At 71.1% G+C, this 57,671-nt stretch carries 47 protein-coding genes (2 of these 47 only partly in view); 31 read left to right on the forward strand and 16 right to left on the reverse strand.

Annotation, left to right across the window (positions count from 1 at the left end; all coding sequences use genetic code 11):
- A protein-coding gene (locus FZO89_RS07115) for an efflux RND transporter permease subunit (RefSeq protein WP_149102592.1) crosses the window boundary here: on the forward strand, window positions 1-1,504 show its 3' portion. It extends 1,619 nt beyond the left edge of the window; the window shows 1,504 of its 3,123 coding nt (coding positions 1,620-3,123); its start codon lies off the left edge, out of view; the stop codon is at window positions 1,502-1,504.
- 25 nt (window positions 1,505-1,529) lie between these two features.
- Here FZO89_RS07115 and FZO89_RS07120 read toward each other — a convergent pair whose 3' ends face one another.
- Window positions 1,530-1,811 carry a GIY-YIG nuclease family protein gene (locus FZO89_RS07120; protein ID WP_149102593.1) on the reverse strand — a complete coding sequence of 94 codons (282 nt, stop codon included), beginning with the start codon at window positions 1,809-1,811 and terminating at the stop codon, window positions 1,530-1,532.
- Between the two features lie 176 nt (window positions 1,812-1,987).
- On the opposite strand from FZO89_RS07120, the gene FZO89_RS07125 reads away from it, so the two are divergent.
- From FZO89_RS07125 to FZO89_RS07150, 6 genes are all read left to right on the forward strand, one after another.
- Window positions 1,988-2,548 carry an ECF-type sigma factor gene (locus FZO89_RS07125; protein WP_262378560.1) on the forward strand — a complete coding sequence of 187 codons (561 nt, stop codon included), beginning with the start codon at window positions 1,988-1,990 and terminating at the stop codon, window positions 2,546-2,548.
- Between the two features lie 96 nt (window positions 2,549-2,644).
- Window positions 2,645-2,998 (forward strand): hypothetical protein, encoded by a 354-nt coding sequence (locus FZO89_RS07130; protein WP_149102595.1) that lies wholly within the window; start codon window positions 2,645-2,647, stop codon window positions 2,996-2,998.
- A 13-nt stretch (window positions 2,999-3,011) separates the two neighbouring features.
- Complete coding sequence (locus tag FZO89_RS07135) at window positions 3,012-5,813, forward strand: serine/threonine-protein kinase (protein WP_149102596.1); 2,802 nt, start codon at window positions 3,012-3,014, stop codon at window positions 5,811-5,813.
- Window positions 5,814-5,920: 107 nt separating this feature from the next.
- Window positions 5,921-7,021 (forward strand): OmpA family protein, encoded by a 1,101-nt coding sequence (locus FZO89_RS07140; protein ID WP_149102597.1) that lies wholly within the window; start codon window positions 5,921-5,923, stop codon window positions 7,019-7,021.
- Window positions 7,018-8,310, forward strand: a complete 1,293-nt coding sequence (locus FZO89_RS07145) for a hypothetical protein (protein ID WP_149102598.1) — start codon at window positions 7,018-7,020, stop codon at window positions 8,308-8,310. The genes FZO89_RS07140 and FZO89_RS07145 overlap by 4 nt, the downstream gene beginning before the upstream one ends.
- A 158-nt stretch (window positions 8,311-8,468) precedes the next feature.
- Window positions 8,469-10,088, forward strand: coding sequence for a YadA-like family protein (locus FZO89_RS07150; protein ID WP_149102599.1), 1,620 nt, complete (start codon window positions 8,469-8,471; stop codon window positions 10,086-10,088).
- An 88-nt stretch (window positions 10,089-10,176) separates the two neighbouring features.
- Here the strand turns inward: FZO89_RS07150 and groL are convergent, their stop codons facing one another.
- The 3 genes from groL to FZO89_RS07165 form a co-directional block, all read right to left on the reverse strand.
- On the reverse strand, window positions 10,177-11,823 hold the full coding sequence (groL, locus tag FZO89_RS07155; RefSeq protein ID WP_149102600.1) for a chaperonin GroEL: 1,647 nt from the start codon (window positions 11,821-11,823) through the stop codon (window positions 10,177-10,179).
- Window positions 11,824-11,962: 139 nt separating this feature from the next.
- Window positions 11,963-12,253 carry a co-chaperone GroES gene (gene groES / locus FZO89_RS07160; RefSeq protein WP_149102601.1) on the reverse strand — a complete coding sequence of 97 codons (291 nt, stop codon included), beginning with the start codon at window positions 12,251-12,253 and terminating at the stop codon, window positions 11,963-11,965.
- A 750-nt stretch (window positions 12,254-13,003) separates the two neighbouring features.
- The gene (locus tag FZO89_RS07165) at window positions 13,004-13,477 is read right to left on the reverse strand and encodes a winged helix-turn-helix transcriptional regulator (RefSeq protein WP_149102602.1); all 474 of its coding nucleotides are present in this window, start codon (window positions 13,475-13,477) and stop codon (window positions 13,004-13,006) included.
- A gap of 247 nt (window positions 13,478-13,724) precedes the next feature.
- On the opposite strand from FZO89_RS07165, the gene FZO89_RS07170 reads away from it, so the two are divergent.
- Both FZO89_RS07170 and alr read left to right on the forward strand, forming a co-directional pair.
- The gene (locus FZO89_RS07170; RefSeq protein ID WP_149102603.1) at window positions 13,725-15,008 is read left to right on the forward strand and encodes a D-amino acid dehydrogenase; all 1,284 of its coding nucleotides are present in this window, start codon (window positions 13,725-13,727) and stop codon (window positions 15,006-15,008) included.
- Window position 15,009: 1 nt separating this feature from the next.
- On the forward strand, window positions 15,010-16,086 hold the full coding sequence (alr, locus tag FZO89_RS07175) for an alanine racemase (RefSeq protein ID WP_149102604.1): 1,077 nt from the start codon (window positions 15,010-15,012) through the stop codon (window positions 16,084-16,086).
- A gap of 106 nt (window positions 16,087-16,192) precedes the next feature.
- Here the strand turns inward: alr and FZO89_RS07180 are convergent, their stop codons facing one another.
- Window positions 16,193-16,684: an acyloxyacyl hydrolase gene (locus tag FZO89_RS07180; protein WP_149102605.1), complete on the reverse strand. Its 492-nt coding sequence runs from the start codon at window positions 16,682-16,684 to the stop codon at window positions 16,193-16,195.
- 140 nt (window positions 16,685-16,824) lie between these two features.
- Here FZO89_RS07180 and FZO89_RS07185 point away from each other — a divergent pair, with 140 nt between their 5' ends.
- From FZO89_RS07185 to FZO89_RS07205, 5 genes are all read left to right on the forward strand, one after another.
- On the forward strand, window positions 16,825-17,772 hold the full coding sequence (locus FZO89_RS07185) for a GNAT family N-acetyltransferase (protein ID WP_187471071.1): 948 nt from the start codon (window positions 16,825-16,827) through the stop codon (window positions 17,770-17,772).
- A gap of 3 nt (window positions 17,773-17,775) precedes the next feature.
- The gene (locus FZO89_RS07190) at window positions 17,776-19,665 is read left to right on the forward strand and encodes a hypothetical protein (RefSeq protein ID WP_149102607.1); all 1,890 of its coding nucleotides are present in this window, start codon (window positions 17,776-17,778) and stop codon (window positions 19,663-19,665) included.
- Between the two features lie 76 nt (window positions 19,666-19,741).
- On the forward strand, window positions 19,742-20,071 hold the full coding sequence (gene cutA / locus FZO89_RS07195; RefSeq protein ID WP_149102608.1) for a divalent-cation tolerance protein CutA: 330 nt from the start codon (window positions 19,742-19,744) through the stop codon (window positions 20,069-20,071).
- Window positions 20,068-22,485: a protein-disulfide reductase DsbD family protein gene (locus tag FZO89_RS07200; RefSeq protein ID WP_149102609.1), complete on the forward strand. Its 2,418-nt coding sequence runs from the start codon at window positions 20,068-20,070 to the stop codon at window positions 22,483-22,485. The genes cutA and FZO89_RS07200 overlap by 4 nt, the downstream gene beginning before the upstream one ends.
- Window positions 22,482-23,081 (forward strand): TlpA family protein disulfide reductase, encoded by a 600-nt coding sequence (locus FZO89_RS07205; protein WP_149102610.1) that lies wholly within the window; start codon window positions 22,482-22,484, stop codon window positions 23,079-23,081. The genes FZO89_RS07200 and FZO89_RS07205 overlap by 4 nt, the downstream gene beginning before the upstream one ends.
- A gap of 4 nt (window positions 23,082-23,085) precedes the next feature.
- On the opposite strand, the gene FZO89_RS07210 is transcribed toward FZO89_RS07205, so the two are convergent.
- Complete coding sequence (locus FZO89_RS07210) at window positions 23,086-23,709, reverse strand: glutathione S-transferase family protein (protein ID WP_149102611.1); 624 nt, start codon at window positions 23,707-23,709, stop codon at window positions 23,086-23,088.
- Window positions 23,710-23,965: 256 nt separating this feature from the next.
- Between FZO89_RS07210 and aroQ the strand changes: the two genes are divergently transcribed.
- From aroQ to accC, 4 genes are read left to right on the forward strand one after another with little or no spacing between them, the layout of a single operon-like run.
- A complete protein-coding gene (aroQ, locus tag FZO89_RS07215) occupies window positions 23,966-24,412 on the forward strand; it encodes a type II 3-dehydroquinate dehydratase (RefSeq protein WP_149102612.1) in 447 nt (148 codons plus the stop codon).
- Window positions 24,413-24,462: 50 nt separating this feature from the next.
- On the forward strand, window positions 24,463-24,951 hold the full coding sequence (accB, locus tag FZO89_RS07220) for an acetyl-CoA carboxylase biotin carboxyl carrier protein (RefSeq protein WP_149102613.1): 489 nt from the start codon (window positions 24,463-24,465) through the stop codon (window positions 24,949-24,951).
- 60 nt (window positions 24,952-25,011) lie between these two features.
- Window positions 25,012-25,422: a four helix bundle protein gene (locus FZO89_RS07225; RefSeq protein ID WP_149102614.1), complete on the forward strand. Its 411-nt coding sequence runs from the start codon at window positions 25,012-25,014 to the stop codon at window positions 25,420-25,422.
- Complete coding sequence (accC, locus tag FZO89_RS07230) at window positions 25,412-26,779, forward strand: acetyl-CoA carboxylase biotin carboxylase subunit (protein WP_149102615.1); 1,368 nt, start codon at window positions 25,412-25,414, stop codon at window positions 26,777-26,779. Before FZO89_RS07225 ends, accC begins: the two co-directional genes overlap by 11 nt.
- Here accC and FZO89_RS07235 read toward each other — a convergent pair.
- Both FZO89_RS07235 and FZO89_RS07240 read right to left on the reverse strand, forming a co-directional pair.
- Complete coding sequence (locus FZO89_RS07235; RefSeq protein WP_149102616.1) at window positions 26,776-27,198, reverse strand: hypothetical protein; 423 nt, start codon at window positions 27,196-27,198, stop codon at window positions 26,776-26,778. The genes accC and FZO89_RS07235 overlap by 4 nt on opposite strands.
- Window positions 27,195-28,154, reverse strand: a complete 960-nt coding sequence (locus FZO89_RS07240) for a hypothetical protein (protein WP_262378561.1) — start codon at window positions 28,152-28,154, stop codon at window positions 27,195-27,197. The genes FZO89_RS07235 and FZO89_RS07240 overlap by 4 nt, the downstream gene beginning before the upstream one ends.
- A 394-nt stretch (window positions 28,155-28,548) precedes the next feature.
- On the opposite strand from FZO89_RS07240, the gene FZO89_RS07245 reads away from it, so the two are divergent.
- The 3 genes from FZO89_RS07245 (at window position 28,549) to FZO89_RS07255 (ending at window position 31,967) form a co-directional block, all read left to right on the forward strand.
- Window positions 28,549-28,947: a CopL family metal-binding regulatory protein gene (locus FZO89_RS07245; protein ID WP_149102617.1), complete on the forward strand. Its 399-nt coding sequence runs from the start codon at window positions 28,549-28,551 to the stop codon at window positions 28,945-28,947.
- A gap of 111 nt (window positions 28,948-29,058) precedes the next feature.
- Complete coding sequence (locus tag FZO89_RS07250) at window positions 29,059-30,867, forward strand: copper resistance system multicopper oxidase (RefSeq protein WP_149102618.1); 1,809 nt, start codon at window positions 29,059-29,061, stop codon at window positions 30,865-30,867.
- Window positions 30,864-31,967 (forward strand): copper resistance protein B, encoded by a 1,104-nt coding sequence (locus FZO89_RS07255; RefSeq protein ID WP_149102619.1) that lies wholly within the window; start codon window positions 30,864-30,866, stop codon window positions 31,965-31,967. The genes FZO89_RS07250 and FZO89_RS07255 overlap by 4 nt, the downstream gene beginning before the upstream one ends.
- A gap of 340 nt (window positions 31,968-32,307) precedes the next feature.
- On the opposite strand, the gene ung is transcribed toward FZO89_RS07255, so the two are convergent.
- From ung to rhlB, 5 genes are all read right to left on the reverse strand, one after another.
- Window positions 32,308-33,012 (reverse strand): uracil-DNA glycosylase, encoded by a 705-nt coding sequence (gene ung, locus FZO89_RS07260; RefSeq protein WP_149102620.1) that lies wholly within the window; start codon window positions 33,010-33,012, stop codon window positions 32,308-32,310.
- The gene (locus FZO89_RS07265) at window positions 33,009-33,854 is read right to left on the reverse strand and encodes a response regulator (protein WP_149102621.1); all 846 of its coding nucleotides are present in this window, start codon (window positions 33,852-33,854) and stop codon (window positions 33,009-33,011) included. The genes ung and FZO89_RS07265 overlap by 4 nt, the downstream gene beginning before the upstream one ends.
- Before the next feature lie 3 nt (window positions 33,855-33,857).
- Window positions 33,858-34,805, reverse strand: a complete 948-nt coding sequence (ftsX, locus tag FZO89_RS07270) for a permease-like cell division protein FtsX (protein WP_149102622.1) — start codon at window positions 34,803-34,805, stop codon at window positions 33,858-33,860.
- Entirely contained in the window at window positions 34,798-35,487 is a 690-nt protein-coding gene (ftsE, locus tag FZO89_RS07275; RefSeq protein WP_149102623.1) for a cell division ATP-binding protein FtsE, read from the reverse strand. The genes ftsX and ftsE overlap by 8 nt, the downstream gene beginning before the upstream one ends.
- A gap of 222 nt (window positions 35,488-35,709) precedes the next feature.
- A complete protein-coding gene (gene rhlB, locus FZO89_RS07280) occupies window positions 35,710-37,476 on the reverse strand; it encodes an ATP-dependent RNA helicase RhlB (protein ID WP_149102624.1) in 1,767 nt (588 codons plus the stop codon).
- 368 nt (window positions 37,477-37,844) lie between these two features.
- Between rhlB and trxA the strand changes: the two genes are divergently transcribed.
- From trxA to FZO89_RS07295, 3 genes are all read left to right on the forward strand, one after another.
- Window positions 37,845-38,171 (forward strand): thioredoxin TrxA, encoded by a 327-nt coding sequence (gene trxA / locus FZO89_RS07285; RefSeq protein ID WP_149102625.1) that lies wholly within the window; start codon window positions 37,845-37,847, stop codon window positions 38,169-38,171.
- 222 nt (window positions 38,172-38,393) lie between these two features.
- On the forward strand, window positions 38,394-40,142 hold the full coding sequence (gene rho / locus FZO89_RS07290; protein WP_149102626.1) for a transcription termination factor Rho: 1,749 nt from the start codon (window positions 38,394-38,396) through the stop codon (window positions 40,140-40,142).
- A 570-nt stretch (window positions 40,143-40,712) separates the two neighbouring features.
- The gene (locus tag FZO89_RS07295) at window positions 40,713-41,240 is read left to right on the forward strand and encodes a GAF domain-containing protein (RefSeq protein WP_187471072.1); all 528 of its coding nucleotides are present in this window, start codon (window positions 40,713-40,715) and stop codon (window positions 41,238-41,240) included.
- 6 nt (window positions 41,241-41,246) lie between these two features.
- On the opposite strand, the gene FZO89_RS07300 is transcribed toward FZO89_RS07295, so the two are convergent.
- The 3 genes from FZO89_RS07300 to FZO89_RS07310 form a co-directional block, all read right to left on the reverse strand.
- Window positions 41,247-42,149, reverse strand: coding sequence for an energy transducer TonB (locus tag FZO89_RS07300; RefSeq protein ID WP_187471073.1), 903 nt, complete (start codon window positions 42,147-42,149; stop codon window positions 41,247-41,249).
- A gap of 177 nt (window positions 42,150-42,326) precedes the next feature.
- Window positions 42,327-45,599: an ankyrin repeat domain-containing protein gene (locus tag FZO89_RS07305; protein ID WP_149102629.1), complete on the reverse strand. Its 3,273-nt coding sequence runs from the start codon at window positions 45,597-45,599 to the stop codon at window positions 42,327-42,329.
- Entirely contained in the window at window positions 45,592-45,864 is a 273-nt protein-coding gene (locus FZO89_RS07310) for a YcgL domain-containing protein (RefSeq protein ID WP_149102630.1), read from the reverse strand. The genes FZO89_RS07305 and FZO89_RS07310 overlap by 8 nt, the downstream gene beginning before the upstream one ends.
- 155 nt (window positions 45,865-46,019) lie before the next feature.
- On the opposite strand from FZO89_RS07310, the gene FZO89_RS07315 reads away from it, so the two are divergent.
- From FZO89_RS07315 to hemF, 7 genes are all read left to right on the forward strand, one after another.
- Window positions 46,020-46,583, forward strand: a complete 564-nt coding sequence (locus FZO89_RS07315) for an ECF-type sigma factor (protein ID WP_149102631.1) — start codon at window positions 46,020-46,022, stop codon at window positions 46,581-46,583.
- Complete coding sequence (locus tag FZO89_RS07320) at window positions 46,580-49,378, forward strand: serine/threonine-protein kinase (protein ID WP_149102632.1); 2,799 nt, start codon at window positions 46,580-46,582, stop codon at window positions 49,376-49,378. The genes FZO89_RS07315 and FZO89_RS07320 overlap by 4 nt, the downstream gene beginning before the upstream one ends.
- Window positions 49,379-49,674: 296 nt before the next feature.
- Window positions 49,675-51,993: a YadA-like family protein gene (locus FZO89_RS07325; RefSeq protein ID WP_149102633.1), complete on the forward strand. Its 2,319-nt coding sequence runs from the start codon at window positions 49,675-49,677 to the stop codon at window positions 51,991-51,993.
- Window positions 51,994-52,150: 157 nt separating this feature from the next.
- A complete protein-coding gene (locus FZO89_RS07330; protein WP_187471074.1) occupies window positions 52,151-53,461 on the forward strand; it encodes a YadA-like family protein in 1,311 nt (436 codons plus the stop codon).
- A gap of 251 nt (window positions 53,462-53,712) precedes the next feature.
- Window positions 53,713-56,076 carry a S9 family peptidase gene (locus tag FZO89_RS07335; protein WP_149102635.1) on the forward strand — a complete coding sequence of 788 codons (2,364 nt, stop codon included), beginning with the start codon at window positions 53,713-53,715 and terminating at the stop codon, window positions 56,074-56,076.
- Window positions 56,073-56,564, forward strand: a complete 492-nt coding sequence (locus tag FZO89_RS07340) for an STM3941 family protein (RefSeq protein ID WP_149102636.1) — start codon at window positions 56,073-56,075, stop codon at window positions 56,562-56,564. Before FZO89_RS07335 ends, FZO89_RS07340 begins: the two co-directional genes overlap by 4 nt.
- 182 nt (window positions 56,565-56,746) lie before the next feature.
- Window positions 56,747-57,671 carry the 5' portion of an oxygen-dependent coproporphyrinogen oxidase gene (hemF, locus tag FZO89_RS07345; RefSeq protein ID WP_149102637.1) on the forward strand. 5 nt of this gene lie beyond the right edge of the window, so the window shows 925 of its 930 coding nt (coding positions 1-925); the start codon lies at window positions 56,747-56,749; the stop codon falls past the right edge of the window.

Genomic DNA, 57,671 nt, shown 5'->3' on the forward strand with positions numbered 1-57,671 from the left:
GCTCGGTGCGATCGTGTTCAACGCCTTCCTGTTCGCCAAGGTTCCCAAGGGCGTGGTGCCCGAGCAGGACACCGGCCAGCTGCGCGGCTTCGCGCGCGGCGACGACGGCCTGTCGTTCCAGGTGATGCAGCCGAAGATCCAGACCTACCGCGAGTACCTGCTGACCGATCCGGCGATCGCCGACATCTCCGGCTACATCGGCGGCGGCACCGGCGTGAACAACGGTTTCGTCATCATCCAGATGAAGCCGCTGTCCGAGCGCGGCGTGTCCAGCCGCGAGGTGATCGATCGCCTGCGCGAAGGCCTGCCCAAGGTTCCCGGCGGCAACCTGTGGCTGTGGGTCGACCAGGACATCCGCATCGGCGGCGGCGGCGGAGACGAGGGCAACTACGACCTGCAGCTGCTGGCCGGCGACATCGAACCGCTGCGCGAATGGACGCCGCGCATCCGCGCCGCGCTGGAGGCGCTGCCGCAGCTGGTGGACGTGGATTCGGGCGGCGACGAGGGCATGCGCCAGGTGGCGCTGGACATCGACCGCAGCGCCGCCGCGCGCCTGGGCGTGGACATGCGCACGATCGCGACCGTGCTCAACAACTCCTTCAGCCAGCGCCAGGTCGCGACCCTGTACGACAGCCTCAACCAGTACCGCGTGGTGATGGAACTCGACCCGCGCTACACCCAGACCCCGGACACGCTCGACCAGGTGTTCGCGATCGGCGGCGACGGCGGGCGCGTCCCGCTGTCGGCGTTCGCGCGCTGGGAATACGGCATGGCGCCGGACCGCATCCAGCACCGCGAGCAGTTCCTCTCGACCAGGGTGAGCTTCGCGCTGGCGCCGGGCGTGACCCTCGACGGGGCGGTCGACGCGATCGACGCCGCGATGGCGCGGATCATGCTGCCCAACGAGGTGCAGGCGAAACTGGGCGAGGAAGCCGGCAGCCTGCAGGAGATGCAGGACCGCCAGGTGTGGCTGATCCTGGGCGCGGTACTGGCCGTGTACCTGGTGCTCGGCGTGCTGTACGAAAGCTACGTCCAGCCACTGGCGATCCTCTCGATCCTGCCCTCTGCCGGAATCGGCGCATTGCTGGCGCTGCTGCTGTTCGACAACACGCTCGACCTGATCTCGCTGCTCGGCCTGTTCCTGCTGGTCGGCGTGGTGATGAAGAACACCATCCTGATGGTCGACTTCGCCCTGGCCGCGCAGCGCGAACAGGGCCTGTCGGCCGATGCCGCGATCCTGGAAGCGGCGAAGCTGCGCTTCCGCCCGATCCTGATGACCAGCCTGGCGGCCCTGCTGGGCATGCTGCCGCTGGTGCTGTCGACCGGCGAAGGGTGGGAGATGCGGCGGCCGCTCGGGCTGGCGATCGTCGGCGGCCTGCTGGTGAGCCAATGGCTGACGCTCTACACCACGCCCGCAGCGTTCCTGGTGCTGGCGCGGCTGCGCGCGCGGTTCTCGCGCGACAAGCAGACCGCGGCGCCTGGCACGAGTCCGGCCGCCCGCTGAGCACGGCGCGCCCGGTTTCGACGCTTCACTCCGTCGCGACGCCGGCGGTCGCTTCCCCGAAGAACGCCAGCTTGCGCGGCTTCGGCAACCGCTTGAGCTGCCACTCGGCGCGCGAGGCGGCGGCGCGGTCGGGATAGGCGCGACTCGCGATCAGGCGCAGCGGCAGGCGCCCGCGCGTGTAGCGCGCGCCCTTGCCCGATGCATGCGCCCGCAGGCGCGCCTCGAGATCGTTGCTGATCCCGGCGTACCAGCTGCCGTCGCCGCATTCGAGCAGGTACAGCCACCAGCAGGGCGGCCGATCGCTCACGCCGGCCACCATGCCGGGCCGTCGCCAGCGTCCGCGGCGCGCGGCCGACGCGCAAAACAAGGTGCATGGAGGAGAATCGCCCCGGTCATGCGCGCAGCATGCCCGATGCCATACGCGGCGCACAGGCGGTAGGATGCGGCCGGACGATTCTGCGCGCTGCCGGCGGGAGCCAGGACGTGGGAGAAGGCGACGAAGACATCACCCTGCTGTTGCAGCGCGCCCGCCAGGGCGACGCGGCGGGTACCGCGCGCGCCTACGCCCTGCTCTACGACGAGCTGCACAAGGTCGCGCGCAGCCTGCTGCACGGCGGCCAGGGCACGCTGACGCCGACCGTGCTGGTCAACGAAACCTACCTGCGCCTGTGCGGCGGCGATGCCGTGCTGCCGCTGGAAAGCCGCAAGCACTTCTTCGCCACCGCCGCGCAGGCGATGCGCTGGATCGTCGTCGACCACGCGCGCCGCGCGCAGGCGCAGCGCCACGGCGCCGGGCTGGTGCGGATCGAGCTCGACGAGAACCTGCCGGACGGCATGAAGCCGGACGACCTGCTGGCGCTGGATGCCGCGCTGGATGCGCTGGAGCGGATCGACCCCGCGCGCCGCGAACTGGTGGAATTGCGTTTCTTCGCCGGCCTGGGCTACGAGGATATCGTGCCGTTGCTGGGACGCTCGGAGCGCACCCTCAAGCGCGAATGGGCGGCCACGCGCGCGGCACTGCAGACGCTGATGGACTCGCCGTGACCCGGCGCAGTGGCACGCACGGACCGGTTAGCGCGAATGCTGCGGAGGAAGCCGTGCGTGCGCGGCCGATTCCACCCCAGCCGCGAGAACCCCGCCATGCGAATCCTGTTCACCCCCTGCCTGCTGCTGATCCTCGCGGGCGCCCCCGCCGCTGCCGATGCACAGGGCATCCTGCGCACCCGGCCGGCGCCCGAGCGTCCGCCGACGACCGAAGCCGGCTGCACCCTGGACCTGGTCAAGGCCAGCGGCCGGGAGCGCAAGATCCGCAACCGCGCCGAACGCGAAGCACGGGACGCCTGGGAGCGCAACGTCAGGCGCAAGTACGGCCCCGCCTTCGCCCGCTGGGGGAACTCGGCGCGCCACACCCGCCTGCTGGAGTGCAAGACCTCCGATCGCGGATTGATCGAGAAGCACTGGTGCTGGGCGGCGGCGACGCCCTGCGCGGGATGAAGGCACGGCGCACGTGAGCGACGGCGCCTCCCGTGCCGGCGACTGGCAGGCGGCGCTGGCGCTGGTCGAACGGCTGCTCGACCTGCCACCCGGCGAGCGGGAGGCGGCGTTGCGCGCGGGAGCCGCCACGCCGGACATCCGCGAGCTGGCGGCGAGGATGCTGGCGGCCGACAGACAGCCCAGCGTGCTGGACATGCCGTTGGCCAACGTCCCCGCCGGGGATACCGGTCCCACCGACCTCGTCGGCCGGCGCATCGGTCGCTGGCTGCTGACCGGCCTGCTCGGGCACGGCGGCATGTCGGTGGTCTACCGTGCGCGTTCGCTGACGCCACCGGCCGGACAGGAAGCGGCGCTGAAGCTGCTGTCGATGGCCGCGGCCACCGCCGCGGGCCGTGCGCGCTTCGGTCGCGAGATCGAGATCCTCGTGCGCCTGCGCCACCCGGGCATCGCGCCGCTGCACGAGGCCGGCGTCGCCGCCGACGGCACCCCGTGGTTCGCGATGGCGCTGGTCGAGGGCATCGACATCGCCACCTGGTGCCGGGAGCAGGGTCCCGGCGTCGCGCAACGCGTCGAGTTGCTGCTGCAGGTCTGCGACGCGGTCGCGCACGCGCACCGGCACCTGGTGATCCACCGCGACATCAAGCCGTCGAACGTGATGGTGGATGCCGAGGGCCGCGCGATCCTGCTCGACTTCGGCATCTCGCGCATGCTCGAAGCCGGCGCCGCCGACGTCACCGGCACCGGCACCTATGCCTTCACCCCACGCTACGCCGCCCCCGAGCAGATCGCGGGCGGCGCGATCACCACCGCCACCGATGTGTACGGCCTCGGCAGCCTGCTGCACCTGTTGCTGCTGGGCGGCGCGCCGCAGTTCCCGGCGCACGCGCCGGATGCCGAATGCGTCCACCCGGCGACGCTCGCCCGCCGCGAGGGCGATCGCGCGTTGCGCAAGGCGCTCTCCGGCGACCTGGGCGAGATCCTGCACAAATCGCTGGCGCGCGATCCGGCCCGGCGCTATCCCGGCGCGAGCGAGCTTGCGACCGACCTGCGCGCATGGAAGGCGGGCGAGCCCGTGGCGGCGCGCCAGGGCGGACGCGCGTATCGCATGCGCCGGTTCGTCGCTCGCCACCGGCTTCCGGTGGCGCTGGGAACGGGCATGGTCCTGGCCCTGGCCGTCGGTGCCGCGCTGGCGCTGTGGCAACGACAGGAGGCGCTGCATCAGGCCGGACAGGCCAGGGCCGCGGCCAACTCGTCGATGCGGCAACTGGCGTTCCTGCGCACGCTGCTCGACATGCTGGTGCCCAGCAACGAAGCCGAGGCCGCGATGGGACGTGAGGCCGTGATCGGCGAGGCGGCCCGGCGTGCCAGAACGGAACTCTCGGGACAGCCGGTCGAACTGGCGGCGGTCCAGGTGCAGCTGGGCAGGTTGTATCGCCGCATCGGCCGGTTCGACGAAGCCGAACAGCTGTTGGACCAGGCGATGGACCTGGCCGAAGGCAACGGCGGTTTCGGCGTGCCGCAACGGGTCGAGATCCTGCTGGCACGCGCACAACTGATGACCGATCGGAAACAGGATCCGGAACGTGCGGAAGCCTACTATCGCGAGGCGATCGCGATGTTGTCCGCAGTGCGGGGGTCGCTTGAACAGTGGCAGTCGGCCAAACGCTCCTACGCGGTGCACCTGGGCAACCGGGGCGATTACGACGATGCCCTGTCGCAGGTGCGGGATGCGCTGTCGCATTGCGACGAAGCGGTCGCGACGTCGATGGAATGCCAGCTGCTGCACTACCAGCTGGGGACGATCTACGGGCACCAGGGACGGGTGGGCGAAGCGATCGGGCAACTGGAGCGTGCGGAGCGCGGATTGCGCGACCACCACCCGAGCGCGCAGACGACGTGGTTCGTTGTCGTCCGGGCGCTCGCGGCCGCCTACGCACAGGTGGGCCGCTACGCGCAGGCGGTGGACCTGCTGCGCGACATGCTCGATTCGCACGCGCGCGTCTTCGGCCGGCCGACGGTCGATTCGATACAGGCGTTGACCACCCTGGCCGACGCACTCGACCGGCTGGGCCTGTTCGACCAGGCCGTGGACGCAGCGAAGCAGGCGATGGAGCAGGCCGCCTCGATCCATGGCGCTTCGTCCAGCCAGTACGCGAATGCCGTGACTGCGCTGGGCAACGCCCGGTACCGGTACGGCGACTGGTCCGGGGCCCTGGAGGACTACCGTCGCAGTCATGCCCTGATGCTGGAGATCCATGGCGCCGAGCATGCGGCAGTGGCGATCGCCGAAGGCAATGTCGGCAATGCCCTGCGCGACGGCGGAGACGCGAGGGCCGCCTTGCCCTGGCAGCGGGCGGCGACCGAACGGATGGCGCGCACGCTCGGGACCGATTCGCGGCGGTACGCCGCACGCCTGTCCAACCTGGCGAGAACCCGGTTCGCGCTCGGCCAGCTGGACCAGGCGCGCGCCGGCTTCGACCGGGCGATCGAGTTGTATCGGCGACACGGCAGCGAGGACGACTTCGCACCGCACTACATCCGGGCCAATCGGGCGTTGGTGCGCGCCGCCCAGGGCGAGACCCGCCAGGCCCGGCTCGATGTGCTGGAAGGAATGGAGGGCGTGGTGGCTTCGCAGGGTGCCCGGAGCGGAATGGCGCTGGAATCGCTGGCGTGGGCCCTGACGTTGCATTGCCGGCCCGCGCCATCGGCCGACTGCGCGCCATTGCGGCGGCGCGCGCAGGCGGTGCTGCAGGAGCAGGCCGCCCTGCCGCCACTGGAACGGCGGATGCTGTCGGCCGCACTCGCGGACGACTGAGCCCGCCCCGGGGCGGCTGCGGCCGCACCGTTGGCACTTTTACCGACCGATTCCGAATGTGCAGGTAAGCGGCCCGTGCGCCGCAACCTGCACCCGGGGAGTCCGCCATGTTCCACCGCCCGTCCGCCACCGCGCTGTGCCTTGCCCTCGGCATCGCCCTGCTGTCCGCCACCGCAGCCGCCCAGAGCTGGACCGACCGGCTGAGAAAGGTCGCCGAACGCGCCGCGACCAGCGAGGTCGAGCGCAAGGTGGACCGGGAAACCCGCCGCGCCACGCGTTGCGCGCTGGGCGACGAACGCTGCGTGCGCGAGGCCGAACGCCGCGGCGACGAGGTCGAGATCGTCGGCGGCGGCGCCGGCAGCGAGAGCGCCTCTGCCGACCCGGGGGGCGACCATCCGCTGATCACGCCGTACGCCGGCTCGAACCTGCGCGAACGCAAGTTCGACGCCTACAACGAGTACCAGCGCATCGTCGGCTTCGCGCAGCGGCAGAATCGCACCGAGCGGCTGGAAGGCAAGCTCACGCGGCTGCGCTACGACAACCCGCGCGGGCGTTCGACCTTCGAGATCGAGCGCAACTACCGCGACGCGCTGGCCGCGCGCGGCTTCCGCCTGGACTACGAATGCCAGCGCCGCGAGGCCTGCGGCAGCACCGCCAAACCGGGCTGGAACACCCTCAACGGCATGAACGTGGGCATCGCCGGCGACCTGCGCTATTTCACCGGCGGGCTGGCCTACGGCGACGGCACCGCGTACGTGTCGGTCGCGGTCAACCCGAACATCACCTACGTGCACGTGCTGGAAACCGCCGGCATGGACACCGGCATGGTCGGGGTCTCGGCCGACGCGCTCGCCGCCGGGCTGGCGCAGGAAGGCAAGGTCACACTGGACGGCATCTTCTTCGACACCGGCCGCGCCACCCTGAAACCGGAGTCGAACGCATCGCTCGACCAGGCCGCGCAACTGATGCGGCAGCAAACCGCGCTGAAGCTGCTGGTCGTGGGGCATACCGACAGCACCGGCACGGCATCGGCCAACACGGCGTTGTCGCAACAGCGTGCCGAGGCCGTGCGCAATGCCCTGCTGGCGCGCGGCATCGCGGCGGCGCGACTGACCGCGCAGGGCGTCGGCAGCAGCGTGCCCGTCGCCGACAACGATACCGAGGCCGGCCGCGCGCGCAACCGGCGCGTGGAACTGGTGAAGCAATGAAGCGCAGCGCCGCGGCCGCCTCCGGCATCGCCGCACTGGTCGTCGGCGCGGCGGCGTTCGCCTTCGCCACCGGCGCGATCCCGAACCCGTTCGATCCGCCCGACGCGCCGCTCGACGTCGTCGAATCCGGCTCGTCGAAGGCACGCGACCTGGGCGAGCGCTTCATTCCGCCGGACAAGCCCGACGTGCCCGAAGGCAGCCTGCCGGGCGAGGCCGATCCCTTCCACATCCCCGACCGGTTGGCCGACAAGCCGGCGTGGACCGGAGACGAGATCCCGGGCTGGCAGAGTCCGTTCGACATCCCCAACGACCTGGTCAAGCCCACCGACGCCGGCGACGCGGAGTGGCGCAGGCGCAAGCAGGCGCGCGAAGCGGCCTATCGCGCCGACAGCCGCTTCCCGCGCAACCCCGAGGGCGACCTGGGCAAGTTCCAGTTCGACTGGATGATCCTGCACACCGTCGAAAGCGCCGACCTGCTCGAGGACTTCAAGTATTTCGTCAACAGCGCCGACGGCAGCTGGCTGGTCACCGGCGATGCGATCGGCCACCTGATGGCGACCGCGCCGCCGCTGCCGGCCGATGCCGCGATCGACGGATTGATCCGCAAGGCCAACGGGGACTTCCTGCTGTGCGGCACGCATCCCGACGTCGGCCGCGCGTGCATGAAGCTCGGCGACGACATCCCGGCCGCCTTCGCGTGGCTGGCCAGCGCGGCACGCACGCACGAGTTCCTGTCCAGCATCGCGCGCACGCCGCAGCGCCTGGGCAGCGCCCCGCCCGGTCGCGCCCGGGGCGCGCGCGGCAAGGTGGACATCGACGGCACGGAACGTTACCTGCAGGTGTGGGTCGCGCCGGGCGCGAGCGCCGTCGTCACGCAGGTCCCGTGGCTGGGCATGGGCAGCGGCGTGATCAAGGACGCACGCGTGCGCGTCAACCGGGAGGTGCGGCGCGTGCGCTACGAGGGCGCCGACCGCGACGGCGGCGACGTGGTGATCGACCTGAAGCAGATGCAGCCTGCGGTCGCCGGACTCGACACCCGGCGCTACAGGATCGTCACCGCGTTCGCCGGACCGGCGCTGGAGCAGGCGATCGGTTTCGGCGAGGACGCGACATCGCTGGTCGACCAGGCGGCGGAGATCGACGCCGCCCTGCGCGCATGTCCGCAGGGACGCAGCGGCGCGGAGTGTCGCCGCGTCCACCGCGAACGCATGAAGCAACTCGACGAAGGTGCGCGCGACGAGGCGCTGCGCTGGGCACGGGAGCACGGATTGCCGGTGACCGGGGATTGAGGCCTTTCCGCGACCGCTGTGACAGGCGCCACCGCCCGCTGCACATGGAAGGCGGATCCACCCCACTCGCGACCCGGACGGTGGCCCCGGATCGTGGCGCTTCCCGAATGCGGTCAGGTGGGAGCGGCACTCCGCCGTTTCCGTCACCGGAGCCCGCCATGAGCATTCGATTCCCGTCCCGCGCCGCGCTGGCGCTGGCCATCCTCTTCAGTCTCTCCTACCCCGACGCGACTGCCGGCGAGAGCTGCATCCTCGCCGACGACGGCACGGCCGCGGAAAGCACGGGCGGCAGCAGCGCCCCCGGCTCGTCCGACGCCGTCGCCTGCGGCATCGACAACGTCGCCGGCGGCGTAGGCAGCGTCGCCTTCGGCCTGGAAAACGACGCCGGCGGCAACCAGAGCACCGCCATGGGCCGCGTGAACGTGGCCGCCGGCGTCGGCAGCGTGGCGATCGGTTTCCTCAATACCGCGACGGAAACGAACGCGGTGGCTGTGGGCCAGGACAACACCGCATCCGGGGCCCGCGCAGTGGCGATCGGCCGGAGCAATACGTCCACCGCGATGGAGGCCAGTGCCATGGGCGTCGGCAACACCGCCGACGGCGAACAGAGCAACGCGTTCGGCAGGAACAACACGGCCGCAGGCCAGTTCAGCAGTGCGATCGGCGCCTTCAACAGCGCCGTCGGCGATCGCAGCCTCGCCGCCGGGTTCTCCAGCGAGGCCATCGGCTTCGGCGCGGCCGCGATCGGCCTGGACGCGGTCGCGGGCGAGGACTTCGCCACCGCAATCGGTGCCGAGGCGTTTGCCGGCTACGGTTCGTTCGCTGGAGGGTATGGCAGCCGGGCACTCGGCCAGGGCGCGGCGCTCGGGCAGGGCAGCTTCGCCGAGGGGGGCACCAGCGTGGCGATCGGCTTCGATGCGCATGCCGCCGGCGACCGCAGCGTGGCGCTGGGCCAGTCGTCGGTCGCCGGTGGCAGCGACAGCGTCGCTGTGGGATCGAATGCCGGCGCCGACGCCACCGGATCGGTCGCCATCGGGCAGAACGCCAGCGCCACCGGGGCCAACAGTGTCGCGCTGGGCGCGGGCGCGCTTGCCGACCGCGCGTGGACGGTGTCGGTGGGCAGCGCAGGCTTCGAGCGCCAGATCATCCATGTCGCCGACGGCACCGCGCCGACCGACGCGGTCAACCTGCGCCAGCTCGAAGCCTCGCTGGCCAGCGCGAACGCCTACACCGACGCGCAGGTCGCCGGCCTGGGACCGGGCGGCCTGTCGGAAGCCGAGGTACGCGCGATCGCCGACGGCGGGGACGCCGCCACGCTGTCGGCTGCAGGGACGTATGCGGATGCCGCCGACGATGCGACGCTGGATGCCGCGCAGGATTACGCCGACACCGGCGACGCCACCACGCTCGACGCCGCCAATGCCTATACCGACGCGCAGATCGCGAGCATCGCCGGCTTCGATCCATCGGCGCTGAACGCACGCATGGACGCATTCGAAGACCGCTTCGACGACATCGATCGTCGCATGCACCGTCAGGACCGCCGCATCGACCGCCAGGGCGCGATGGGCAGCGCGATGCTGAACATGGCGATCAACGCCGCAGGCACGCAGAGCCCGCGCGGGCGCATCGCGGTCGGCGCCGGCTGGCAGGGTGGCGAAAGCGCGCTGTCGATCGGCTACGGCAAGCGCGTCGGCAGGACTGCGTCCTTCAGCCTGGGCGGCGCGTTCAGTGGCAGCGAGAAGTCCGCCGGCGTGGGCTTCGGCATCGACCTGTAAGGCGGGCGGCACGCACGATCCGGGCACAAAGAAAAACCCCGCCTCGCGGCGGGGTTCTTCGTCTTGCGGTGCAGCGGGTGAAGCCGGATCAGAAATCCATGCCACCCATGCCGCCCATGCCGCCACCACCGCCGCCGTGGGCGTGCGGCTCTTCCTTCTTCGGAAGCTCCGCCACCATCGCTTCGGTGGTGATCATCAGGCCGGCGATCGAGGCCGCGTTCTGCAGCGCCGAACGGGTGACCTTGGTCGGGTCGAGGATGCCGAACTCGATCATGTCGCCGTATTCGCCGGTCTGGGCGTTGTAGCCGTAGTTGCCCTTGCCGTCCTTGACCTTGTTGAGCACGACGCTGGGCTCTTCGCCGCAGTTGGTGACGATCTCGCGCAGCGGGGCTTCCATCGCACGCAGGGCGATCACGATGCCGTGGTTCTGGTCTTCGTTCGCGCCCTTGAGCTCGCCGATGGCCTGCAGCGCGCGCACCAGGGCCACGCCGCCGCCCGGGACCACGCCTTCTTCCACCGCCGCACGCGTGGCGTGCAGGGCGTCTTCGACGCGGGCCTTCTTTTCCTTCATCTCGATCTCGGTCGAGGCACCGACCTTGATCACCGCCACGCCGCCGGCCAGCTTGGCCACGCGCTCCTGCAGCTTCTCGCGGTCGTAGTCGGAGGAGGTCTCTTCGATCTGCGCCTTGATCTGCTTGATGCGCGACTCGATGGCGGAGGTGTCGCCAGCGCCGTCGATGATCGTGGTGTTCTCCTTCGAGACCTGGATCTTCTTGGCGCGGCCGAGGTCGGCGATGGTCGCCTTCTCGAGCTGCAGGCCGACTTCCTCGGAGATCACGGTGCCGCCGGTGAGCACGGCCATGTCTTCGAGCATCGCCTTGCGACGGTCGCCGAAGCCCGGGGCCTTGACGGCGCAGACCTTGACGATGCCGCGGATGGTGTTGACCACCAGGGTCGCCAGCGCCTCGCCCTCGACTTCCTCGGCGACGATCAGCAGCGGCTTGCCGGCCTTGGCCACGCCTTCGAGCACGGGCAGCAGGTCGCGGACGTTGGAGATCTTCTTGTCGTGCAGCAGGATGAACGGGTCGTCGAGCTCGGCCGACATCGACTGCTGGTTGTTGATGAAGTACGGCGACAGGTAGCCGCGGTCGAACTGCATGCCCTCGACCACGTCGAGTTCGTTGTCGAGGCCCGAGCCTTCCTCGACGGTGATCACGCCTTCCTTGCCGACCTTCTTCATCGCGTCGGCGATGATGTTGCCGATCGACTCGTCGGAGTTGGCCGAGATCGTGCCGACCTGGGCGATCGCCTTGTCGTCGGCGGTGGGCTTGCTGATCTTCTTCAGCTCTTCCACGGCGGCCTTGACCGCGTGGTCGATGCCGCGCTTGAGGTCCATCGGGTTCATGCCGGCGGCGACCGCCTTGGAACCCTCGCGGATCAGCGCCTGCGCCAGCACGGTGGCGGTGGTGGTGCCGTCGCCGGCGTTGTCGGAGGTCTTGGACGCGACTTCCTTCACCATCTGCGCGCCCATGTTCTCGAACTTGTCGGACAGCTCGATCTCCTTGGCGACGGACACGCCGTCCTTGGTGATCGTCGGGGCGCCGTAGCTCTTCTCGAGCACGACATTGCGGCCCTTCGGGCCGAGGGTCGCCTTGACGGCGTTGGCGAGCGTGTTGACGCCGCGCACCATCTTGGCGCGTGCGTCTTCACCGAAACGGATTTCTTTGGCAGCCATGGGATGAAACTCCGGAATTGGGGATTGGGGATTGGGGATTGGAGAAAGCGAAGGCGGCGGGCTCGGGAGGGGCGGGGCGGCGCGTTGCGCCGTTACGAATCCCCAATCCCCAATCCCGAATCCCTTCGCGGTACTCGGCTCAGCCGAGGATCGCGAAGATGTCGTCTTCCTTCACCACCAGATACTCGGTGCCGTCGAGCTTGACCTCGGTGCCGCTGTACTTGCCGAACAGCACCTTGTCGCCCGCCTTGACCTTCGGCGCGCGGACGCTGCCGTTGTCGAGCACCTTGCCCTCGCCGACCGCGACGACTTCGCCCTTGATCGGCTTCTCGGTCGCCGAGTCCGGGATCACGATGCCACCCGCGGACAGCTTCTCTTCTTCCATGCGCTTGATGACCACGCGGTCGTACAGCGGCTTGATATTGCTCATATTCAATCCTTTAAGTGATTGATTGGACTGGGAAAGTGGTGGCGATGTTAGCACTCGCACATGACGACTGCCAGCACCGTGGGCACGAAAATCCCGGGCAGGCCGGGAGGTGGGCGGAACATGGGGCGGCGTCTTGGGGCTTTCAAGGGCCGGTGAAGAAAAATCTCCCGCACCCCGGCGGGCCCGGCATCGTGTCCAGAGCACGCGCGTCCCGGTTCCCGGCAGGCGGGTGTCAGCGCGCACGGGGAAGGACTGCCGGGACCGGTGACAGGACAGCAACAACGTTGTTGAGCCCTTGTCGCGCGGCGCAGGGCACGGGTGCCCCCGGAGACGAATGTCCCCCGCCGCCGCCCTGCGGCCGACGGCTCCTCCTTGATTTCGTCCCCGGGGACACCCGCACCCTGCGGAGCAGGGTCCAGGTTTCCCGATCCAACAACCCAGCGCACACCCCGGCTTGGGACTGGCGATCCACGTGCCAGTCGTCAGCCGAGCGCCGCTGCGACCGGCGGGCTTTCGCGGCGAAATCAAGGAGGAGGCTTCCGCCGCGAGGCGGAGGCCGGGGGACATTCGCCGCGAAAGCCCGCCGGTCGCAGCGGGGCCCGTCAGGTCGCCACGAGACCGTACAGCGGCGGCCCGGATGTTCTGGACCCCTATGTCACGCGCGATGCCGCGCCGCGACTTAGCACACGCAACGCGCTTCGACGACCGCGCCCGTCGCGCAGGATCGCGGTGCGCATCGCAGGCGCGCCATCAATCCGCGACCGGCAGCTCCAGCGTCTCCTTGACCTCTTCCATCACGATGTAGCTGCGCGAGTCGCGCACATGCGGCAGGGTCAGCAGGGTGCTGCCCAGCAGCTTGCGGTACGAGGCCATCTCCGAAATGCGGGCCTTGATCAGGTAGTCGAAGTGGCCCGACACCAGGTGGCATTCGAGCACGTTGGGCAGCTTCAGCGCCGCGCGGCGGAACTCCTCGAAGATGTCGCCGGACTTGTAGGCCAGGCTGATCTCCACGAACACCAGCAGCCCCGCCTTCACCGAGGCCGGCGCCAGCCGTGCGTGGTAGCCGGTGATCACGCCATCGCGCTCGAGCCGGCGCACGCGCTCGGTGCACGGCGTGTTCGACAGCCCCACTCGTTCGCCGAGTTCGGTGAAAGGGATGCGCCCCTCCTGCTGCAGGATGCGCAGGATGCGGCGGTCGATGCGGTCGAGCTCGCGCGGCTTCATGGTCCTGCCAGGAACGGCTTCTGCAGGAATATTACCTGTCCTGAGCCTCGATATCAGTCGAATCGACTGCAATCGTCTTTCTATACTGGAGAATGCCACGGCCAGCGCGGCAACTCCCGGAACCTAGGGGGCGTATGCGTGAGGCCCTCCGCGGCGATCCCCACGTCTGCGCGTCCAGCGAAGCGACGGCACCTGCGGGCGAGCTTTCCATCCTTCCATCCACTGGCGTGTGGCGAGAGAACAGGCAATGCGCATCCTGATCCTGGGTTCCGGCGTGATCGGCGTGACCACCGCGTGGTCGTTGCGCCGGCAGGGCCACGAAGTGGTGGTCGTCGACCGCGAGCCCGGCCCCGCGCTGGAGACCAGCTTCGGCAACGCCGGCCAGGTGTCCCCCGGCTATGCCTCGCCTTGGCCGGCGCCGGGAATTCCGCTCAAGGCGGCGAAGTGGCTGCTCTCGCGCCACGCGCCGCTCGCGATCCGCCCCACCGGCGACCCGGAACAGTACCGCTGGCTGTGGCGGATGCTGCGCAACTGCACCCACCACCGCTACGCGGTCAGCAAGGCGCGGATGGTGCGGCTGGCCGAGTACAGCCGCGACTGCCTGGGCGAACTGCGCCGCGAGACCGGCATCGAGTACGAACAGCGCACCCTCGGCACCACCCAGCTGTTCCGCACCCAGGCGCAGCTCGACGGCGCCGCACGCGACATCGCCGTCCTGCGCGAATACGGCGTGCCGTACGAACTGCTCGATCGCGACGGCATCGTCCGCGTCGAGCCGGCGCTTTCCAGGGTGAAGGACACCCTGGCCGGCGCGCTGCGCCTGCCCGGCGACGAGACCGGCGACTGCCACCTGTTCACCACCCGGCTGGCGGCGCTGGCCGCCAGCGCGGGCGTGGAGTTCCGCTTCGGCCAGGAGGTGCAGGCGTTGCTGGGGGATGGCGAGCGCCTGGCCGGGGTGCGCATCGGCGGACGCACCGAGACCGCCGACGCCTACGTGCTCGCGCTCGGCAGCTGGTCGCCCAGGCTGCTGGCGCCGCTGGGCGTCCGCCTGCCGGTGTACCCGCTCAAGGGCTACTCGCTGACCATCCCGATCGTCCGCCCGGAACTCGCGCCGCACTCCACCGTGCTCGACGAGAGCTACAAGGTCGCGATCACCCGGTTCGACCAGCGCATCCGCGTCGGCGGCATGGCCGAGGTCTCGGGCTACGACCGGTCGCTGCCGCGCACGCGGCGCGAGACGCTGGAGATGGTGGTGCGCAGCCTGTACCCGGAGGGCGGCGACCTCGATCGCGCCGAATTCTGGAGCGGCCTGCGCCCGTCCACGCCCGATGGCCCGCCGGTGGTGGGCGCCACGCGCTACCGCAACCTCTGGCTCAACACAGGGCACGGCACGCTGGGGTGGACCATGGCCTGCGGTTCGGCGCGGTACCTGGCCGACCTGGTCGACGGGCGCACGCCCGCCATCGATCCCGAGGGCCTCGACATCTCGCGCTACGATCGCCCGTGGCCGGTCCCGACCGGGCTGCGCTGACATGCGCCCGTCCCGCTCCACCATCGACCTCGACGCCCTGCGCCACAACTACCGCCATGCACGCGCGCTCGGCGGCGGCCGCGCGCTGGCCGTGGTCAAGGCCGATGCCTACGGCCACGGCGCGGTCGCCTGCGCGCGCGCGCTCGAGGGCGAGGCCGACGGTTTCGGCGTGGCCTGCATCGAGGAGGCGCTGGAACTGCGCGAAAGCGGCATCCGCGCGCCGATCCTGCTGCTGGAAGGCTTCTTCGACGTCGAGGAACTGCCGCTGGTCGAACGCCACGACCTGTGGACCGTGGTCGCCACGCCGTGGCAGGTGGACGCGCTCGAGCGACATCGCGCCTCGCGTCCTTGGCGGGTCTGGCTGAAGCTCGATTCGGGCATGCACCGGCTGGGCCTGTCGCCGGACGAATACCTGCCCGCCTGGCAGCGACTGCGCGCGCTGCCGTGGGTGGACGCGATGGTGGCGATGAGCCATTTCTCGCGCGCCGACGAACTGGGCCACGACAGCACGCGCGTCCAGCTCGCCACCTTCGACGCCGCGCTGGCGCGGTTGCCGGCCGGCACCCCGGCCAGCCTGGCCAACTCGGCCGCGCTGATGGCATGGCCCCATTCGCGCCGCGACTGGTCCCGCCCGGGGCTGATGCTGTACGGCTCGCACATGCTCGACGCGCCGCGCGCGGAAGCGGACGCGCTGCGCGCGGTGATGCGGCTCGAGTCGAAGGTGATCGCCGTGCGCGAGCTCGCCGCGGGCGAGCCGATCGGCTACGCCGGTACCTTCACCACCACGCGCCCGACGCGGGTGGGCGTGGTCGCGGCCGGCTACGCCGACGGCTATCCGCAGTACGCCACCTCGGGCACGCCGGTGGTCATCGACGGCCGGCCGGGCGAACTGATCGGACGGGTCTCGATGGACATGCTGACCGTGGACCTGACCGACCACCCCGCGGCCGGCCTCGGCAGCGACATCGAGCTGTGGGGACCGCGCCTGCCGGTGGCCGTCGTCGCCGCGCGCAGCGGCAACAGCCCCTATCGCCTGCTGACCGGTCTCAAGCGCGTCCCGCGCCACTACACGGGCTGACGCCGGCGCCCGTCGGGATCGGTGGCGGGAACGCGGCTTCCGCAGCGAGCGGTGTGTGCAGCGGCAGCGTGCCGTCGGCAACCTTCCGCCACCATCACCGGAACCGCTAGAACCGCCACGCGCCCTGCAGCATCGTCTCGCCATCGTTGGGCTGGTGCAGGCTGGCATTGGAGATGTGCCGGGCCAGCAGCGAGAACCGGCCCCACTGCCAGCCGATCGTGCTGATGAACTGCGGCGAGCCGGACAGCGCGTCGGTCTCGCCGCTCTGCACGCCCACGCCGAACCCGCCGACCAGGCCGCTCGGGCGCTCGTAGCGCAGGCCACCATGGAAGAGTGTGACGTCGTCGCCGTTGTCGTAGTCCGAGTCGCTGCGTCCGCGCACGTGCATCGCGCCCAGTTCCCAGTGCAGCATGCCGCCGCGGAACTCGCGCCACGCCGGCAGCCAGGCCAGCGCGACGACCGGCGTGTCCTCGTTGTCGCGGGTGAAGGAAACGCCGGCCCCGACCTCGACTTCGGCCGCGCCGGCAGCGCTCCAGGCGAACACGAACGGGAGGGCCAGGGCGGCGAGCCGCGAGGCAGGGCGAATCGATGGCGACATGGGTGGCAGACCAGGGGGGACCGCGGAAGGATAAGACCAGGCGGCGCGAAACGCAGCGCGGCCGCGCCGGTGCCGCCGGCACACTGCGTTCCGGGCGGGCGGCCGGTTACCCTGTCCTGCCTTCCCGCCGGACACCCTGCTTGACCGCTCCGCCGCCCGCGCTTTCCGGCCGTGCCGAGGCCGACTTCGCGATCGAGTCCGGCCGCTGCGGACCGCTGCGGGTGCGCGCGTCGACCCGCGGCGGCGAGGTGTTCGACCGCTTCTTCGCCGCCTACGACCAGGCCTTCGTGCTGCCAGACGAGAAGGAGGGGCGGGAGGGCTTCCTCGCCTGCCTGGCCCTCAACCACGGCGACGCGCAGGCGCGGCTGCTCGCGCGCTTCGGGGCCTTCCGCGAATGGGTGCTGGTGGCCGAGCGCGATGGCGACGTGGTCGGCGGCGCCAACTTCATCTGCCACGCGGTCGCCGCCCACGACGGCGCCCCCCTGCTGGCGATGAACCTCAACTACGTGTTCGTGGCGCCCGCGCATCGCGGTCGCGGGCACCTGCGCGACATGGTCGCGGCCAGCCGCGGGCTGGCGCGGATGTCGTTCGCCGGCGCGGACGCCGACACGCTGCCGCTGCGCATGTTCATCGAGCTCAACGACCCGCTGCTGATGGAGGCCGACGCTTATGTCCTGGACAGCGCGGTCGCCGGCATCGACCAGTTCGACCGGGTCGCGGTCTGGGCGAGGCTCGGCGCGCGCATCCTCGATTTCCCCTATCGGCAGCCGCCGCTGTCGGGGACGCAGGCGGCCGACGCGGGCCTGATGCTGGGGGTGGTCGACGCCCCCGGGGCCACGCTCGACGCCTGCGTGCTCGGCGCCCACCTCGAACGCTTCTTCGCGATCTCGGTGCTGAAGGACGGCGATCCGCACGCGCAGCCGGCCGCGCGCGCGCAGCTGGACCTGTGCGCCGGGCGCTGCGCGCAGGGCGGCGGATTTGCATTGCTCGATCCGCTGCCGCATCTTCCGGCATTGCGCGCCGGATCCGGCCCCGGCGCGCCGCGAGGGGGATTTCGCGAACGCCTGGCCGGGCTCGCGACCGGGTAGCGCATGCCCGGCCACGACGGGGACCGCATGATGGCCGGGGAGCCCACCACCGAAGCCCTGCTGGAGGAGGCGCTGGCCCTGCGCGAAGGGCCGGGCCGCCTGCACCTGACGCTGTCGTTCCTGGTCGAGGAAGCGCGCATGCAGGCGCTCGTGACCGACCGCGAGGGAAGTTGCTACTGGAACCGAGCCCTGCTCGCCGCGCTGCGCGGCGACGACGACCCCGACGCCGACGACTACCAGGACAGCCGCCGCCTCGGACACGCCATCGAGCCGCTGTTCAACGACATCGCCGACCGCCAGCGCGGCCTGTTCATCCAGGATTTCCTGCTCGACACGCCGAGCGATCCGCGCCGCGGCGACGATGCCGACGGCGAGAACGTCTGCGACGAGCTGGAACTGGCGTTCCCCGCGGACGTGCGCTGGGAAACCGAGGGCGACCGCTTCGCCCTGGCGCTGTCGGCGCCGGTGCGGCTGGCGGCGCGCTGCCGCGCCTTCTGGGTGGCGCATTCGAACACCGCGCTGACCTACCACCTGTCGCTGGAGCTGGCGTACGCGCACGACCACGCGCACTACTACGCGCTGTCGCTGCTGCAGAAGTCGGTGTTCCCGACCGAGGGCACGCGCTGGCTCGACGGCGCCGACGACGGCCTGCGCGTGCATTCGCGCCTGGCCGGCGCGGCGCTTCCGCTGCAGGCCTACGTGGCGGCGATGTTCGAACGGCATGCGGCCAGCCTGCTGGCCGGCGTGCGCGTCGCGCTGGCGCGTCGCGGCATCGAGATGGCGTCGCCCCCGCGCGAAGGCGGGCTGTGGCGCCGGCTGCTGCTTCCCCTTCGCGACGCCGACGACGCCGCGGCGCGCGCGCTGGGCGAACTGCGCTGCCGCACGGTATTCCTGCTGCAGGACCCGTATTTCTTCGCCCTGCTGCGGCCGCAGCTGCGGACCGGCCTGCGCGAGTTGACCGCGATCCGGCCGGCACGGGGCGACGACGGCCGCAACCGCTACGACGAGGCCGACCTGCAACCCGGGCGTTGCCCGCCCACGCATCTCGACTACTACTTCGTCTCGGGGTTCCTGCAGAACATCGTCGATTTCCTGCGCCAGGACGTGTCCGAGATCCAGGACGGCACCGATCCGATCTACCCGCCCACCGGCATCGACGACCAGGACAGCCACTTCCTGGTCTACGCCACCCAGAGCTCGGTCTACGAGGTGGTGGCCGGTTCGCGCAGCCTCGAGGTCGGGCGCGGCTGGATCGGCACCTGTCCCTATCTGTTCCTGGTGCATCTGATGACGATGCACAACGAATCGCTGGTGCGGACCTACGAGACCATGGTGCGCGGCCTGATCGAGAAGCTCGAACGCGACGGCCTGCTGCACGCCGACGCGATCGACGACACCCGCGCCTATTCCACCCACGTGGCCGACGAGGCGTTCGAGGCGTTCCGCCGCTTCCGGCTGGACACCTTCAACCACGTCGCCAGGCACCGCTACTTCAACGTGCTGCGCTACGACACCGAACGCGAGTTCTACGAATCGATCGAGACGGTGCGCGGCATCAACCAGCGCGAGGAGTACTGGGCGAAGGTGGTCGGCGAGCTGGAGCAGACGGTCGACGACCTGCGCGGCAACGAGGCGCAGAAGTCCGAGAAGTTCCTCGAACGCGTGCTGTTCTACGTCGCCTTCCTGGGCATGCTGCAGGTGGTGTTCCAGCTGATCGACTTCGGGTTCGACGGCGCCTGGGCCAAGCTGCGCTATGCGCTGGCGGCGAGCGCGGCGACGGTGTTGGTGATGCTGGCGCTGTTCCATTCGCGCGGGCTGATCAACAGCCGGCGCTGGCGCCAGGCGCTGCGGTTCCGGCGCAGCCGGCGCCCGGACGATCTTCCGCGGCGCTGAACCGGTCCTGCCCCCGGCGGCCGCGTGCGGCGTCGGCTACCCTATCCGGCCCGAATCCACAGCCGCGCGCCCCGCCGTGACCGCCGTTGCCTGCTTCTGCACCTGCCCCGATGCCGGCACCGCCGGCCGCATCGCCGACGCGCTGGTCGTCGAGCGGCTGGCGGCGTGCGTGAACATCCTGCCCGGGATCACGTCGGTGTACCGCTGGCAGGGCGCGGTGGAACGCGCCGACGAAGTGCTGCTGGTCGTCAAGACGATGCGCGCGCGGCTGGAGGCGCTGACCGCGCGCGTGGTGGCGCTGCATCCGTACGAACTTCCGGAGGTGATCGCGGTCGATATCGCCGGCGGCCTGCCCGGGTACCTGGACTGGATCGCCGCCGAAACCCGCCCCGGAGCCGACGAGTGAACCTGTTGCCGCGACGCTTGCGATGCGCATTCGCCGCGCTGGCGCTGCTTGCGGCGACGCTGCCGGCGGCCGCGATCGACGAGAGCCAGCTGCTGCCGGTGGACGAAGCCTTCGTGCTCGACGCGCGCGCGGTGTCGCGCGGGCGGATCGAGATCGAATGGAAGATCGCAGACGGCTATTACCTCTACCGCCACCGCACCGCGGTGCAGGCAACCGGCGGCGGTTTCAAGTCCAATCCGCTGCAGCTGCCCGCGGGCAAGCGCCATACCGACGAGTTCTTCGGCGAGGTCGAGACCTACCGCCGGCAACTGACCGCGGTGTTCACCGGCGCGGCCGCGGATGGCGTCGACCAGGTCACGTTGCAGGTGAAATACCAGGGCTGCGCCGACCTGGGCATCTGCTATCCGCCGCAGACGCGCGAACTGCGCGTGGCCTTGCCTGCCACCGGTGCGTCTCCGGGCGCCGCGGTTTCGGCTGCCGGTTCGCGCACTGCGCCCGGCGCCGCGCCCACGGGCGATACCGGTTTCGCGGCCCTGGGTCGCACCCTGTCGGGCGCACGGGCCCCGGCCCCGCTGCTGGGCACCGATGCCGCCGGCCGCGCGCAGGCGTTGCCGCTGCCGCCGGAACAGGCGTTCGGCTTCGAGGCGATCGCCGACGGCGGCAATGCACTGCTGCTGCGCTTCACCCCGGCGCCGGGCTACTACCTGTACCGCGACCGCAGCAGCTTCCTGGTGGAAGGCGCCGATGGCATCGCGGCGGAGGCGCCGCGCTGGCCGCCGGGCAAGGCGCATCGCGACGAGCACTTCGGCGAGGTGGTGGTCTATTTCGACCAGGTCGACGTGCCGCTGCCGCTGCGTCGGACCATCCCGGATGCCGCCCGCCTGACCCTCACCGCGACCTTCCAGGGTTGCCAGGACGATGGCATCTGCTATCCGCCGATGACGCGCACGGTGGACGTGGCGGTGCCGCGCGGCGGGATCGCGACCGGGGAGCGGGGGCCGGAGTCGCCGTCCCCGGCCACTTCCCCGGAGGCCCCGGGCCGGTCGGGAGAAAGCGGCCCTGCTCCCACTCCCCCCAACCCCGAAGCCGGCTCCGGTCCAGGGGACGCGGAAGTCGATGCCGGCCCGTCCACCTCCGCGGCCAGCGACGCCTCCGCCGACAACGCCGCACGCACGCGCCCGCCGGGCGCGATTCCGCCGAAGGGCGGCGTGTTCGGGGCGCTGCTGCTGGCCCTGCTCGGCGGGCTGGTGCTCAACCTGATGCCCTGCGTGCTGCCGATCCTGTCGCTGAAGGTGCTGGGCCTGGCGCAGAGCGGCGAAAGCCGTGCCCGCGCACGCAGCCACGCGCTCTGGTACACGCTCGGGGTGCTGGCCGCGTTCGCCGCGATCGGCCTGCTGGTGCTGGCGCTGCGCGCCGGCGGGCAGGCGCTGGGCTGGGGCTTCCAGCTGCAGCAGCCGTGGTTCGTCGCGGCGCTGGTGTACCTGATGTTCGCGGTCGGGCTGAGCCTGTCGGGGGTGTTCACGCTGGGCGGTGGCCTCGGCAACCTGGGCCAGTCGCTGGCGGCGCGGAGCGGGCCGGCAGGCGACTTCTTCACCGGGGTGCTGGCCTGCGTGGTCGCCAGCCCCTGCATCGCGCCTTTCATGGGCGGCGCGCTGGCATTCGCCTTCACTGCCTCGCCGCTGCTGGCGCTGGCGGTGTTCCTGATGCTGGGCCTGGGGCTGGCGCTGCCGTTCCTGCTGGTCGGCTTCGTGCCGGCGCTGGCCGACCGGCTGCCGAAACCCGGCGCATGGATGGAAACCTTCAAGCAGGTGCTGGCGTTCCCGATGTACCTGACCGCGATCTGGCTGCTGTGGATCCTGGGCAAGCAGCGCGGCGTCGACGCGATGGCGCTGGTGGCGGTGGGGCTGGCGGTGTTCGCGCTGGCGCTGTGGTGGCACGAGCGCAGGCGCTGGACCGGCCGCCTGCCCGGGCGCGTGCTGGCGCTGGCCCTGGCGCTGCTGGCGCTGTATCCGGTGTGGAAGGTCGGGTCGCTGCCGCCACCGGCGCGCGCGGGCGCGGCCGCGGATGCGCTGCAGCAGGCGTGGACGCCCGAGCGCCTGCAGGCGCTGCGTGCCGACGGTCGCGTGGTGTTCGTCAACATGACCGCCGACTGGTGCGTGACCTGCAAGGCCAACGAACGCCGCGTGCTCTCGCAGCCCGCGTTCCGCGAGGCGCTGCGCGAGGCCGGTGCCGCCTACCTGGTCGGCGACTACACCAATACCGATCCCGCGATCACCGCCTTCCTCGACCGTCACCGCGCCGTCGGCGTGCCGCTGTACGTGGTCTACCCGGCCGGCGGCGGCGAAGGCGAGGTGCTGCCGGCACTGCTGAGCGACGAGATCGTGGTGTCGGCGCTGGGGCGCGCGGCGCGATGAAGCTCACGCCGCTGCGGATCGTGCTGGTGGCGGTCGTTTCAGGCGGCCTGGGACTGCTGGCCGCGCTGCTGGCGACCGGGCCCGGCCCGCTCCTGGGCAGCGACCTCGGCCAGCGCGTGCTCAACGACGCGCTGACCGCCAGCGCGCCGCCACTGCCCGATGGCCGGTCGGTGGCCCGGCGCGGAGAAGCGCTGCCTGCGGTCGAGGTCGCCGCGCTCGACGGCGCGGCGATCCGCCTGCCCGGCGACTTCGCCGGTCGCCCGCTGCTGGTGAACGTCTGGGCCAGCTGGTGCGGCCCGTGCATCAAGGAGATGCCGGAGCTGGACCGCTACGCCCGCGCGCAGGGCGAAGGCGGCATGCAGGTCCTCGGCCTGGCGCTGGACGATCCGCAGGCGGTGCGCAAGTTCCTGGCCCGCATCCCGGTGGCTTACCCGCAGGCGATCGATGTGCCGGGCCCGGCCGATGCCGGGGTGCGCCTCGGCAACCCCAAGGGCGTGCTGCCCTACTCGATCCTGGTCTCGGCCGACGGCCGCCTGCTCAAGCAGAAGATCGGGCCGTTCGAGGATGGCGAGATCGACCGCTGGGCGGCGCACTGAGCGCTCAGTCCAGCCCGGCGAACGGGTCGCGCCAGGCGTCGAGTTCCTGCAGCCGTCCATGCCAGGCGCGGATGCGTGGGAACGGTTCGAGCGGGATCCGCGCCTCTTCCGCGAACGGCAGTGCCGCGGCCACGCGGAAATCGGCATAGGTCGGCGCGTCGCCGACCAGCCAGCGGCGGCTGGCGAGCGTGTCGTCGAGGATGGCCGCGAACCCGCGGAAGTCGCCGTCCGCCGCCTGCACCGCGGCCAGGTCGGGCGCTCGGTCGAAGTAGCGCGGCACGACGATGTGTTCGAAATAGAACACCCCGGCGGCGCTGGTGAAGTGGTGGGCGGCCCAGCTCACCCACAGCATCACCTCGGCGCGGCGCGCCGGCGGCCAGAAGCCTTCGTCGAAGCGCTCGGCCAGGCGCATCGCGATCGCGTCGGTCTCCCACAGGGTCAGCGACGGCTCGACCAGGATCGGCACCCGGGTGTTCGGGTTGATCGGCCGGAACGCCGCGCGTTCGCGTCCCATCGGGTCGGCGCGGACGAACCGCAGCGGCGCGCGCAGGTGGCGGGCGACGGCCACCGCCACGCGCGGATTGAGGTTGTGGGAGTAGTAGAGGGTGTCGGCAGGGGGAGGGGCCATTCGGGATCCTCGGAAAGTGTTGTGTGCGTGCATCGTCGAAACCGTGCGCCGGGAATCGACATCGTGGCCAGCAGGCTTCAGCGATGCCGCGGCATCGTATAGATAGAGCGGTCGCGTACTGCGGCGATTGCGGTTTCAACTGGAACCGTGATTAGAGCCGCAACTCCAACAAAGGCTTAACTCCTTCAAACTTCGGCGAACTGGACACCATCCGCGCATTGGTCCAGACTGCGCGCCTGTCCCGCGGCGCTTACCAATGGCCCAGTTGCTGCTCCTGCACGGCCCCAACCTCAACCTGCTCGGCAGCCGCGAGCCCGAGGTCTACGGCCACGCCACCCTGGCCGACATCGATGCCGAGCTGAAGGCCACGGCCGACGCCGCCGGCCAGGTGCTGGAGAGTCTGCAGTCCAATGCCGAGCACGTGCTGGTCGACCGCATCCAGGCCGCCCGCGGCGACGGCACCGCCTTCATCCTGATCAACCCGGCCGCCTTCACCCACACCAGCGTGGCGATCCGCGATGCGCTGGCCGCGGTGGCGATCCCGTTCATCGAGATCCACCTGTCCAACCCGCACGCCCGCGAACCCTTCCGCCAGCACAGCTATTTCAGCGACAAGGCGGTCGGGGTGGTCTGCGGCTTCGGCGCCGACAGCTACCGCTACGCGCTGGACGCGGCCCTGCGCCGCCTGCCGCCGGACGCCTGACGCCCGCTCTTTTCCCAGTTCTGCAGCACCGGATACCAACGAGGCCACCCATGGACCTGCGCAAGCTCAAGAAACTCATCGAACTGCTCGAGGAATCCAACCTCTCGGAGATCGAGATCAAGGAAGGCGAGGAGTCGGTCCGGCTGTCGCGCGGCAGCAGCGGTGGCGCGCCGGTGGTCTACGCGCAGGCGCCAGTCGCCGCACCGGGCGGGCGCAGCGCCGAGCCGGTGATGCCGATGCTGTCCCCGGTCGACGGCGCCACCGGCGGGCGCGCGCCGGCCGAGGCCGGCTCCGGCCTGCCCGATGGCCATGTCGTGAAATCACCGATGGTCGGCACGTTCTACCTGTCTCCCGCGCCCGACAAGCCGCCGTTCGTCGCCGTCGGCCAGGCGGTCAAGGCCGGCGACACCCTCGGCATCATCGAGGCGATGAAGATGTTCAACCCGATCGAGGCCGACGCCTCCGGCACCGTGCTCGCGATCGTCGGCGAGAGCGGCCAGCCGGTGGAGTTCGACCAGCCGCTGTTCGTGATCGGCTGACGCCGATCACGACGGGATTCGGGATTGGGGATTCGGGATTTGGCGCAGGAACAGCCACTGATGAGGCCTCACGAGCGGCTGGACGTCTGGCGTGACGCGATGGCGCTGGTCGAAGCGGTCTACCGCGCCACCTGCGCGTTTCCCGACGATGAACGCCTTGGCCTGACGGCACAGATGCGTCGCGCCGCCGTCAGCGTGCCATCCAACATCGCCGAGGGGGCCGCCCGCCGCTCCACTGCCGAATATCTGCGTTTCCTGTCCATGGCGAGAGGTTCGCTGGCGGAACTCTCCACCCAGGTCGAGATCGCGCAACGCCTCGGCTTCTTCGGAAAGAACGCTTTCGATATCGAGTTCATCGACCGCACGTTCGCCCGTCTCAATGCATTGATCCGCACGCACGAACGCCGTATCCGCGAGCCGGATGCCCATTCCGAATCCCCAATCCCGAATCCCCAATCCCATGCTCGATAAAGTCGTCATCGCCAACCGCGGAGAGATCGCGCTGCGCATCCTGCGCGCCTGCCATGCGCTGGGCATCCGCACGGTCGCGGTGCATTCCACCGTCGACCGCAACCTCAAGCACGTGGCGATGGCCGACGAGTCGGTCTGCATCGGCCCGGCGCCGTCGAACCGCAGCTACCTCGACATGCCGGCGATCATCGCCGCGGCCGAGGTCACCGACGCGCAGGCCATCCACCCGGGCTACGGCTTCCTGAGCGAGAACGCCGACTTCGCCGAGCGCGTCGAGCAGTCGGGCTTCGTCTTCATCGGGCCGAAAGCCGAGACCATCCGCCTGATGGGCGACAAGGTCGAGGCGATCCGCGCGATGAAGGAGGCCGGGGTGCCCTGCGTGCCCGGCAGCGGCGGCCCGCTCGGCGACGACGTCGACGCCAACCTGAAGATCGCCCGCGAGATCGGCTACCCGGTGATCGTCAAGGCAGCCGGTGGCGGTGGCGGACGCGGCATGCGCGTGGTGCATACCGAGGCGGCCCTGGCCAATGCCATCGGCACCACCAAGCAGGAAGCCAAGGCCGCGTTCGGCAACGACATGGTCTACATGGAGAAGTTCCTGGAAAACCCGCGGCACGTGGAGATCCAGGTGCTCGCCGACGGCCAGGGCAACGCCATCCACCTGGGCGAGCGCGACTGCTCGATGCAGCGCCGCCACCAGAAGGTCGTGGAAGAGGCGCCTGCGCCCGGGATCACGCCCGAACAGCGCGCGCAGATCGGCAAGGTCTGCGTGGAAGCCTGCCTGCGCATCGGCTACCGCGGCGCCGGCACCTTCGAGTTCCTGTTCGAGGACGGGCGCTTCTACTTCATCGAGATGAACACCCGGATCCAGGTCGAGCATCCGGTCACCGAGATGGTCACCGGCATCGACCTGGTGCGCGAACAGCTGAAGATCGCCTCGGGCCAGAAGCTCTCGATCCGGCAGGAGGACGTGGTGCTGCGCGGCCACGCGATCGAATGCCGGATCAACGCCGAGGATCCGGAGACCTTCCTGCCCTCGCCCGGCCTGATCCAGCACTTCCACGCCCCCGGCGGCCCGGGCGTGCGCGTCGACTCGCACATCTACGAGGGCTACAGCGTGCCGCCGAACTACGACTCGATGATCGGCAAGCTGATCGTGCACGGCGCCGACCGCGCCCAGGCGATCGCGCGCATGCGCGTGGCGCTGTCGGAGATGGTGGTCGACGGCATCCGGACCAACATTCCGTTGCAGCAGCGGATCCTGGCCGACGCCGGCTTCCAGGCCGGGGGCCAGAACATCCACTACCTCGAGAAGCAGCTGGCCGAGCGCAAGGACAAGGCGCTGTCGATCGGTTAGTCGTGCGGCAGCAGCGGCCCGGCGCTGCGAACGGCCGCGGGAGGCGCCACCACTGGCTGGTCGGCGGCGTCGCGCTGGGTGCCGGGGATCGGGGCGACGCCGTCGCTCGCGGCGGGATTGGTCACCACCACGTATTCGCTGGATCCGTCGGGCCACACGATTCGCAACGTGCTGCCGGGCGCGAGCGCGGCGAACGGCGCCCCGCTCTGCGCGCGATAGACGGCCGCCATCTGCGCTGCGCCCAGGTTGCGCATGTCCTCGCTGGCATGGACCGTGACCGGAGACACCTGCGAAAGTTCGGCGTACTCCTCCTCGCCCGCGTCGAGCACGGTCACGCCGATCGCGGCCACGGAATACACCGCGAACAGCGACAGCCAGAACAGCCCGGCGAACCTGCGCCTTCTCGTCTCGTACTTCATGGTGCTCCTCCAAACCTCTCCACCAGCGCCGCCACCGCGTCACGCACGGGGTCGGCGCTCTGGCGCGATATCGCCGCGTCGTACACGAACTCCTCGAAACCCTGTCCGGAGCTGCGCGAGCAGATCCCTCCGTTGACGCAGTAGGACGTCATCAGCGTGCTCTGCGCACTGCAGTCCAGGCCCATCCGGCAGGCGGCCAGCTGCCAGACGATCGCGTGGTACTGGGGTGCGACGTCCTGGTCCAGCATCGACAGCCAGTCGGGCACCTCGACCGCCGGGGCCAGGGCGCTGAATGCCTCCACGTCGCCGGCGCTGTCGATCCGGTCCAGCAGGGCATTGCCGTAGTCGCCTTCGGCCGACACCGGTTCGCCGCGCGCAAGCAGTTCCGCTTCCGCCGCCAGGCTGCCGCCTCGCGCCGCCTCCAGCCGCAGCTGGTGGACACGCACCTGCGACAGGCCGTCGGCGGGGGTGAAGCGCCGGCAACGCGCGTCGACCCGGGCGCGCGCGGCGTTCATGGCCTCGGCCGCCCACAGATCCCTGCCCGCGAGCGTCGCGCTGTCGCGTGCGAACGCGGCGGGATCCGCAGCATAGGCCGCGCAATAGTCGACCACCCGGCTCATCAGCCAGGCCGCTTCGGGATCTCCCTCGCGCAACGCGGGAACCAGCTGCTGCGAATACTCGAACAGGTCGTCGGCCATCTCGAAATCGCGCCTGCGCGACGGAACCGCATTGGCCGGTCGCGTCCCGGGCACGACGCGCCCGGATGCTGACCGCAGGACCGCATCCGGGCGGGCGGCTCCGACCTCCGGGGCATCGCCCTCCACGGTCGTGCGCCCGCTCACCAGGGGCATCGGCCGCTCTGCGACGCCGTCGGCGCGGCGTTCGGGCCGCAGAGCGAGCAGCCCGAGCGTCGACAGCAGGCACACCGCGGCGAACAGCACCGTGCGTGGCCGCAAGCGCCGTGCACCCGTGCCCCGCCAGGCATTGTCTTCGCCGACCCGCATCGACAGGCTCCAGAACGTCAGCCAGGGCCCGCGCGCGATCCGCGTCGGGCTGCATCCGTTTGTGGTGGATTCTATCGCGCCCACCTGCGGGACCGCGCAGCTTGTCGAAGCCCGGGCAACCACGCCCCCGAGCGCCAGCGCAACCGTTCACGCGGCGCTGGAGCGATCGCGGCGGCCGCATCGGCAGCGGATGCGCGGCGCCGCGCCGCAAGTCCAGATGCGCCTTGGCGCGAACCGGAAGCACGAATCCAGCCCCCCGCGAACACCGGAACCCGGCGTGCGGGGGCTGGACTGGGGCGTGGGGTATCCTTTCTCCCGCCGATCCCCACGCTGAAGCCGTCCCGACGTGTTCCCGATCCTGCTCCGCCTGCTGCTGTGCCTGGGCCTGCTGGTCGACACCGTCGCACCCGCATTCGCGGCAACGCGCATGGCGATGTCCGCGCACGACCCCGTACACGTCATGCCGATTGCGGCCGGGTCGGCCGCGGGTCCGTCGGGCCACGACGCCGCGGCGGACTGCCACGACCGGGGGCAGGATACGCCGGCGCCCACGCAGCCTCCTGCGCCCGGCGACGAAGACTGCCTGCAGCGCTGCCTCGATCTCTGCCTGCAGAACACGTTCGCCGCGGTGGCGACGACGGTCGCCTTGCCAGCGTCGGGACCAGCGCCCGCGCCCGTCCGCAACCTGCGGACCCGGGCCATCGCGCGCCCCGCATTTCCGCTGCTGCGACCTCCGATCGCCTGACGGCCCGCCGCCCACGGGCGGCCCGATGCCTCGTCGCGCGCCTGGCGCCTGCGACGTGGTCCCGTCACCCGAACCGGCGGATGCGCATGCCTCCGCCGCGGAGCATGTCCCATGATCCACAGGAGCCCACGACTCCCCGCGCAGGCGCCGGCCTCGCCCACGCGCCGGACCTTCGTCCAGGGTCTTTTCCTCGGCGGCGCCGCGCTCGCCACCGGCACGTTGCGCACGCCCGCGCACGCAGGCGACGCCGTCGTCGCACGTCCCGGCACCGAACTCACGGGCACGGACTTCCGGCTCGACATCGGCCCGGCGCTGGTCAATTTCACCGGTCGCACGCGTCCGGCGATCACCGTCAACAACGCACTGCCGGCGCCGATCCTGCGCTGGCGCGAGGGCGACACCGTCACCCTGCGCGTGGCCAACCACCTGCCGCCCGGGATCCAGACCTCGATCCACTGGCACGGCATCCTGCTGCCGGCGAACATGGACGGCGTGCCGGGCATGAGTTTCGACGGCATCATGCCCGGCGAGTCCTACCTGTACCGGTTCACGCTGAAGCAGTCCGGCAGCTACTGGTACCACAGCCACTCGCTGCACCAGGAACAGGCCGGGCTCTACGGCGCGATCATCGTCGACCCGCTGCAGCCCGCGCCCTACCACTGGGACCGCGAACACGTGGTGCTGCTCTCGGACTGGACCGATCTCGCGCCCTCGGACCTGTTCGCGCGCCTGAAGAAGGCGCCGCACTTCGACAACTGGTACAAGCCCACCGTCGGCGACTTCTTCCGCGACGTTCGCCGCGACGGCTGGGCGGAAACGCTCGCCGACCGCCGCGCCTGGGGCGAGATGCGCATGACGCCCACCGACCTTTCGGACGTCAACGGGCACACCTACACCTACCTGATGAACGGCGTCACCCCGGCCAGCAACTGGACCGGCGAATTCCGCCCCGGCGAGAAGGTGCTGCTGCGCTTCATCAATGCCTCGGCGATGACCCACTTCGACGTCCGCATCCCCGGGCTGAAGATGACCGTGGTGGCGGCCGACGGGCAGTACGTCCATCCGGTGAGCGTCGACGAATTCCGCATGGGCGCGGCGGAGACCTTCGACGTGATCGTCGAGCCCTCGGGCCAGGACGCCTACACCATCTTCGCCCAGGACATGGGCCGCACCGGCCATGCGCGCGGCACCCTGGCGGTGCGCGCCGGACTCGAGGCGCCGGTGCCCGCGGTGGATCCGCGGCCGCGGCTGACGATGGCCGACATGGGCCACGGCGGGCACGGCGCGCACGGCGCGGCGATGGAAGGCGGCTGCGGCGCGGCGATGGCGGCGGAGGGCGGCTGCGGCGCCAGCATGCAGGGCGCGCACGCGGACCACGGCGGTGGCGGCATGCAGTCGCATCCGGCCAGCGAAACCGGCAATCCGCTGGTGGACATGCAGACGATGAGTCCGACGCCGAAGCTCGACGATCCCGGCATCGGCCTGCGCGACAACGGCCGGCGCGTGCTGGCCTATGGCGACCTGAAAAGCGTGTTCGAAGATCCCGATGGCCGCGACCCGGGCCGCACCGTCGAGCTGCACCTCACCGGCCACATGGAGAAGTTCTCCTGGTCGTTCGACGGCATCCCCTTCGCCAGCGCCGAGCCGCTGCGCCTGAACTACGGCGAGCGTCTGCGCATCGTGCTGGTCAACGACACGATGATGCAGCACCCGATCCACCTGCACGGACTGTGGAGCGACCTCGAGGACGCGGACGGCGGGTTCATGGTGCGCAAGCACACCGTCGACATGCCGCCGGGCACGAAGCGCAGCTACCGCGTGCGCGCCGATGCGCTCGGCCGCTGGGCCTACCACTGCCACCTGCTCTACCACATGGACGCGGGCATGATGCGCGAAGTGCGCGTGGAGGAACGCGCATGAGCCGGCTTCCGCACTCGCACCTGGCGGTCGTGCTGCTCGGCCTCGGCGCGACCGGCGCCGCACTGGCGCAGCACACCCACGGCCCGACCGCGGGCGCGCCATCGCGCTGCGCGCCGGAACATGCGGCGATGGGCCACTGCAGCCCCGCAGCCGCACCTCCAGGGCAGCACGAGGCGCAGCACGAGGAGCGCGACGACGATGCTGCATGCACGCCGGAGCATGCGGAGCTGGGACATTGCAGCCCTGCACCCGCCAAGCCCGAGGAGGAATGCGCGCCCGCACACGCGGCGATGGGGCATTGCAAGCCCGCGCCCACCACGCCGCCCGACGACTGCACGCCTGAGCATGCAGCGATGGGCCACTGCGCGCCACGCGCCGGCCTGCAGCAGCCTCGCGAACCGATCCCGCCGCTCACCGATGCCGACCGCGCCGCCGCATTCCCGGTGCTTTCGCACGCGGGCATGGAACACGGCCCCGCGGCCTACAGCCGGGTGAAGTTCAACCGCTTCGAAGCCTGGGACGGCAAGCATGCGCGTGGCCAGGCCTGGGAGGGCAGCGGCTCGGTCGGCGGCGACATCCACCGGCTCTGGCTGCGCAGCAGCGGACAGCGCGAGGCGGGGCGCACAACGTCGGCGAACGTCGAGCTGCGTTACTCGCGCGCGGTGGCGCGCTGGTGGGACGTGGTCGCCGGCGTGCGCCAGGACGTCCGCCCGGCATCGCGCACCCGCGCCGCGTTCGGCGTGCAGGGCATCGCGCCGTACATGTGGGAGGTGTCGGCCATCGCCTACATCGGCGACGGTGGCGGGGTCGCGGCGAAACTGGAGGCGGAGTACGACCTGCGCTTCACCAACCGGCTGGTGCTGCAGCCGCTGCTGGAGATCGAACTGCACTCGCAGGACGACCCCGCCCGTGGCGTCGGCAGCGGGCTGTCGAAGGCGGAGGCCGGGCTGCGCCTGCGCTACGAGGCCACCCGACGGTTCGCGCCCTACATCGGCGTTTCGCACGAGCGCACGTTCGGGCGCACCGCGGACTTCCATGCGGCGGATGGCGAGGCGTCGCGCGACACGCGGGTGGTGGCGGGCGTGCGGTTCTGGTTCTGAGGCCTGCCCTCATCCGCCCTTCGGGCACCTTCTCCCGCAAGCGGGAGAAGGGAAAGACCTGCGGATCGTTCACCCGCATGCGGGAGGATGGAAAGACCTGCGGATTGTTCACCCGCATGCGGGAGGATGGAAAGACCTGCGGACCGTTCACCCGCAAGCGGGAGAAGGCAGAGGCCTGCGCGCCGTTTGCCCGCGTGCGGAAGAAAGACCAAGACCTGCGGCCCCTTCTCCCGCTTGCGGGAGAAGGTGGTGCGAAGCACCGGATGAGGGCCTGCCGGGGACTCGGACTTGCCATCGCTTGCTTCGCCAGTTCCACGCACCCGGGAAGCCCCGCGGGCGCTCAGATCTCCAGCGTCGCCCGCGGCGGCAGCGACCAGTCGATCGGCGCCTGCCCGTGCCGTGCGAGGTACTCGTTGGCCGCGGAAAAATGCCCGCAACCCAGGAAGCCGCGATGCGCAGACAGCGGCGAGGGATGGGTAGTGCGCAGCACCCGGTGCCGGCGCGGATCGACGATCGCGCCCTTCTTCTGCGCGTAACTGCCCCACAGCAGGAACACCAGCCCCTCGCGCTCGCGGTTGAGCGCGTCGACGACGTGGTCGGTGAAGCCTTCCCAGCCCTTGCCCTGGTGCGCACCGGCGCGGCCTTCCTCCACGGTCAGTACCGCGTTGAGCAACAGCACGCCCTGCCGCGCCCATGGCATCAGGTAGCCATGGTCCGGCCGCGCGATCCCGAGGTCGCGCTGGATTTCCTTGAACATGTTGTCCAGCGACGGCGGCACCGGCACGCCGGGACGCACGGAAAAGCACAGGCCATGCGCCTGGCCGGGACCGTGGTACGGATCCTGCCCGAGCACCACCACTTTCACCGCGTCGAACGGGGTCGCCTCGAACGCCGCGAAGATCTGCGGTCCCGGCGGATAGACGCGGGCGCCGGCCGCCTTGCGCTGGCGCAGGAAGGCCGAGAGCGCCTGCATGTCCTCACGCGCGAACCACTCGCCGACGTGCGACTTCCAGGAGGGCTCGAGCCGGACCCCTTCCCCGCTCATGCCTGCTGCGAATGCAGGACCGGCAGGCGCGCGAGCCGCAGCTGGAACAATGCCTTGGTCGCGAGCAGCCGCTCCTCGATGGGCTTGAGCACGAGGTCGTTCGCGCCCTGGCGCAGCAGTGCGGCCTGGTTGTCGCGGTTGTCGTCGCCGGTCATCACCAGCACCGGCAGCCGGCGCTTGCCGTAGCCCAGGCCGTTGCGCACCTTGTCGAGCACGTCGCGGCCGTCGAGCTCGCCCTTGAGGTAGAGGTCGGTCAGCACCAGGTCGGCGCCGGGCGCGGCCTCGGTGCCGGCGTAGGCTTCCAGGTAGGCGATCGCGTCCTCGGCGTTGGTGACGTGGGTGACGCGCATCTGGTGCGCCTCGAGCATGCGCCGGATCGCCACCGCGACCGTGCGGCTGTCCTCGATGTACAGCACGTGCGCGTCCGGAATCGGCTGCGGCTGCACGTAGCCGCGGATGAACGCGGCCAGCGCGTTGTGGCCCAGGCCCTTGTCGAAATAGTCGGTGACGTCCTCGGTGAAACGCCGGTCCTCCAGGTGCGACTGCACGTCGCCGGAGATCACGATCACCGGCACGTAGCGCTGGCCGCCGGCCTCGCGCACCGCGCGCGCGACCTGCAGGCCGTCGCCGTCGGGCAGCACCAGCGCGGTGGTGACGAGGTCGACCGGCTCGCCGCCCAGCGCCGCGCGCGCCTCGGCGAGGCTGCCGCCCTCGACCACGCGCACGCCGGGCAGCTCCTTCTGCAGCACGGCGTGGATCAGCTTGCGCACCAGCTTGGAGCCGTCGACCACGAGGACGCAGGGATTGTCGTTGTCGAGGTGGCGGAGGTCGTGCGAGATCATGCGTCAGGTCTCGGTGGGGCGCGTCTGCCGCAGGAAGTGGCCGGTGACCAGGCCGGCCCCGAGCCAGCCGAGTACGGTCGCGACGGCCAGCACCGCGAGCGTCCACCGCATATCGATGCCGGCGAGTGCGAAGCGGCTGCCGTAGCTCGCGGCGAGTTCGGCCAGCGGATCTCGCAGCGCGAATCCGGCGGCGGCCAGCAGTGCGACCGCCAGCGCGCCCGCCGCGAGGCCGTACCACGCGCCGAGGTACAGGAACGGGCGACGGATGAAGCCGTCGGTGGCGCCGAGCAGTTGCAGCACGCCGATCTCCTCGCGCCGAGACTGGATGTCCAGGCGCACGGTGTTGCCGACCACCAGCAGCGCTCCGAGGCCGAACAGGGCCGCCAGCACCCAGGTCACGCGGCCACCGAAGCGCAGCCAGGTGTCCAGCCGCTGCCGCCACTGCGCGTCGTGCTGCACCAGCTCGGCCTCCGGCAACTGCTGCAGCGACGAGGCGACCATCAGCTCGTCGCCCGCCGGGGTGACCACCAGCGCATGCGGCAACGGATTGTCGTCGCCGACCGCGTCGACGATCCCCGCCAGCGAGTCGTCCGCGCGCAGCGACTCCAGCGCCTGCTCCGGGGTGACGTGCTCGACGCTGCCGATGTTGCCGCGCGCGCGCAGTTCGTCGGCCAGTCGCGCGGCGCGCGCGGCGTCGACGTCCTGGCGCAGGAACACGCTGATCTCGCGCGAGCGCTCGATGTTGCCGGCCAGCCGTTCGACGTTGCCCAGCACCAGCCACAGGCCCAGCGGCAGCGCCAGCGCCAGCGCCATCACCGCGATCGTGAGCAGCGCCGCCCAGGGCTTGCGGAACACCCGGCCGAGGCTGGCGACCAGGCTGTAGAGATGGTGGTCGAACCAGGTGCCGAGCGGCGAGGCCCGGACTACGGTTCCCGCGCGCGCCTCACTCATCGGCCAGGTCCTCGGGCGCGATGTCGTCGGCGAGCCGGCCGTGGTCGAGCACCAGCACGCGCTTCTTCATGCGCTTGACCAGGCCCAGGTCGTGGCTGGCGACGAGCACGCTGGTGCCGCGCTCGGGCAGCGAGGCGAACAGCGCCATGATTTCAGCCGACAGCGTGGGATCGAGGTTGCCGGTGGGTTCGTCGGCGACCAGCAGCCGCGGTTCGCCGACCACCGCGCGGGCGATGCCGACGCGTTGCTGCTCGCCGGCGGAGAGCTGGGCCGGCAGCGCGCGTTCGCGGTCGCCCAGGCCCAGCCGCTCGATCACGCTGCGCACGCGCTTGCCGATCTCGCCACGGCGCAGGCCGCGCAGGATCAGCGGCAGGGCGACGTTGTCGAACACGCTGCGGTCGGTCAGCAGCCGGTGGTCCTGGAACACCACGCCCACCTCGCGCCGGTGCAGGGCGACCCGGCGCCCGCGCACCTTGAGCAGGTTGCGCTCGTTGAACACCACCGCGCCCCGGCTCGGCCGCTCGGCGAGGTGGATCAGCTTCAGCAGGGTGCTCTTGCCGGCGCCCGAATGCCCGGTGATGAACAGCATCTCGCCCGCCGACACGTCGAAGCTGACCTCCGACAGCGCGACGCGCCCTCCGGCGTACTGTTTGCTGACGCTGTCGAAGCGCAGGACGTTCATGGCAGCGGAGTATCGCAGAAGTCGCAAACGCCGAACGGAACGGCGTCGCGGCTTTCCGCCCATCAGACGGGTGCCGTTTTCATCCCGCGCGCGAGCGCTTGGTCGACGCCGGCGGCCGGCGCGGGACCGCGGGATCCCCGCGCTCCACGCTCGAGCCCATCGCGCGCGGCCGTCCCCGCCGGCATCGCCGCCGAGGACACCCGTCGTCGCCGAGTCGTTGCTTCAGTGCTGGCTCTGCGGCGCCCGCGTGACCAGCTTGCGCAGTCGCGCGCCGATGCGCGAAAGCAGCGAGGTTTCGCCCGTCGCCGCCGGCGCCTGCGCGGCGCGCGGCGCGCGCTGCGTACGCGGTTGCGAAGCCGCCTTGGCTTCGCGCGGCTGTGCGGCCTCGCGACCGTGGCCACTGCCGTTCGCCGCCGTCTCCGGCGCGCCCTCGATCCGCTTGCCACGACGCCGCTTGCGGCGCTTGCGCGGCGGGCGGGATTCGTCCGGCGTCGCCGCGGCGACCGCACCGGCGGCGTCGATCACAGGCGTCGATTCGACCTGGAGGGCCGGAGCCGCATCCGCGGCTGCCGCCGGCACCGCCTCGCCTTCCTGCGGGCGCGGCTTGCGCGGACGACGCGCGCGCTCGTCGCGCCCGGCATCCGCGCGCGGGCCGCTGCGGCCACCGGGCGGTCGCGCGCCACGGCCACCGCCACGCTTGGCATCCTCGGCCGCCCTGGCCTCGCGCACCTCGCGGTAGATCTCGCCGATGCTGTCGCCGTCCTCGTTGTCGCCCGTGTCGATCACCGCGTCCGGGCGCGCCTTGCGCGGGACCGGCACCAGCAGTTCGGCGGTCACCGGCTCGGACGGGATCTTCTGTTCGATGTAGGCCTCGATGTCCGGCAGGCCCACCGCGTAGCGCTCGCAGGCGAAGCTGATCGCATCGCCCTCGGCGCCGAGGCGCGCGGTACGTCCGATACGGTGCACGTAGTCCTCGGCATCGAACGGCAGGTCGTAGTTGTAGACGTGGCTGACGCCGTCGATGTGCAGTCCGCGCGCGGCGACGTCGGTGGCGACCAGGATCTCGAGCTGGCCGGCCTGGAACTTCTTCAGCAGCGATTCGCGCTTCTTCTGGGGGACGTCGCCGCTCAGCACGCCGACGCGGTAGCCGGCGCGCTCGAGCGAACGCGCGACGCGCTCGACGAAGGCCTTGGTGTTGACGAACACCATGGTGCGCGCGCCCTCGCTGCGCGAGAGCAGGCCGATCAGCAGCGGCAGCTTCTCCTCGTCGGACGGGTAGTAGAGCTTCTGCCGCACTTTGGCCGCGGTGATGAACTCGGTCTCGACGACGATCTTTTCCGGCTCGTTCATGTGCTCGTAGGCCAGCTCCAGCACGCGATGGCTGAGCGTGGCGGAGAACAGCAGCGTCTGCCGCTCGGTGCGGATCGGCATGCGCCGCAGCAGGAAGCGGATGTCCTTGATGAAGCCCAGGTCGAACATGCGGTCGGCCTCGTCCAGCACGCAGACCTCGCAGGCGTGCAGCGACACGACCTTGTGCTGCTTGACGTAGTCGATCAGGCGCCCGGGCGTGGCGATGATCACGTCGGCGCCGGCCTGCAGCAGCGAACGCTGCTTGTCGTAGTCGACGCCGCCGTAGACCAGGGCGAACTTCAGGCCCGTCTCGGCCTCGAGCTTCATCGCGTCCTTGTGGATCTGGATCGCGAGCTCCCGGGTCGGCGCCAGGATCAGCGCGCGCGGATCCTCGGGCTTGCGCTCGGCCAGCGCCGGCCTCGACAGCAGGCGGTTGATGACCGTGACCAGGAAGGCCAGGGTCTTGCCGGTGCCGGTCTGGGCCTGGCCGGCGACGTCGCGCCCGGCGAGGGTGATCGGCAGGGTCAGCGCCTGGATCGGCGTGCAACGGGTGAATCCCGCGGACTCGAGGCCTGCAAGCAGGGCCGGATGCAGTTCGAAGCTGGAGAAGGTGATGTCGGTAAGTGGTTTATCGCTCATGGATTGGATCTTGTATGCCGCTCCGCGGCCTGCCGTGTGCCTGCAAGTGCTCCCCGGTCCGCTTGGGTCGCCGCAAGGCGAGGCGCCCATCGCCGCATTGCGGCGACCCAAACGGGCAGGGAAGTGCTTGAAGCTGCATGACACGCTCTGGTGCTTGCGTGGGTGGCGCCCGCATCGCAGACTGCCTGGGAACCGGGGATGGCGCCGACGGCGCGGCTCCCCGGAAGCTCGCGGACCACGGGCGCATGGGGTCGCCCCGGGGGATTCCCGTTGAGGGGGCCCTTGAAACGGGCCGCGAATCCCCAAAGTTTACCATCCATCCCGGTATCGCCGCCGACGCGGCCGCCGTCCGACCCCAGGAGCCTTTCGTGAGCGAGCACGTGTTCCACGCCACCGACGCCGATTTCGAGTCCACCGTGCTGCAGTCCGCCGAGCCGGTGCTGGTCGACTTCTGGGCGCCCTGGTGCGGGCCGTGCAAGATGATCGCCCCGGCGCTGGACGAGCTGGCCGACGACTACGCCGGCAAGGTCCGGATCGCCAAGGTCAACGTCGACGAGAACCGCGCCACCGCGCTCAAGTACCACGTCCGCTCGATCCCGATGCTGCTGCTGTTCAAGGACGGCCAGGTCCAGGCGACCCAGATCGGTGCGGTCGGCAAGGCGCAGCTGGCGCAGATGATCGACAAGGCGGTCTGACCGCCTGCGGGGTGCCTGCGCCCCATCCCCGGCACGGCAGCCAGGCCGCATGCGGCCCCGTCACATGAACGCGGCGCCTGCAGCCCTGCTTGCCGTGCCCCCCCGGGCGGTGTTAGCTTGGCCCAATCCGGCGTGGATCACGGCGCCGCACCCCGTCTGAACGACTCCCGTCAACACTCCCCGCCCGGTTCCGGGCGCTCGCAGCAAGCGAGGAATCCGCACTTGTCCGACAACACCCCCGACGACGGCGACACCGCCGCCAAGCGCGTGCGCAAGACTGCCGCCCGCACCACCAAGAAGGTCGCCAGGCCCGCGGATGCGGACGCGCCCCGGCTGTTCGAGTCCGCCCCGACCCCAGCCGAGCCGAAGGCCGCCGCGCCCGTGCCGCCACCGCCGGCACCGCCTGCGCAACCGCCGGCTGCCGATCCGGCGCCGAACCAGGCCGCAGCCCCGGGCGCCGATGCCTCCCAGGGCGAAGGCGGCCAGCAGCGCCAGCCGTACGACGGCAACCGCAACAACCAGAACAACAACAACCAGAACAATCCGAACGGCCCCGGCGGCAACCGCCGCGACCGTTTCCGCAACAGGCGCGACCGCCAGCGCGGCGGCGATCGCCCGCGCGATGGCGGCCTGCCGCAGGACGACGGCAGCAGCGGCAACGAACAGGCCTCGCGCCTGCCGCCGCCGAACATCCCCGAAGGCTTCCCCCAGTATTCGCTGGGCGACCTCAAGCGGATGCCGGCGCACAAGCTGCTCGACATCGCCGAACAGCTCAACATCCACGAAGGCGTGGCCCGGGCGCGCAAGCAGGACGTGATCTTCGCCCTGCTCAAGGTGCTCACCCGCACCGGCGAAGGCGTGCAGGCCGACGGCGTGCTCGAGATCCTGCCCGACGGCTTCGGCTTCCTGCGCGGCGCCGAGGCCAGCTACCTCGCCGGCCCGGACGATACCTACATCTCGCCCTCGCAGATCCGCCGCTTCAACCTGCGCACCGGCGACCACCTCTCAGGCCGCATCCGCTGGCCCAAGGACGGCGAGCGCTACTTCGCGCTGAACGTGGTCGACACCATCAACGGCGAGCCGCCGGAGGCCAGCAAGGGCAAGGTGCTGTTCGAGAACCTGACCCCGCTGTTCCCGCGCCGGCGCTTCAAGCTCGAGCGCGGCGACGGGTCCACCGAGGACATCGCCGGCCGCATCCTCGACCTGATGGCGCCGCAGGGCAAGGGCCAGCGCGCGCTGATCGTCTCGCCGCCCAAGGCCGGCAAGACCATGCTGATGCAGCAGATCGCCACCGCGATCACCAGCAACCACCCGGATGTGCACATGATCGTGCTGCTGGTGGACGAGCGCCCCGAGGAAGTCACCGAGATGCAGCGCACCGTGCGCGGCGAAGTGGTGAGCTCCACCTTCGACGAACCGGCCGCGCGCCACGTGCAGGTCGCCGAGATGGTGATCGAGCGGGCCAAGCGCCTGGTCGAGCACAAGAAGGACGTGGTGATCCTGCTCGATTCGATCACCCGCCTCGCCCGCGCCTACAACAACGTGGTGCCCAGCTCGGGCAAGGTGCTCACCGGCGGCGTCGACGCCAACGCCCTGCATCGCCCGAAGCGTTTCTTCGGCGCCGCGCGCAACGTCGAGGAAGGCGGCAGCCTGACCATCATCGCCACCGCCCTGGTCGACACCGGCAGCGCGATGGACAAGGTGATCTACGAGGAGTTCAAGGGCACCGGCAACTCGGAAGTGCACCTGGACCGCCGCATCGCCGAGAAGCGCGTGTACCCGGCGATCGCGGTCAACCTCTCCGGCACGCGCCGCGAGGACTACCTGATCGAGCCGGAAATGCTGCAGAAGATCTGGATCCTGCGCAAGCTGCTGCACCCGATGGACGAGATCGCGGCGATGGAATTCCTGCTCGACAAGATGAAGAGTTCGAAGTCCAACGACGAGTTCTTCGCTTCGATGAAGCGCTGAGTCCCGGCACATCGCGACAACAGGAAGGCGCCGGGCAACCGGCGCCTTTCTCGTTTGTTCCACATGTGAAGGGGAAGGTGTCCCTCGCTGGATCGCGTCGCCCCCTTCCCTGGCGACCGACGGGCCGCGCCGTGACCGGCAGGCGTGAAGCGCTTTGGATTTCGCGCTGTGGGCTGCCGCCAGTCCCTCCACGCCGGGTGCGGATGTCCTCGAGTGCGAAATCAACGAGGAAGCGACGGCCGCAGGCCGTTGCCGGGGGACATTCGTACCCAAGGGCATCCGTGCCCGGCGCCTCGCAAACCGGACAGACGCGGCGCTTTCCCTCGCTGGAGCCGCCTCGACTCCGGCATCCGCGACAACCCCGAATCTGTTGCGCCTGGGCCCCGTCCGAGGCAGAGGAGTGCGTCGGACGCGCGCTCCGACGGCCCAGACGCGTTGGCGCCGCGCTGTACGGCGCCCCCTGGGGCCCGTGCCGATTGGACATGCCCGCATTCCGGTCGCACCATGCGTGTCGCGGACGCCGGTTCGCCGAACGGCGTCCGGCATGGAAACCTTCCAGGGCCCATCACCATGTCCCGTGCCGCCGCCTTCCTCGCCAATGCGCGCGACCGTCTGGCCCATCTGGACGCCACGCTCGAAAGCGCGGCGCTGCGCGCGGACGTCGCCTGGACGCTGTGCGGCTTCGCCGGCAAGGAACTCGAGCTGGTCGACGCGATCGTCTACCTGTGCGACCCCGGCGGCCGCACGCTGACCCAACAGGCGGCCTGGGGACCCAAGCGCGCCGCGAGCCGCGTACTCGAATCTCGGATCACCCTCGCGCTCGGCCAGGGCATCGTCGGCCGCTGCGCGCAACTGCGACTGCCGCAACGCACCGGAGACGCGCGCTTCGATCCCCGCTACGTGCCCGACGACCAGTCCAACCTGTCCGAACTTGCGGTGCCGATCCTGCTCGGCGACACGCTGTTCGGTGTACTGGACAGCGAGCATCCCGAGGCCGACCACTACACGCTCGAACACGAGCATGCGCTGTGCGCGATCGCCGAGCGCGGCGCGCGGCAGCTGCAGGCGCTGTGTGAGCTGAACGCGCCGCGGCTGTGAGCCGCGTCAGCCGCCCTGCAGCGGAACCAGCAGCTTCAGCCCGGTGCCGACCTGGTGCACCTCGCCTGCCACCAGCGTGTCGGGTGCGATGTCGAATCCCTCCAGGCTTTCCATCTGCCAGGGCACCGGGCTGCGCGGACCCGGCACGTAGGCTTGCCACTTGCCGTAGCCCGGCTGCATGCCGCCGATGAGGTAATCGACCGGCACCCGCGCCGACCACGATTCCTCGTCCACCCACTCGCCGCGGACGGGCGTGCGGAACGTCCATCTGCGCGCGGCCGCGAGGGCGGGCCTGGCCAGCAGGTCCCGCATGCGCGCCATCTCGCGCGCGTTGCCCAGCGCCCTCAGGTTCACCTGCTCCACCGCGGCATCCTGGACCCGTCCGCTGCGGTCCACGCGGACGATCACATACACGGTGCCCTGCACGCCCGCTTCCAGCGCCAGTGGCGGATAGCCGGGCGGGCGCATCTCCAGCCCGCTCAGCCGGTCATCCGGGAAGGACGCATCCTCGCGTTTGCCGCGCCGGCCCGGGGGTTGTGCCCTGGACACCGCGTCGCGTCCGAAATATCCGTTGCGGATCGAAACCCGGAAGCGCTCGTCATCGATCCGTTCGGCGATCATCTGCAGGCTCATCCGCGCGCTGCCGTGGGCGGGCTTGCCATCGATCACGATCGGCTCGAAGCGCCAGCCGGGCGCCGCGGCGTCGATCATGTTCGCCACCACCTCCGGCAGCTTCTCGCGCTGGTCGATGGTCCAGTCGCTGACCGTGCCCTCGCGCGTGATGGTGACCCGCCCGGTCACCAGCATGCTCGCCTCCACCTGCTTGCGGGCCTCGGCCACGCCGGCGGCGTGCACGGCGCCTGTCGCGAGCCACAGCAGCAACACGTACCAGCGCCAATGGTGTCGCATCCCCATCTCCCTGTTCCCTGACGCGTCGAGCCCCGTCGCACCGTGCGCGCTCCGGGCGCGGGATGCGACTCCCTGACGCAGGCACCCCGGCCTGGAGCGCTGCCAGCGGACTGTAGGCCCGGCGGTCCACGCGGCGCAAGGTCACGGCGCAAGGGGCGGGCGCCCATGGGACGCCCGTCAGCCGCGGTCGCGCAGGAACCGGGCCATCGACACCCCGGCCTGCACCGGGACGTATTCGTGGGCGACGTCGACGAAGCCGCGCATCACCGCGATCTCGCGCGGGGTGCGGTTGAGGGCATCGCGGGCCTCGGGGTCGGCGCCGGCGCGCAGCAGGCGCTGGGTGACGCGCAGCAGGCCGTGCAGCGCGGCCAGGTGCAGGGGCCCGAAGCCGCGCGGGTCGCGCGCGTCGAGCGCGGCGCCCTCGTCGAGCAGGTGCTCGATCACCGCCAGCAGCACGTCCTCGTCGCAGGCGGTGCCGGGCTCGGCGCGCGCACCGACCAGCAGCAGCAGCGGGGTGACGCCGCCGGCCGCGACCGCGTCGACCTCGGCGCCCGCGAGCAGCAGGGTGTCGAACAGGGCCACCAGCCGGGTGCGGTCGCGCGCGGTGAAGCCGTACAGCGCGGCGCAGTGCAGCGGCGTGAGTCCCTGCGCGTCGGTGGCGTGGACGTTGGCGCCGGCGGTCATCAGCCGCGCGCACAGGTCGGGCAGGCCCAGCGCCGCGGCCAGCATCAGCACGGTCACCTCGCCGGGCAGCCGCTGCTCGAGCTTCGCGCCCGCGGCCAGCAGGCGTTCGACGATCTCGCCGTGGCGCATGCTCACCGCCGCCGACAGCGGCGTGGCGCCGGTGTGCGCCACGTGCTGCGGCTGCGCGCCTCGGGCCAGCAACAGGTCGACCACGGCGCGATGGCCGCCGCCGCTGGCGCGCAGCAGCGCGGTGCAGCCCTGCGTATCGACGGCATCCACCGCCAGCCCCAGGTCGATCAGGCGGCGCACCGCATCGACGTCGCCGGCCATCGCCGCGGCGGGGAGGTCGGCCGGCTGCAGCGCACGCCGCGGCAGCGGCCAGCCGCGCCAGTCGAGCCAGTCGGCGAGGTCGCGCCGGCCGCTGGCGAGCGCGACCCCGAGCGGGGTCTGGCCGTCCTGCGCACGCATGTCGATCGCGGCGCCATGCCGCACCAGGGTCTTGAGCACGTCCTCGCGTGCCAGCGCGGCCGCGAGGTGCAGCGCGGTCATGCCGCGCGCGTCGCGCGCGTCGGCATCGACCCCGATCGCGAGCAGGCGCTCGATCAGGCGGTCCCAGCCCAGGTGCACCGCGAGCGAGAGCGGCGGATCCCCGGCCGGCGACGGCGCGAACGGATCGGCGCCGCGCTCGACCAGGTCGAGCGCGCACTGTTCCAGCGCGCGACCGGCCTGGTCGCCGTCCACGCAGGCAGCCAGGAAGCGCGCCAGCCCGCCGCTGCCGGCCGGACAGGCGCCATGGCGCAGCAAGGCCTGCAGCGCGGGCACGGCGCCCGGCCCGCGGCCCAGCAGCCGGAACACCGCGGTGTCGCCGTCCGCGTCGCGGGCCTCGAGATCGGCGCCCTGCGCGACCAGCCAGTCGATGCGCGCAAGCGAGGGCGCCGCCGCGTCGTCGAGCAGCAGGGCGCCGAGTTCGGCCGGGGACACCAGCGCGGCGACGCGCTCCAGGTCGTCGAAGCGACCGGCGTCGAGTCCATCGCGCAGCAGGACCAGGGGCGTGCGGTCCTCCGGCGGCGCATCGCCGGCCTCGCCCTGCACGCTGGCCGGCAGCGCGTAATCCGGATCCAGCAGCGCCACCAGCCGCCAGCGCCCGGCTTCGGCCGCCAGTTCCGCGGCGCGCTTGCCGTCGTGGCCGGTCACCTGCGGATCCAGTCCCAGTTCGAGCAGCCGCGCGACCAGCGCGGAGGACGGAGCCTCGGCGATGCAGGCCAGCAGCAATGCGTGGCGGCCTTCGGCATCGAGCGCATGCGGGTCGGCCTTGGCCGCGAGCAGCGCCTCGAACGTCGCCGCACCGGCGCCGCGTGCGGCTTCGAGCAGGGGCGTGGACTCTCGGGCATCGCGCGCATGCACGTCGGCGCCGGCGTCGAGCAATGCCGCGGTGATCTCGGCATGGCCCTGGAGGGCGGCCACGTGCAATGCGGTACGCCCGTCGCGATCGCGCGCATCGACCTTCGCCTTGTGCCGCAACAGCAACTGCACGCCGGCCGGGTCGTCCTCGTCGCCGCTGGCCGCCGCTACCAGCGCCGGCGTACCGCCCTCGACGCCCGGCTTCGCGCCACGCTCGAGCAGGAAGCGCGCAAGCCGCCAGTTGCCGGCGACGCAGGCGACCCCGAGCGGGGTCAGGCCTTCATGGTTCTGCACGTCGAGGTCGGCGGAGGCATCGCGCAGCAACGCGGCCACCCCCGGGTCGGAGCTGCGCGCAGCGTGGTGCAGCGGGGTATTGCCGTCGTGGTCCGCGGCGCGCGGATCGGCGCCATTGGCGAGCAGGGTCATCACCGCTTCGGGGCGGCCGTGCCAGCTGTCGCGGGTGGCCGCGAGCAGCGGCGTCAGGCCGGCATGCGCGGCGTTCACGTCGACGCCTGCCGCGATCAGGGCGCGGAGCAGGCGCAGGTCGGGCAGCACCGCGGCCAGCACCGGCAGCGTGCGCTGGTCGCGCTCGCCCGTCGGCGGCAACGCGTGCAGGTCGGCACCGGCTTCGATCAGCGCCAGCGCCTGGTCGACCCGTCCGGCGCGGGCGGCGACGTACAGGGCGTGATCCAGGTCGCCATCGAACGCCGGCGGCGGCAGGTGGGAGGCGTCGCCCTCCATTTCGACCACCGGGATCGCGAGCACGCCCGGTGCGGGCAGCCGTTGCAGCAGGTGGTGCAGCAGCGGCCAGGCGATGGCGCAGGCGCCGGCCAGCGCCCAGCGCGCCTGCGGCAGCAGCCATTGCGGCCATGCCAGCAGCACGATGCAGGCGAGGATCGCGGCCACGCATGCGGCCGCTGCCACGCCATGCCAGCCGGACGCATCGCGGTCGCCCAGTGCCCGCCAGTGCCGCGCCAACGGCCCGCCCTCGCCTTCGGTCGCATGCCACAGCGGCCAGGTACGCCACAGCCCGAGCACGCACAGGCCCGCCACCGCGCTCAGCGCGAGCGCCGCGCCCAGGCCCCCGCTCTGCAGGACCGCGAGCAGCGGCCATGCCACCAGCAGCGCGGCAACGCCCAGCCCGAGCGACCACAAGGTCAGCAGCGCGCGTGCGTCGCCCAGCAATGCGGCGCGATCCATGGCCTGGCGCACGCGCCACCCGCGCGCGGCCAGTGCCAGCGCCGGCTGCGCCAGCACGCCCGCCAGCACCGCGACCACGCCGCCGAATCCGGCAGCCAGGGCCAGCACGACGCCGATTGCCGCGGCCCACAGGGCCTGGCGCCGACTCGCCGGGACGTCAGGCATCGGTGCCCCAGTCCTCGTGCATCGGATCGGTGCCCAACGTCGGCGGGAACTGCAGGTGGAAGCCGCGCGTGGCGAGGTTCTCGCGGACCTCGGCCGGGTTGGCGCGGGCCAGGCTGCGGGTCGGGGTCAGCGCCAGGTCGAACACGAACTGCAGCGGAGCCAGTTGCATGCGCAGGGACTCGGGCAGGCGCTCGAAACCATCGCGCTCGGCGAGGAACACATAGGTGTCCGCCTTGCGCTGGCTCCTGTAGACGTAGGCGTGCATGTCCGTCCGCTGGCTTCGATCACGGAATTGTGCGGGAAAACCGCGGGCTGCGGAACCGAGGCGGCCGGGCCACGGTTCATGTGCGCAGGGGCGCATCTCCGCGAGGCGTCGCGGCGGTGGGGTAAGCTGGCCCGGCCGCCCCGACAGATTCGTGCATGGCACTCCAGGATTCCGTCGCCACCGAGATCGTCCCGGCCTCCGACTGGAACGACCGCGCCTACCGCGCGCGCTTCGAGGAGATGTACGCGCACCTGCGCACCATTGCCAGACGGGAGCTGCGCGGCGTCGCGCGCGGTACGCTCGATACCACGGTGCTGGTGCACGAGGCCTACCTGAAGCTCGATGGAAGCGCGGTCGACGTCAGCCAGCGCGGACCGTTCCTCGCGCTCGCCGCAAAGGTGATCCGTTGCGTGCTGGTCGACCACGTGCGTGCGCGCGGCGCGCGCAAGCGCGGGGGCGATGCCGCCCGGGTCACGCTGTCCACCGACCTGCCGCTGGAGGGAGCGCAGCCCGGCCTGGACGTGCTCGACATCGAGCGCGGCCTGCGGGCGCTGGAGGCGATGGACCCGCGCCTGGCGACGGTGATCGAGTTCCGCTTCTACGCCGGCATGGAGTTCGAGGAGATCGCCCGCCACCTCGGCGTGACCTCGCGCACCGTGCATCGCGACTGGCGCAAGGCGCGCGCCTTCCTGCTGTCGCACCTGGGCGAGGCCGCGTGACCGACGACCGGGCGCGCTGGCTGCGGCTCTCGCAGCTGTTCGACCAGGCGATCGACCTCGACCCATCCGCGCGCGACGCGCTGCTCGATGCCGAATGCGCCGACGATCCCGCGCTGCGCGAGGAACTGCAGCGCATGCTGGACGCCGACGCCGCGAACAGTGCGTTCGATGCCGGGGCACGCGGGATCATCACCCGGCACGACGACCCGCACGATGGCGACGGCGATGGCGATGGCGACGACGATGCGCCCGCGCCACGCCTCGGTCCGTGGCGGATCGACGCCGAACTGGGCCGCGGCGGCATGGGCACCGTGCATGCGGCGCACCGCGACGACGACACCGCGCAACGCGCGGCGATCAAGCGACTGCGCCGGCGCTGGGACGGCAGCATCCAGGCGCAGCGCTTCCTGCAGGAACGGCGGATCCTCGCGGTGCTCTCGCACCCCAATATCCCGCGACTGCTGGACAACGGCATCGACGAGGACGGCCGTCCCTGGTTCGCGCTCGAATACATCGACGGCAGCCCGCTGACGGCATGGGCGGATGCGCAGCGGCTGCCGCTGCGCGAGCGCGTGGCGTTGTTCGGCCAGGTCTGCGAGGCGGTGCAGCATGCGCACGAGCATTTCGTCGTGCACCGCGACCTCAAGCCGGCCAACATCCTGGTCGACAGGGACGGCCGCGCGAAGGTGCTCGATTTCGGCGTCGCCAAGCGCATGGACGAGGATGCGGGCTCCACGCGCACCGGCATGTTCGCCGGCTTCACCCCCGAGTACGCCGCCCCGGAACAGATCACCGGCGGCGCCATCAGCGCCGCCACCGACGTGCACGCGCTGGGCGTGGTGCTCTACCAGCTGCTTACGGGCAGGCTGCCTTTCGTCTTCGCCGTCGACGACCTGCGCGCCGCGGCGGAAGCCATCTCCACCCAGCCGCCGCCGCGGCTGGAGCAGGCCATCGCCACCGGCAGCGACGACGAGGTCGCCACCCGCCTGCGCGAGCGCCGCACCGACACGCGGGCGTTCCGGCGCTTCGTCCGCGGCGACCTCGGCCGCATCCTGCAGACCGCCCTGGCGAAGGAGCCGCAGCGTCGCTACGCCAGCGTGCGCGCCTTCGCCGACGACCTGCAACGCTTCCTGGAAGCCCGCCCGGTGTCGGTCTCGGGCGACACCTTCGGCTACCGCGCCGGCAAGTTCATCCGCCGCAACCGGCTCGGCGTGGCGATGGGCGCGATCGCGGTCCTTGCACTGGTCGGGGGCGCGACCGGCATCGTGCTGCAGACGCGACAGGCGCGCGTCGAGGCCGTGCGCGCGAACCTGGAAGCCCAGCGCGCCGAGTCGGAAGCGGCGCGGGCCGAAACCGAGGCCGGCCGGGCGATCGCCTCGCGGGACTTCCTGTTCGAGCTGCTGGGCCGCGGCTCCCCGGAAAGCAGCGGCAGCCGGCACGGCGAGATCACGGTGGGCGAAGCGCTCGCACTGGCGCGCGAACGGCTGGACGAGACCCTGCGCGAGGATCCGCACCTCGGCGTCGACCTGAGCTGGCTGATCGCCTCGGTCCACGTCTCGCTCGGCGAACACGAACGTGCCCGCGCCGTGCTCGAGCCCGCGCTGGACGTCATGAGCGGGGACACGCCGCCGCTCGTGCGTGCGCGCGTGCACTCGCTGTACGCGCGGACCCTGCTCAGTCGCGAAGACCTCGAGGCGGCCGAACCGCACGCACGCAGCGCCATCGCGCTGCTCGAGGGCGGCGCTCCGGACGACGCGCACGCGGCGGCGCACGAGACCCTGTCGACGATCCTGTTCATGAAAGGCGACGACGCCGCGGCGCTGGCCGAGCAGCAGCGCGCGACCGGCCTGTACGTGGCGGTGCACGGACACGACAGCGCGCGCGCCAACAACAGCCGGGTCGAACTGAGCTATTTCCTGGCGATGATGGACCGCCACCCGGAAGCGATCGGGACCGCGCAGGCCGCGGTGGACGCATTCTCCAGGCTGCATGGCGATGCCGCGCATCCGGACCTGACCCATGCGCTGTGGTCGCTGGGCTACACCCTGCACGCCGCCGACCGGCCGCGCGACGCATTGGTGCCGTTGCGCCGTGCGCTGCCGCTGGTCGGGAAGATCTACACCGCGGACAGCACCAAGTTCGCACGCTCGCTGCAGTTGCTGGCACTGTCGGAAATCGAAGCGGGGGAATTCGATCCGGGCGTGGCCCATGCACGCCGGGCTGAGGCGCTGTACCGTCGCCACGCGCCCGGCCATCCGCTGCTGGCGTTCCTCGCCATCGCCATCGCCGACGCACTGACTGCGCAGGGCGATCCCGCCGGGGCCACCGCCCTGCTCGCTGCCCACTTGCGCGACAGCCCGCCCAAGGGCAATCCCGACGTCGCTTACCGCATGCAAATCATGCTGGAGCGGGCCCGCATCGACGCCGGACAGGCGGCCGAGGGCGCCCAGACCCTGCCCGCGCTGGTGGACACGCTGCAAGCGTCGGGATCGAGCGAGTTGCCCGGCGCGCTGCTGGCAGAAGCCTACCGGCTCCGGCTCGCCGGCGAACTGGAATCGGCCGGCTCGCGCCTGGACGCGATCGACAGCGTCACGGCATCGAACGGCTTGCGCGCGCGACTGGCACTGGAACGGGCGCTGCTGGCCGGCGCGGACGGCGACGCGGCGGCGGCGGCGCGGCACGGCCGCACCTCGTTCGACCTGTTCGTCGCGGCGCAGATGGAGGGCCGGCCCGAGGCGGTCCGGGCCCGCGCCCTCGCCGGGATGGAAGCGACCCGGCCGGCGGCTGGCCGGTAGCGCGACTCCCGGCCCGCTTCGGACTTGCCTGCGGCGAACAGCGGCCCACCGGGCTCGCGTTGCCGGGAGTGACGCGACAGGCCACGACGCGTCACCTGAGACACGCGTCCCGATCTGCGCCCCAGCAAGCCGGTTTCGCGTCCGCCGCACCGGCCACGACCGCGGAATGTCTGGTCCCTGCCGCGGAATCCGATCACTGATCGACGCCGGGGCTTTCGGCTCCGCCACCAGACCCCTGGAAGCGGCGACGAGCCATGCCCCTTCGGAACGAACCCTTTCGATCCCAGGAGCCCGATATGCAACTTGAACGAACCCGTCCACCACGCGCATTCCTGTGCGTTTCGGCGCTGTCCATCGCGGTGGCGACGGCCGCGCTCCCGCTGCAGGCCGTCGCTGGCCACGCCTGTGACCCGACCACCGGCAGCACCGCGGCCGGGGTGCTGGCGTTCGCATGCGGAAACATCAACACGGCCGACGGCGATTTCAGTACCGCCATCGGCTGGGAGAACACTGCGGTGGGATATCTCAGCGTCTCGCTCGGCGCACGCAACCTCGCCAACGACGACTACAGCACCGCGGTCGGATTCGAGAACGAAGCCGCGAGCGATCAAAGCAGCGCCTTCGGCTTCCGGAACGAGGCGATCGGCGAGCGCAGCAGCGCGATCGGAAACTTCAACCGGGCACGCGGGTTCGACAGCAGCGCCTTCGGTCGGGGCAACATCGCCTCGGGCCAGGAAAGCAGCGCCTTCGGCTATGCCAACGAGTCCGGTGGCTGGTACAGCAGTGCCTTCGGGTTCGCCAACACCGCCAACGCCAACTCGAGCAGCGCCCTGGGCTACAACAACACCGCCAGCGGCCAGTTTTCCAGCGCCATCGGCCATTTCAACAACGCGAGCGGCCCCTACGCCAGCGCCGGTGGCAGCGGCAACGCCGCCAGCGGCAACGACAGCAGCGCCTTCGGCCGGAGCAACACCGCGACCGGCGCCTTCGCCTCGTCGTTCGGCCATGGCAACGCGGCCAGCGGCCAGAATGCCGGCGCCTTCGGCTACCGGAACACCGCATCCGGCGCCAACAGTTCGGCCATCGGCTGGGACAACGAGGCCACCACGCTCCAGGCCGTCGCCATCGGCTTCAGCAACGCCGCCACCGGCGGCCAGGCCACCGCGATCGGACGGTCGAACGTCGCCCAGGGCACCGGCAGCCTCGCGTTCGGCTCGGGCAGCACCACCACGGGCACCGGCAGTATCGCGTTCGGCTTCCGCAACCTGTCCTCGGGCTTCCGCAGCTTCTCCACGGGCTACCAGAGCACGGCCAGCGGCTCCTATGCGTTGAGCTCCGGCTACCACGCACTCGCCTCGGGCAACTATGCCGTCGCCGTCGGCAACTGGATCAGCGGCGGGGATGCGGATCCGCAACTCGACCTCGACCTCGATCGCGACGGCGTGCCGGATGCCAGTTCGCTGCAGACCATCGCCCACGGCACGCATGCCAGTGCCTACGGACCGGCCGCGCTCGCGCTGGCCGATGCCTCGGTGGCGCTCGGCGCACGCAGCCGGGTCGATGCGCAAGACGGCGTGGCCCTGGGCCGGTCCGCACGCGTCAGCGCGTTCGGCGCCGTGGCGATCGGTGCCGACGCGATCGCGGACCGCAGCGGCAGCGTGTCGTTCGGCAGCGCCGGTTCCGAGCGCCAGCTGGTGCACGTGGCCGACGCGACCCAAGCCACCGACGCCGTCAACCTGCGCCAGATGACCGCGGCCCACGACGAGCTCGGCGCCGGCATCGCCGCCTGGCTCGGCGGCGGCGCGGCCTATGCCGGCGGCGTGTTCACGGCGCCGGTGTACGTGATCCAGTCGAACGACTACAACAACGTCGGCGCGGCCTTCGGGGCGGTCGATGCGGCACTCACCGACATCAACCAGCGCATCGTCGACGCCGGTGGCATCCAGGGCGAGCGGGGCTACAGCGCCTACGAGGTCGCGGTGCGGAACGGCTTCGCCGGCACCGAAGCCGATTGGTTGGGCTCGCTGCAAGGCCCGGCCGGTCCGGAAGGCCCCGAAGGTCCCGAGGGCCCCGCCGGGGGCGGGCCGCGCAGCGTGGTCTACGACGATGATGGCCGCGAGGTGCTGACCCTGGCCGGCAGCAACGGCACCACGATCTCCAACCTCGCCGACGGCGTGGCGGCGACCGATGCGGTCAACCTGCGCCAATCGCAGGCCGGCGACGCGGCCACGCTGACCTCGGCCAACGCCTACACCGATACCGTCGCGGTGCAGACGCTGCAGTCGGCCAACGAGTACACCGACAGCCGTTTCGCCGCCTGGGATGCGCAGCTCGATTCGATCCAGCGCGGCATCGACGACCGATTCCACGAGCAGGATCGGCGGATCGACCGGCAGGGCGCGATGAGCAGCGCGATGCTGAACATGGCGATCAATGCCGCCGGTTCGAAAAGCCCGCGGGGCCGCATCGCGGTGGGTGCCGGCTTCCAGGGCGGCGAGCGGGCGATATCGGTCGGCTATGGCCGCAAGGTCGGCGAGCGCGCATCGTTCTCGCTGGGGGGTGCGTTCAGTGGCGGCGAGAAGTCCGCCGGCGTCGGCTTCGGCGTGGACCTTTGACCCAGGGCGGGGGCCGGCCTCCGCATGTCTGGTCTGCGCCCCCGATCACGATTGACTGCAGGAGCCGGAACGTTCCGGCCGACCCCGGTCAGGAGCCACCATCATGAATTGCACTCAGTCGTACGCCCGCCGCCGCCCCCGCCTGCGGCGTTCCGCTATGGGCCTCTGCCTCATGCTGGCGGCATTGCAGATGCCGGCGGTGGCGGGGAGCATCTGCCTGAACAATGGCGCCGGTTCTCTCGGTAGCGCGGAGGGCCTGGGCGCATTCGCCTGTGGTTCGTCCAGCGCAAGCGGACTGGGCAGCATCGCGTTCGGCACCAGCAACATCTCCAGCGGCTGGGCAAGCAGCGCCGTTGGCTACGGCAACACCGCAGGTGGCAATACCAGCAACGCGTTCGGCTACGGAAACACCGCCAGCGGAGAGAACAGCAGCGCGTTCGGCTACCAGTCGCAGGCGCTCAATACCGCCAGCACCGCCATCGGCTACCAGGCCATCGCCGATCGCGACTACAGCGTGGCTGTGGGCAGCAGCGGCAACGAACGCCAGATCATCCATCTCGCCGATGGGACCGAAGCCACCGACGCGGTCAACCTGCGTCAGATGCGCGCGGCCGACGACGACCTCGGCGCAGGCATCGCCGCATGGCTCGGCGGTGGCGCGACCCATGCCGGTGGCGTGTTCACCGCGCCGGTGTACGTCATCCAGTCGAACAACTACGACAACGTCGGCTCTGCCTTCGGCGCAGTGGATGCCGCACTGACAGACATCAACCAGCGCATCGTCGATGCCGGCGGCATCCAGGGCGAGCGTGGCGACAGCGCCTACGAGGTCGCGGTGCGGAACGGCTTCGCCGGTACAGAGGCCGACTGGCTGGGCTCCCTGCAGGGGCCTGTGGGACCGGGTGGCCCGCAGGGTCCCGAAGGCCCCGCCGGCGGCGGTCCGCGCAGCGTGGTCTACGACGACGACAACCGCGACGTGCTCACACTCGCCGGCGACGAAGGCACCATCATCGCCAACGTCGCCGACGGTGTGGCCGCGACCGATGCGGCCAACGTGCGGCAGGTGCAGGCGGGCGATAGCGCCACGCTGGCCTCGGCCAATGCCCACACCGACACCGTCGCAGTCCAGACCCTGCAGTCGGCCAACGAGTACACCGACAGCCGCTTCGCCGCCTGGGATGCGCAGCTCGATTCGATCCAGCGCGGCATCGACGACCGGTTCCACGAGCAGGACCGGCGCATCGACCGCCAGGGGGCGATGGCGGGCGCGTTCGCGGGCATGGCGATGAATACCGCCGGCCTGGCCGGGCGCAACCGCGTGGGCGTCGGCGTCGGTGCCCAGGGCGGCGAACAGGCGCTGGCGGTGGGCTACCAGCGCGCCCTCGGCACCCGTGCCAGCGTATCGTTCGGCGGCGCCTTCAGCGGCGGCGAGAAGAGCGTGATGGGCGGCGCCGGCTTCAGCTGGTAGCGGCGGAACGCGCGTGCCGGTAGCCGCCGCCGCGAAGCGGCGCGTCCGGCAATCCGGACGGGAGCGACAACCGCTCCCGTCCGGGGTGGATGTCCTGCACGAGGCCGGCGGCCGACACGCTGGTCCGGCACCTCCTCATCCTGCGTTTCGCGTCACGGGCGGCCCTTCGCGATGCACGGCATGACCTGTGGCCCGGCCCCGCCGCGGACCGGGCTGGTACCCTGCGGGGCGACCCGTGCTGCGCAGCCACCATGATCCGAACACTGTCCTGCCTGCTCCTGCTCGCCTCCTGCGGGCTTCTTCATGCGCAACCCGCGCAACCGCTGACCCTGGAGCGGGTCATGGCCGACCCGGACTGGGTCGGCCCGCCGGTCGAGCAGGCCTGGTGGTCGTGGGACGGCAAGCGCGCCTACTACCCGCTCAAGCGCGAGGGCAACCGCATCCGCGACCTCTACGTGCAGGACGTCGCCGGCGGCGCGGCGCAACTGGTCGACGGCGCCGCGCGCGCCGGCATCGATGCCAGCGATCCGGTGCTCGACCCCCAGCGCACGCGTATGGCCTTCGTGCGCAACGGGGACGTGTTCGTGCGCGACCTGCGCAACGGCGCGCTCACCCAGCTCACCCGCAGCGAGGCCACCGAGGCCGCGCCGCGCTGGGGCAGCGACGGCGCGCTGATCTGGCGCAGCGGCCACGACTGGTACCGCTGGAACGCGGCCGACGGCGCCGTCACCCACGCCGCCGCGCCCAAGGCCGAGGACGATCCGGCGAAGCCGCCGAAACCCGACCTGCTGCGCGAGGACCAGTTGCGCCTGGTCGAGACCCTGCGCCGCGAGCGCGCGCGTCGCGAGGCCGCGCGCGAACAGGAAACCGACTGGCGCCGCGCCGATCCCACCCGTGCACCCGCGCCCGTCTACCTCGGCAAGGATGTCGAGATCGCCGCGACCGCGCTGTCGCCCGACGGCCGCTGGCTGCTGGTCGCCACCGAGCGCAAGCAGGACGAGCGCGGCCAGGGCGGCAGGATGCCGATGTACGTCACCGAGTCGGGCTACGAGGAATTCGAGGACGTGCGCACGCGGGTGGGCCGCAATCCGCCGCGCGCGCAGTCGTTCTGGCTGGTCGACATGCGCGACGGTTCGCGCCGCGAGCTCGAAACCGATGCGCTGCCCGGGATCGCCGACGATCCGCTGGCGTCGCTGCGCAAGGCCGCGGAGAAGGAACCGCTGAAGGGATCGCGCCCGGTCCGCATCGAGGACGACGGCGACGGCATCGCCTGGAGCGCCGATTCGCGTTTCGTCGCGCTGATGCTGCACTCGGTCGACAACAAGGACCGTTGGCTGGCCACCGCCGAGCCCACGGCCGCCACCCTGCAGTCGCGCCACCGCCTGAGCGACGAGGCCTGGATCAACTGGGAGTACAACCAGTTCGGCTGGCTCCACGACCAGCGCACGCTGTGGCTGCTCTCCGAGGAAAGCGGCTGGTCGCACCTGTACACGGTCGATGCCGGTCGCGGCCGCGCGCGTGCGCTGACCTCGGGCCGCTGGGAAGTCTCGCAACCTGCGCTCTCGCCGGACGGTACGCGCTTCCATTTCGCCTGCAACCGCGCCCGCCCGGGCGACTACGAACTGTGCACCGTGCCGTCCACCGGCGGCGAGGTGCGCGAACTGACCGACCTCGGCGGAGTCGAGGGCTTCGTCGCATCGCCCGACGGCACGCGCCTGCTGCTGCGCCACTCATCGAGCTACGTGCCGCCGCAGCTGGCCGTGCTCGATGCCGACGGGAGCAACCTGCGCACGCTCACCGATACCCGCAGGCCCGAGTACAGCGCCCACGACTGGCTGCAGCCGGAGGTGGTGCAGGTGCCCTCGAAGCACGGCGCAGGCACCCTCTGGGGCAAGTTCTACGGTCCGAAAACGCTCGAGCCCGGTCGCCGCTACCCGGTGGTGCTGTTCGTGCACGGCGCCGGCTACCTGCAGAACGTCAGCGACCGCTACCCGAACTATTTCCGCGAGCAGATGTTCCACAACCTGCTGGTGCAGCGCGGCTACATCGTGCTCGACCTCGACTACCGCGCGTCCGAAGGCTACGGCCGCGACTGGCGCACCGCGATCTACCGCCGGATGGGCCACCCGGAGCTGGAGGACTACCTCGACGGCATCGACTGGCTGGTCGAACAGCGCCAGGGCGACCGCGGACGCGTGGGCGTCTACGGCGGCAGCTACGGCGGCTTCATGGCCTTCATGGCGCTGTTCCGCGAACCGGGCACGTTCAAGGCCGGCGCGGCGCTGCGCCCGGTCGCCGACTGGACCCAGTACAACCACGAATACACCAGCAACATCCTCAACACGCCCGACATCGATCCCGAAGCCTACCGCCGCTCCTCTCCCATCGAATACGCGGACGGCCTGCAGGACCACCTGCTGATCGCGCACGGGATGATCGACGACAACGTGTTCTACCGCGACTCGGTGGTTCTGGCGCAGCGGCTGATCGAGCTGCGCAAGGACAAGTGGGAACTGGCGAGCTATCCGCTCGAGCGCCATGCCTACCAGCAGTCCGATTCCTGGTACGACCAGTACCGCCGCATCCTCGAACTGTTCGAACGCACCCTGAAGTGACGCACGGCGCGGGCAAGCTGGAGACCTTGCGGCCGTCGCCGATGAAGTGGCTGGCGATGTTGGCGATCTGCGCGGTGTTCGTCTGGATCGGCCTGCGCGTGATGGGCACGCACCCGCTGGTGGGGTGGAGCTGCATCGTCTTCTTCGGCCTGTGCGGCGCGCTTGCCGTGCTCAACCTGATCCCCGGCGCGAGCGCGCTTGTGCTCGACGCGGACGGTTTCGAGATCGTCTCGCTGTTCCGGCGCTCGCGCGTGCGCTGGAACGACGTGGCCCGGTTCGGCGAGACGCGCGTGGGGCTGCAGCGTCTGGTCGGCTTTGACTTCGTCGACGGCCATGCCGGCAGCGACCGGCTGCGCCGCGTCAACCGCAACCTCAGCGGCTTCCAGGCCGCGCTGCCGGACACCTACGGCCTGTCCGCGAATGAGCTCGCCACGCGCATGGAGGCGCGGCTCGCCGCGCAACGGGCGGACACGGCCTGGCGCACCTGAGACGGCAAGCCGCGCGGCGACATGTTCGCCTTGCGTTCGGTTCTGCAGGAACCTCCGCCCGTCAGGTCCCGCGAAGCGGGGAATCCAGGGAATTCGCCGATCGAAGGCGCCACCCCAAGATTCCCGCCTTCGCAGGGAAGACCACGCGGGAAACCCGCTGTACGGCGCACTAGAATGTCGCCATGGACCGCTTCGATGACATCCGCGACTACCTCACCGGCCTGCAGGACCGCATCTGCGCCGCGATCGAAACCGCCGACGGCGGCGCCCGCTTCGTCGAGGACGCCTGGCAGCGCGACCCCGACGATGCCGGCAGCCACCTGCGCGGCGGCGGACGCACGCGCATCCTGCGCGACGGCGCGGTGTTCGAGCAGGCCGGAATCGGCTTCTCCGACGTTTCCGGCGACACCCTGCCGCCCTCGGCCACCGCGGCGCGGCCGGAACTGGTGGGTGCCTCGTGGCAGGCGGTGGGCGTGTCGCTGGTGTTCCATCCGCGCAATCCCCACGTACCGACCACCCATGCCAACGTGCGCCACTTCCGCGCCCGGCGCGACGGACAGACGGTGGCGTGGTGGTTCGGCGGCGGTTTCGACCTCACGCCCTTCTATCCCGTCGACGAGGACGTGCGCCACTGGCACCGCACGGCGCGCGAGCTGTGCGAACCGTTCGGCGGCGAACAGCGCTACGCCGCGCACAAGCGCTGGTGCGACGAGTATTTCTTCCTGAAGCACCGCAACGAGACGCGCGGCATCGGCGGGCTGTTCTTCGACGACCTGCACGACGACCTGGAACAGGACTTCGGCTACCTGCGCGCGGTCGGCGACGGATTCCTCGATGCCTACCTGCCGATCGTCGAACGCCGCCGCGACACGCCCTACGGCGAGCGCGAGCGCGCGTTCCAGCTGTACCGGCGCGGGCGCTACGTCGAGTTCAACCTGGTCTACGACCGCGGCACCCACTTCGGCCTGCAGAGCGGCGGACGCGCCGAATCGATCCTGATGAGCCTGCCGCCGCTGGTGCGCTGGGAATACGGCTACGCGCCCGAGTCCGGCAGCGCCGAAGCACGGCTGCACGACTACCTGGTGCCGCGCGACTGGCTGGCGGGCA

The sequence above is a fragment of the Luteimonas viscosa genome (genome assembly GCF_008244685.1).
GTDB classification, from domain to species: Bacteria; Pseudomonadota; Gammaproteobacteria; order Xanthomonadales; family Xanthomonadaceae; genus Luteimonas; species Luteimonas viscosa.

Bases quoted from the DNA above. Each gene is read 5' to 3' on its own strand.
- FZO89_RS07130 (WP_149102595.1), top strand. From the start codon at position 2,645: ATGCGAATCCTGTTCACCCCCTGCCTGCTGCTGATCCTCGCGGGCGCC.
- FZO89_RS07140 (WP_149102597.1), top strand. From the start codon at position 5,921: ATGTTCCACCGCCCGTCCGCCACCGCGCTGTGCCTTGCCCTCGGCATC.
- FZO89_RS07145 (WP_149102598.1), top strand. From the start codon at position 7,018: ATGAAGCGCAGCGCCGCGGCCGCCTCCGGCATCGCCGCACTGGTCGTC.
- FZO89_RS07150 (WP_149102599.1), top strand. From the start codon at position 8,469: ATGAGCATTCGATTCCCGTCCCGCGCCGCGCTGGCGCTGGCCATCCTC.
- groL (WP_149102600.1), bottom strand. From the start codon at position 11,823: ATGGCTGCCAAAGAAATCCGTTTCGGTGAAGACGCACGCGCCAAGATG.
- groES (WP_149102601.1), bottom strand. From the start codon at position 12,253: ATGAGCAATATCAAGCCGCTGTACGACCGCGTGGTCATCAAGCGCATG.
- FZO89_RS07165 (WP_149102602.1), bottom strand. From the start codon at position 13,477: ATGAAGCCGCGCGAGCTCGACCGCATCGACCGCCGCATCCTGCGCATC.
- FZO89_RS07170 (WP_149102603.1), top strand. From the start codon at position 13,725: ATGCGCATCCTGATCCTGGGTTCCGGCGTGATCGGCGTGACCACCGCG.
- alr (WP_149102604.1), top strand. From the start codon at position 15,010: ATGCGCCCGTCCCGCTCCACCATCGACCTCGACGCCCTGCGCCACAAC.
- FZO89_RS07180 (WP_149102605.1), bottom strand. From the start codon at position 16,684: ATGTCGCCATCGATTCGCCCTGCCTCGCGGCTCGCCGCCCTGGCCCTC.
- FZO89_RS07190 (WP_149102607.1), top strand. From the start codon at position 17,776: ATGCCCGGCCACGACGGGGACCGCATGATGGCCGGGGAGCCCACCACC.
- FZO89_RS07205 (WP_149102610.1), top strand. From the start codon at position 22,482: ATGAAGCTCACGCCGCTGCGGATCGTGCTGGTGGCGGTCGTTTCAGGC.
- FZO89_RS07210 (WP_149102611.1), bottom strand. From the start codon at position 23,709: ATGGCCCCTCCCCCTGCCGACACCCTCTACTACTCCCACAACCTCAAT.
- aroQ (WP_149102612.1), top strand. From the start codon at position 23,966: ATGGCCCAGTTGCTGCTCCTGCACGGCCCCAACCTCAACCTGCTCGGC.
- accB (WP_149102613.1), top strand. From the start codon at position 24,463: ATGGACCTGCGCAAGCTCAAGAAACTCATCGAACTGCTCGAGGAATCC.
- FZO89_RS07225 (WP_149102614.1), top strand. From the start codon at position 25,012: ATGAGGCCTCACGAGCGGCTGGACGTCTGGCGTGACGCGATGGCGCTG.
- accC (WP_149102615.1), top strand. From the start codon at position 25,412: ATGCTCGATAAAGTCGTCATCGCCAACCGCGGAGAGATCGCGCTGCGC.
- FZO89_RS07235 (WP_149102616.1), bottom strand. From the start codon at position 27,198: ATGAAGTACGAGACGAGAAGGCGCAGGTTCGCCGGGCTGTTCTGGCTG.
- FZO89_RS07250 (WP_149102618.1), top strand. From the start codon at position 29,059: ATGATCCACAGGAGCCCACGACTCCCCGCGCAGGCGCCGGCCTCGCCC.
- FZO89_RS07255 (WP_149102619.1), top strand. From the start codon at position 30,864: ATGAGCCGGCTTCCGCACTCGCACCTGGCGGTCGTGCTGCTCGGCCTC.
- ung (WP_149102620.1), bottom strand. From the start codon at position 33,012: ATGAGCGGGGAAGGGGTCCGGCTCGAGCCCTCCTGGAAGTCGCACGTC.
- FZO89_RS07265 (WP_149102621.1), bottom strand. From the start codon at position 33,854: ATGATCTCGCACGACCTCCGCCACCTCGACAACGACAATCCCTGCGTC.
- ftsX (WP_149102622.1), bottom strand. From the start codon at position 34,805: ATGAGTGAGGCGCGCGCGGGAACCGTAGTCCGGGCCTCGCCGCTCGGC.
- ftsE (WP_149102623.1), bottom strand. From the start codon at position 35,487: ATGAACGTCCTGCGCTTCGACAGCGTCAGCAAACAGTACGCCGGAGGG.
- rhlB (WP_149102624.1), bottom strand. From the start codon at position 37,476: ATGAGCGATAAACCACTTACCGACATCACCTTCTCCAGCTTCGAACTG.
- FZO89_RS07295 (WP_187471072.1), top strand. From the start codon at position 40,713: ATGTCCCGTGCCGCCGCCTTCCTCGCCAATGCGCGCGACCGTCTGGCC.
- FZO89_RS07300 (WP_187471073.1), bottom strand. From the start codon at position 42,149: ATGCGACACCATTGGCGCTGGTACGTGTTGCTGCTGTGGCTCGCGACA.
- FZO89_RS07305 (WP_149102629.1), bottom strand. From the start codon at position 45,599: ATGCCTGACGTCCCGGCGAGTCGGCGCCAGGCCCTGTGGGCCGCGGCA.
- FZO89_RS07310 (WP_149102630.1), bottom strand. From the start codon at position 45,864: ATGCACGCCTACGTCTACAGGAGCCAGCGCAAGGCGGACACCTATGTG.
- FZO89_RS07315 (WP_149102631.1), top strand. From the start codon at position 46,020: ATGGCACTCCAGGATTCCGTCGCCACCGAGATCGTCCCGGCCTCCGAC.
- FZO89_RS07325 (WP_149102633.1), top strand. From the start codon at position 49,675: ATGCAACTTGAACGAACCCGTCCACCACGCGCATTCCTGTGCGTTTCG.
- FZO89_RS07330 (WP_187471074.1), top strand. From the start codon at position 52,151: ATGGGCCTCTGCCTCATGCTGGCGGCATTGCAGATGCCGGCGGTGGCG.
- FZO89_RS07335 (WP_149102635.1), top strand. From the start codon at position 53,713: ATGATCCGAACACTGTCCTGCCTGCTCCTGCTCGCCTCCTGCGGGCTT.